The sequence below is a fragment of the Bradyrhizobium sp. USDA 4353 genome (genome assembly GCF_054063215.1).
In genome coordinates, this window is sequence record NZ_JBSSGB010000001.1 from 4805093 (window position 1) to 4861310 (window position 56218).

At 64.4% G+C, this 56218-nt stretch carries 53 protein-coding genes (1 of these 53 only partly in view); 28 read left to right on the top strand and 25 right to left on the bottom strand.

Annotated elements, in window-relative coordinates:
• From ACVILH_RS21600 to ACVILH_RS21625, 6 genes are all read left to right on the top strand, one after another.
• Window positions 1-9 carry the 3' end of a (2Fe-2S)-binding protein gene (locus ACVILH_RS21600; protein WP_456714675.1) on the top strand. 573 nt of this gene lie to the left of the window's left edge, so 9 of the gene's 582 nt are visible here — the last part of the coding sequence; its start codon lies beyond the left edge, outside the window; it ends in the stop codon at window positions 7-9.
• Between the two features lie 10 nt (window positions 10-19).
• Window positions 20-1039 carry an FAD binding domain-containing protein gene (locus tag ACVILH_RS21605; protein WP_456714676.1) on the top strand — a complete coding sequence of 340 codons (1020 nt, stop codon included), beginning with the start codon at window positions 20-22 and terminating at the stop codon, window positions 1037-1039.
• Entirely contained in the window at window positions 1036-3306 is a 2271-nt protein-coding gene (locus ACVILH_RS21610; RefSeq protein WP_456714677.1) for a xanthine dehydrogenase family protein molybdopterin-binding subunit, read from the top strand. The genes ACVILH_RS21605 and ACVILH_RS21610 overlap by 4 nt, the downstream gene beginning before the upstream one ends.
• Window positions 3307-3377: 71 nt before the next feature.
• On the top strand, window positions 3378-4595 hold the full coding sequence (locus tag ACVILH_RS21615) for a zinc-dependent alcohol dehydrogenase (protein WP_456714678.1): 1218 nt from the start codon (window positions 3378-3380) through the stop codon (window positions 4593-4595).
• Window positions 4596-4879: 284 nt separating this feature from the next.
• Entirely contained in the window at window positions 4880-5677 is a 798-nt protein-coding gene (locus ACVILH_RS21620) for an outer membrane protein (protein ID WP_456714679.1), read from the top strand.
• A 128-nt stretch (window positions 5678-5805) separates the two neighbouring features.
• The gene (locus ACVILH_RS21625; RefSeq protein WP_456714680.1) at window positions 5806-6249 is read left to right on the top strand and encodes an MgtC/SapB family protein; all 444 of its coding nucleotides are present in this window, start codon (window positions 5806-5808) and stop codon (window positions 6247-6249) included.
• 204 nt (window positions 6250-6453) lie between these two features.
• On the opposite strand, the gene ACVILH_RS21630 is transcribed toward ACVILH_RS21625, so the two are convergent.
• Window positions 6454-7350 carry a LysR family transcriptional regulator gene (locus tag ACVILH_RS21630; protein WP_456717042.1) on the bottom strand — a complete coding sequence of 299 codons (897 nt, stop codon included), beginning with the start codon at window positions 7348-7350 and terminating at the stop codon, window positions 6454-6456.
• 199 nt (window positions 7351-7549) lie between these two features.
• On the opposite strand from ACVILH_RS21630, the gene ACVILH_RS21635 reads away from it, so the two are divergent.
• From ACVILH_RS21635 to ACVILH_RS21645, 3 genes are read left to right on the top strand one after another with little or no spacing between them, the layout of a single operon-like run.
• Window positions 7550-8170, top strand: coding sequence for a glutathione S-transferase family protein (locus ACVILH_RS21635; RefSeq protein ID WP_456714681.1), 621 nt, complete (start codon window positions 7550-7552; stop codon window positions 8168-8170).
• Between the two features lie 35 nt (window positions 8171-8205).
• On the top strand, window positions 8206-8880 hold the full coding sequence (locus ACVILH_RS21640) for a peroxiredoxin-like family protein (RefSeq protein ID WP_006612612.1): 675 nt from the start codon (window positions 8206-8208) through the stop codon (window positions 8878-8880).
• Between the two features lie 48 nt (window positions 8881-8928).
• The gene (locus tag ACVILH_RS21645; RefSeq protein ID WP_456714682.1) at window positions 8929-9645 is read left to right on the top strand and encodes an SDR family oxidoreductase; all 717 of its coding nucleotides are present in this window, start codon (window positions 8929-8931) and stop codon (window positions 9643-9645) included.
• A 299-nt stretch (window positions 9646-9944) separates the two neighbouring features.
• Here ACVILH_RS21645 and ACVILH_RS21650 read toward each other — a convergent pair whose 3' ends face one another.
• From ACVILH_RS21650 to ACVILH_RS21695, 10 genes are all read right to left on the bottom strand, one after another.
• Window positions 9945-10802 (bottom strand): cytochrome c oxidase assembly protein, encoded by an 858-nt coding sequence (locus tag ACVILH_RS21650; protein WP_456714683.1) that lies wholly within the window; start codon window positions 10800-10802, stop codon window positions 9945-9947.
• 92 nt (window positions 10803-10894) lie between these two features.
• On the bottom strand, window positions 10895-11350 hold the full coding sequence (locus tag ACVILH_RS21655) for a hypothetical protein (protein ID WP_456714684.1): 456 nt from the start codon (window positions 11348-11350) through the stop codon (window positions 10895-10897).
• A complete protein-coding gene (locus tag ACVILH_RS21660; RefSeq protein WP_456714685.1) occupies window positions 11343-11954 on the bottom strand; it encodes a cytochrome c oxidase subunit 3 in 612 nt (203 codons plus the stop codon). The genes ACVILH_RS21655 and ACVILH_RS21660 overlap by 8 nt, the downstream gene beginning before the upstream one ends.
• Before the next feature lies 1 nt (window position 11955).
• Window positions 11956-13893, bottom strand: a complete 1938-nt coding sequence (locus ACVILH_RS21665; RefSeq protein WP_456714686.1) for a cytochrome c oxidase subunit I — start codon at window positions 13891-13893, stop codon at window positions 11956-11958.
• An 11-nt stretch (window positions 13894-13904) separates the two neighbouring features.
• A complete protein-coding gene (gene coxB, locus ACVILH_RS21670) occupies window positions 13905-14900 on the bottom strand; it encodes a cytochrome c oxidase subunit II (protein WP_456714687.1) in 996 nt (331 codons plus the stop codon).
• A 77-nt stretch (window positions 14901-14977) separates the two neighbouring features.
• Window positions 14978-15583 (bottom strand): c-type cytochrome, encoded by a 606-nt coding sequence (locus ACVILH_RS21675; protein WP_456714688.1) that lies wholly within the window; start codon window positions 15581-15583, stop codon window positions 14978-14980.
• Window positions 15583-16419, bottom strand: coding sequence for a substrate-binding domain-containing protein (locus ACVILH_RS21680; protein ID WP_456714689.1), 837 nt, complete (start codon window positions 16417-16419; stop codon window positions 15583-15585). Before ACVILH_RS21680 ends, ACVILH_RS21675 begins: the two co-directional genes overlap by 1 nt.
• Window positions 16403-18298 carry a PQQ-dependent dehydrogenase, methanol/ethanol family gene (locus tag ACVILH_RS21685; protein ID WP_456714690.1) on the bottom strand — a complete coding sequence of 632 codons (1896 nt, stop codon included), beginning with the start codon at window positions 18296-18298 and terminating at the stop codon, window positions 16403-16405. The genes ACVILH_RS21680 and ACVILH_RS21685 overlap by 17 nt, the downstream gene beginning before the upstream one ends.
• Before the next feature lie 316 nt (window positions 18299-18614).
• Window positions 18615-19880, bottom strand: coding sequence for a cation:proton antiporter (locus ACVILH_RS21690; RefSeq protein ID WP_456714691.1), 1266 nt, complete (start codon window positions 19878-19880; stop codon window positions 18615-18617).
• A 431-nt stretch (window positions 19881-20311) separates the two neighbouring features.
• The gene (locus ACVILH_RS21695; RefSeq protein WP_456717043.1) at window positions 20312-22333 is read right to left on the bottom strand and encodes an adenylate/guanylate cyclase domain-containing protein; all 2022 of its coding nucleotides are present in this window, start codon (window positions 22331-22333) and stop codon (window positions 20312-20314) included.
• A 390-nt stretch (window positions 22334-22723) separates the two neighbouring features.
• Here ACVILH_RS21695 and ACVILH_RS21700 point away from each other — a divergent pair, with 390 nt between their 5' ends.
• From ACVILH_RS21700 to ACVILH_RS21715, 4 genes are read left to right on the top strand one after another with little or no spacing between them, the layout of a single operon-like run.
• Window positions 22724-23029: a BufA1 family periplasmic bufferin-type metallophore gene (locus ACVILH_RS21700; RefSeq protein ID WP_006612598.1), complete on the top strand. Its 306-nt coding sequence runs from the start codon at window positions 22724-22726 to the stop codon at window positions 23027-23029.
• 35 nt (window positions 23030-23064) lie between these two features.
• Window positions 23065-23970, top strand: a complete 906-nt coding sequence (gene bufB, locus ACVILH_RS21705; protein ID WP_456714692.1) for an MNIO family bufferin maturase — start codon at window positions 23065-23067, stop codon at window positions 23968-23970.
• The gene (locus ACVILH_RS21710) at window positions 23960-24742 is read left to right on the top strand and encodes an HvfC/BufC family peptide modification chaperone (protein ID WP_456714693.1); all 783 of its coding nucleotides are present in this window, start codon (window positions 23960-23962) and stop codon (window positions 24740-24742) included. Before bufB ends, ACVILH_RS21710 begins: the two co-directional genes overlap by 11 nt.
• Entirely contained in the window at window positions 24739-25245 is a 507-nt protein-coding gene (locus ACVILH_RS21715) for a DoxX family protein (RefSeq protein ID WP_456714694.1), read from the top strand. Before ACVILH_RS21710 ends, ACVILH_RS21715 begins: the two co-directional genes overlap by 4 nt.
• A 96-nt stretch (window positions 25246-25341) precedes the next feature.
• Here the strand turns inward: ACVILH_RS21715 and ACVILH_RS21720 are convergent, their stop codons facing one another.
• Both ACVILH_RS21720 and ACVILH_RS21725 read right to left on the bottom strand, forming a co-directional pair.
• Window positions 25342-26484, bottom strand: coding sequence for a patatin-like phospholipase family protein (locus ACVILH_RS21720; RefSeq protein WP_456714695.1), 1143 nt, complete (start codon window positions 26482-26484; stop codon window positions 25342-25344).
• A gap of 51 nt (window positions 26485-26535) precedes the next feature.
• Window positions 26536-27360, bottom strand: coding sequence for a 3-hydroxybutyrate dehydrogenase (locus ACVILH_RS21725; protein WP_456714696.1), 825 nt, complete (start codon window positions 27358-27360; stop codon window positions 26536-26538).
• 214 nt (window positions 27361-27574) lie between these two features.
• On the opposite strand from ACVILH_RS21725, the gene ACVILH_RS21730 reads away from it, so the two are divergent.
• Window positions 27575-28462, top strand: a complete 888-nt coding sequence (locus tag ACVILH_RS21730; protein ID WP_456714697.1) for a LysR family transcriptional regulator — start codon at window positions 27575-27577, stop codon at window positions 28460-28462.
• Between the two features lie 9 nt (window positions 28463-28471).
• Here ACVILH_RS21730 and ACVILH_RS21735 read toward each other — a convergent pair whose 3' ends face one another.
• Entirely contained in the window at window positions 28472-29179 is a 708-nt protein-coding gene (locus ACVILH_RS21735; protein ID WP_456714698.1) for a peroxiredoxin-like family protein, read from the bottom strand.
• 309 nt (window positions 29180-29488) lie between these two features.
• On the opposite strand from ACVILH_RS21735, the gene ACVILH_RS21740 reads away from it, so the two are divergent.
• Window positions 29489-29968: a cupin domain-containing protein gene (locus ACVILH_RS21740; RefSeq protein ID WP_456714699.1), complete on the top strand. Its 480-nt coding sequence runs from the start codon at window positions 29489-29491 to the stop codon at window positions 29966-29968.
• A 121-nt stretch (window positions 29969-30089) separates the two neighbouring features.
• Entirely contained in the window at window positions 30090-31352 is a 1263-nt protein-coding gene (locus ACVILH_RS21745) for an MFS transporter (RefSeq protein WP_456717044.1), read from the top strand.
• Between the two features lie 2 nt (window positions 31353-31354).
• On the opposite strand, the gene ACVILH_RS21750 is transcribed toward ACVILH_RS21745, so the two are convergent.
• Window positions 31355-32206: an alpha/beta fold hydrolase gene (locus ACVILH_RS21750; protein ID WP_456714700.1), complete on the bottom strand. Its 852-nt coding sequence runs from the start codon at window positions 32204-32206 to the stop codon at window positions 31355-31357.
• Window positions 32207-32285: 79 nt separating this feature from the next.
• Window positions 32286-32837, bottom strand: coding sequence for a carboxymuconolactone decarboxylase family protein (locus ACVILH_RS21755; RefSeq protein ID WP_456714701.1), 552 nt, complete (start codon window positions 32835-32837; stop codon window positions 32286-32288).
• Window positions 32838-32948: 111 nt separating this feature from the next.
• Here ACVILH_RS21755 and ACVILH_RS21760 point away from each other — a divergent pair, with 111 nt between their 5' ends.
• Window positions 32949-33869, top strand: a complete 921-nt coding sequence (locus tag ACVILH_RS21760; RefSeq protein WP_456714702.1) for a LysR family transcriptional regulator — start codon at window positions 32949-32951, stop codon at window positions 33867-33869.
• Between the two features lie 383 nt (window positions 33870-34252).
• Complete coding sequence (locus tag ACVILH_RS21765) at window positions 34253-36289, top strand: ATP-binding protein (RefSeq protein WP_456714703.1); 2037 nt, start codon at window positions 34253-34255, stop codon at window positions 36287-36289.
• Window positions 36290-36312: 23 nt separating this feature from the next.
• On the opposite strand, the gene ACVILH_RS21770 is transcribed toward ACVILH_RS21765, so the two are convergent.
• Window positions 36313-36870, bottom strand: a complete 558-nt coding sequence (locus tag ACVILH_RS21770; RefSeq protein WP_456714704.1) for a hypothetical protein — start codon at window positions 36868-36870, stop codon at window positions 36313-36315.
• A gap of 587 nt (window positions 36871-37457) precedes the next feature.
• Here ACVILH_RS21770 and ACVILH_RS21775 point away from each other — a divergent pair.
• Both ACVILH_RS21775 and ACVILH_RS21780 read left to right on the top strand, forming a co-directional pair.
• Window positions 37458-37700, top strand: coding sequence for a type II toxin-antitoxin system Phd/YefM family antitoxin (locus tag ACVILH_RS21775; protein ID WP_456714705.1), 243 nt, complete (start codon window positions 37458-37460; stop codon window positions 37698-37700).
• A gap of 4 nt (window positions 37701-37704) precedes the next feature.
• Complete coding sequence (locus ACVILH_RS21780; protein WP_456714706.1) at window positions 37705-38136, top strand: PIN domain-containing protein; 432 nt, start codon at window positions 37705-37707, stop codon at window positions 38134-38136.
• 1043 nt (window positions 38137-39179) lie between these two features.
• On the opposite strand, the gene ACVILH_RS21785 is transcribed toward ACVILH_RS21780, so the two are convergent.
• Window positions 39180-39383 (bottom strand): oligopeptide/dipeptide ABC transporter ATP-binding protein, encoded by a 204-nt coding sequence (locus ACVILH_RS21785; protein ID WP_456714707.1) that lies wholly within the window; start codon window positions 39381-39383, stop codon window positions 39180-39182.
• A gap of 104 nt (window positions 39384-39487) precedes the next feature.
• Between ACVILH_RS21785 and ACVILH_RS21790 the strand changes: the two genes are divergently transcribed.
• From ACVILH_RS21790 to ACVILH_RS21810, 5 genes are all read left to right on the top strand, one after another.
• A complete protein-coding gene (locus ACVILH_RS21790) occupies window positions 39488-40183 on the top strand; it encodes an ABC transporter substrate-binding protein (protein WP_456714708.1) in 696 nt (231 codons plus the stop codon).
• Window positions 40180-41034, top strand: coding sequence for an ABC transporter ATP-binding protein (locus ACVILH_RS21795; RefSeq protein ID WP_456714709.1), 855 nt, complete (start codon window positions 40180-40182; stop codon window positions 41032-41034). The genes ACVILH_RS21790 and ACVILH_RS21795 overlap by 4 nt, the downstream gene beginning before the upstream one ends.
• Window positions 41031-41891, top strand: coding sequence for an ABC transporter permease (locus ACVILH_RS21800; protein WP_456714710.1), 861 nt, complete (start codon window positions 41031-41033; stop codon window positions 41889-41891). The genes ACVILH_RS21795 and ACVILH_RS21800 overlap by 4 nt, the downstream gene beginning before the upstream one ends.
• A complete protein-coding gene (locus ACVILH_RS21805) occupies window positions 41881-42660 on the top strand; it encodes an ABC transporter permease (protein WP_456714711.1) in 780 nt (259 codons plus the stop codon). The genes ACVILH_RS21800 and ACVILH_RS21805 overlap by 11 nt, the downstream gene beginning before the upstream one ends.
• 215 nt (window positions 42661-42875) lie before the next feature.
• The gene (locus ACVILH_RS21810; protein WP_456714712.1) at window positions 42876-43826 is read left to right on the top strand and encodes a TauD/TfdA dioxygenase family protein; all 951 of its coding nucleotides are present in this window, start codon (window positions 42876-42878) and stop codon (window positions 43824-43826) included.
• A gap of 273 nt (window positions 43827-44099) precedes the next feature.
• On the opposite strand, the gene ACVILH_RS21815 is transcribed toward ACVILH_RS21810, so the two are convergent.
• A complete protein-coding gene (locus tag ACVILH_RS21815; RefSeq protein WP_456714713.1) occupies window positions 44100-44915 on the bottom strand; it encodes a class I SAM-dependent methyltransferase in 816 nt (271 codons plus the stop codon).
• Window positions 44916-45198: 283 nt separating this feature from the next.
• On the opposite strand from ACVILH_RS21815, the gene ACVILH_RS21820 reads away from it, so the two are divergent.
• A complete protein-coding gene (locus ACVILH_RS21820) occupies window positions 45199-45543 on the top strand; it encodes a DUF3088 domain-containing protein (protein WP_456714714.1) in 345 nt (114 codons plus the stop codon).
• A gap of 107 nt (window positions 45544-45650) precedes the next feature.
• Window positions 45651-47006 carry a SidA/IucD/PvdA family monooxygenase gene (locus ACVILH_RS21825; protein WP_456714715.1) on the top strand — a complete coding sequence of 452 codons (1356 nt, stop codon included), beginning with the start codon at window positions 45651-45653 and terminating at the stop codon, window positions 47004-47006.
• A gap of 61 nt (window positions 47007-47067) precedes the next feature.
• On the opposite strand, the gene ACVILH_RS21830 is transcribed toward ACVILH_RS21825, so the two are convergent.
• From ACVILH_RS21830 to ACVILH_RS21850, 5 genes are all read right to left on the bottom strand, one after another.
• A complete protein-coding gene (locus ACVILH_RS21830) occupies window positions 47068-48777 on the bottom strand; it encodes a dipeptide ABC transporter ATP-binding protein (RefSeq protein WP_456714716.1) in 1710 nt (569 codons plus the stop codon).
• Window positions 48756-49598, bottom strand: coding sequence for an ABC transporter permease (locus ACVILH_RS21835; RefSeq protein ID WP_456714717.1), 843 nt, complete (start codon window positions 49596-49598; stop codon window positions 48756-48758). Before ACVILH_RS21835 ends, ACVILH_RS21830 begins: the two co-directional genes overlap by 22 nt.
• Entirely contained in the window at window positions 49595-50605 is a 1011-nt protein-coding gene (locus tag ACVILH_RS21840; RefSeq protein WP_456714718.1) for an ABC transporter permease, read from the bottom strand. The genes ACVILH_RS21835 and ACVILH_RS21840 overlap by 4 nt, the downstream gene beginning before the upstream one ends.
• 38 nt (window positions 50606-50643) lie before the next feature.
• The gene (locus ACVILH_RS21845) at window positions 50644-52284 is read right to left on the bottom strand and encodes an ABC transporter substrate-binding protein (protein WP_456714719.1); all 1641 of its coding nucleotides are present in this window, start codon (window positions 52282-52284) and stop codon (window positions 50644-50646) included.
• Between the two features lie 388 nt (window positions 52285-52672).
• A complete protein-coding gene (locus ACVILH_RS21850; protein WP_456714720.1) occupies window positions 52673-53590 on the bottom strand; it encodes a LysR family transcriptional regulator in 918 nt (305 codons plus the stop codon).
• Window positions 53591-53716: 126 nt separating this feature from the next.
• Between ACVILH_RS21850 and ACVILH_RS21855 the strand changes: the two genes are divergently transcribed.
• Complete coding sequence (locus tag ACVILH_RS21855; RefSeq protein ID WP_456714721.1) at window positions 53717-54496, top strand: alpha/beta fold hydrolase; 780 nt, start codon at window positions 53717-53719, stop codon at window positions 54494-54496.
• 383 nt (window positions 54497-54879) lie between these two features.
• Here the strand turns inward: ACVILH_RS21855 and ACVILH_RS21860 are convergent, their stop codons facing one another.
• On the bottom strand, window positions 54880-55809 hold the full coding sequence (locus ACVILH_RS21860; RefSeq protein WP_456714722.1) for a 3-hydroxyacyl-CoA dehydrogenase: 930 nt from the start codon (window positions 55807-55809) through the stop codon (window positions 54880-54882).
• Between the last annotated feature and the right edge of the window lie 409 nt (window positions 55810-56218).

Genomic DNA, 56218 nt, shown 5'->3' on the forward strand with positions numbered 1-56218 from the left:
TCAAGCTGAGGCCTCTCTGATGCGCCCTTTCGAGCTCCAGACTGCAGGCAATCCTTCGGATGCCATTCGAAAGAGTCAGGACGCGAGCCGCGCGCAGTCGGGCGCGCGCTATTTGGCGGGTGGAACCAACCTGCTTGATCTGATGAAGCTGGAGGTTCTGACACCACGAATGCTCGTCAGCCTCAAGCCGCTGCGAAGCGATCTCGGCGCGATAGAGAGTGATGAAGACGGACTGCGTCTGGGCGCGATGGTGCGCATGGCGGAGGCCGCCGATCACCCGATCATCCGCCGCGATTACCCGGTGATCGCAGACGCGCTGCGGCTGGCCGCGAGCGCTCAGCTGCGCAACATGGCGTCGCTCGGCGGCAACGTCCTGCAGCGGACCCGCTGCCAATATTATCGGGACACGAGCTGGCGGGCCTGCAACAAGCGTGAACCGGGTTCGGGATGCCAGGCGATCACAGGCGTCAATCGCCGGCTCGCGGTGCTCGGGGTCAGCGAGCATTGCATCGCAAACTACCCGGGTGACTTCGCGATTGCATTGGTGATGCTCGGTGCTGAACTGGACATTCTCGATTCGGCCGCCGCGCCGCGGACCATTGCGTTCGAGGATTTGCATCGCAGCCCTGGCGACACGCCGCACTTGGAGATCAACCTGCAACCGGCGGATCTGATCACGTCGATCCGCATTCCTGCCGGCCCCTGGACCCGCCGATCGCGCTACGTGAAGGTGCGAGACCGCGCCTCCTATGATTTCGCCTTGGCGTCTGCAGCGGTGGCACTCGATCTCGCCGCCGATGGTCGCGTCCGCTCGGCCCGGATCGGGCTTGGCGGGCTCGTCGCCAAGCCGTGGCGCGCCGTCGAGGCCGAAACCGTGCTGAATGGACGCGTGCTGGACGAGAGCGCTGCCCAGCAGGCTGCCGAGGCGGCCTTTGCCGGCGCCGTCGTCCACAGCGAGACCGGTTTCAAGCCGGAGCTCGGCCGCCGCACGCTCGTGCGTGCATTGCTGGAAACAGCCGAGCTGGAGGTGAGCGCATGAGCTGTCCGGAACAGATCCCAACTGGACCGCTTGGTACGGCCACGCGCCGGATCGACGGCCGCGCCAAAGTCACGGGGCATGCGCGATACCCGTCGGACGAGCCTCTTCACAATGCGGCCTATGCCCACCTGGTCACGAGCCGCATCGCGCGCGGCCACATCGCTCGCTTTCACCTGGAGGAGGCGCGCAATCTCGCTGGTGTGCTCGACATCCTGACGTTCGAGAATGTCGGCCAGCAGGCCAAGCCGCCGAAGATGATGACGGGCGGCGGCACGACGACGACGCTGCAGGACAACCGGATCTGGCACGACGGGCAGATCATCGCGGTTGTCGTCGCCAACAGCTTCGAGATCGCCCGTGAGGCCGCAGGCAGGATCCGTGTCGATTACGACGAGGAGTCGCCGAGCCCGACCTTCGACAGTCCTGGCGTCGAGGCGCATATTCGAGAGGCCGGGGAGCACAAGGACTATGACGTCGGCGATGTGGACGCCGCGCTCGCCAGGGCTGAGGTCGTCGTCGACGAGTGGTACGAAACGCCGACCCAGCACCACAACGCGATCGAGCTGTTCACGACCACATGCGCGTGGGACAACGGCCAGCTCACGATCTGGGAGCCGAGCCAGTTCGTCTACGGGCTCCGCGGCAACGTGGCCCAGCAGATCGGCGTCGCGCCTGAGCAGATCAGGGTCATCTCGAAGTTCATCGGTGGCGCGTTCGGCTCGAAGGGAGGGGCGACGGCCCGCACGGCATGGATCGCGATCGCCGCGCGACGGATCAACCGCCCCGTGAAGCTGGTCGCGACCCGCGGCCAGGGTTTTACGATCGCAACCTACCGTGCCGAAACCCGCCATCACCTCCAACTCGCCGCCACCAAGGATGGCATCCTTGACGCGGTCAGGCATGAGGGCTGGGAGGTCACCAGCCGGCCGAGCAACTACAACGTTTCCGGCAACGAGACGACCGCGCGGATGTATGCTTCGCCGAGCGTCAAGACAAAGGTCAACGTCGTTCACGCCGACCGCAATACGCCCGGCTTCATGCGCGCTCCACCAGAGACGCCCTACATGTTCCCGTTGGAATGCGCCATGGATGAGCTGGCCCATCGCATCGGCTGCGATCCCATCGAGCTCAGGAGGCGCAACGAGCCGGAGCGGGACCCCGTCACCGGCCTGCCATTCTCAAGCCGGCACTTGATGCGCTGCTTCGACGAGGCGTCCGAGCGCTTTGGCTGGGCGAAGCGCGATGCGAAGCCGCGCTCCATGGCGGACGGCGACTGGCTGGTCGGCTGGGGCTGCGCCAGCGCGGCTTATCCAGCGAACATCGCTGCGACCGCCGCTCGCGTCATGTTGCGGCCAAACGGGCAGGCCAGGGTCGAGATTGCCGCGCATGACATCGGCACCGGCGCCTATACGGTCGCGGCGATCATTGCCGCTGACAAGCTCGGGTTGGACGTCGGGGATGTGCAGGTCGACCTCGGCGACACGAGATTGCCACCGGCTTCGCTTGCGGCTGGCTCCAGCCATACGGCGACGATTTCGCATGCGATCGGCAAGGCGTGTGACGAGCTGAGCGAGCGGATCATCCGGGCTGCGACAACCACCAATAGCGGGATGTTCGCGGGGGCTGATCCGCGCGCCCTCCGCTTGCAGCAGGGTAGGCTGGTCGGACCAGGCGGAGCGAGCGAACAGCTGTCGGACGCCTTGAAGCGGCTAAGCCCCGGCGCGCTCGAGGCTTATGCCGAGAACATCCCCACCGGTCTCAAACCCGAGGCACTCGCTCAGCTCTACAGCGGCCAGCCTCCAATGTCGCGCGGCCATAGCCGCCAGGATGTCACCGCCTATGCGTTCGGCGCGCAATTCGTGGAGGTGCGCGTCCATCGCCGCACCTGTGAGATCCGCGTGCCGCGGATGGTCGGCGCCTTCGCCTGTGGGACCATCGTCAATCCGTTGACGGCCTACAGCCAGTTCATGGGCGGCATGATCTGGGGCCTTGGGGCCGCACTGGAGGAGAAGACGGAGATCGATCCCGTCGCCGCGCGCTACGTCAACAACAACATTGCCGAGTATCTCATCCCGGTGAATGCCGATGTGTGCAAGGTCGATGTGCTGATGCTGCCTGAAATCGATGACGACGTGAATCCGCTCGGAATCAAGGGCATTGGCGAGATCGGGATCGTTGGCATGAATGCGGCGATTGCCAACGCTGTGTTTCACGCCACTGGCCGGCGTGTTCGCCGGCTGCCGATCCGCATCGAAGATCTGCTGTAGCGTGGCGCATAGGAACGGCGCCGTCGAACTCCCGTTGCCCGGGGAATGTCTCGGGCACACGGAGAGCTGGCATGAAGGCGGTAGTCTATCACGACAAGGGCGACATCCGGCTCGAGGAGGTCACCGATCCCACGATCGAGCAGCCGACCGATGCCATCGTCCGGCTCACGGCCTCGGCCATCTGCGGCACCGATCTCCACTTCGTCCGCGGCTCGTTTTCCGGCATGGAGCCCGGTACGATCCTCGGCCACGAGGGTGTCGGGATCGTCGAGCAGGTCGGACCCATGGTCCGCAACTTCCGGCCGGGCGACCGTGTCGTCATCGGCTCGACCATCGCCTGCGGCAGCTGCTCATACTGTCGCGCAGGCTACTTCGCGCAATGCGACAACGCCAATCCCCATGGCAAGCGTGCCGGGACGGCCTTCTTTGGCGGCCCGGGACCGACCGGGCCCTGGAACGGACTACAGGCCGAGAAGGCGCGGATTCCCTACGCTCACATCGGCATGGTCAAGATTCCCGAGAATGTCACCGACGATCAGGCGATCCTCGTGTCCGACATCTTCCCAACCGGCTATTTCGGTGCCGATCTCGCAGACATCCATGAAGGCTCGACGGTCGCCGTATTTGGTTGCGGCCCGGTCGGGCAATTCGTGATCGCCAGCGCGCGGCTGATGGGCGCGGGCCGCATCATTGCCGTCGACCACCATCCCGATCGGCTCGAGATGGCGCAGCAGCAAGGCGCCGAGATCGTGAATTTCGACAACGAAGATCCGGTCCAGACGATCGTCGAGATGACAGGAGGCATCGGGGTGGATCGCGCGATCGATGCCGTCGGCGTCGACGCCGAACATGCTCACCATGATGCGGGGGCGGTCCAGGAAGACCTCGAGACGGCGCTCGACTCCGCCGCGCATGCCGTGGAGCCGAAATCTGCCGAGACGCATGCGCATGCGTACAAGCCGGGCGATGCGCCCGGCCAGGCGTTGGACTGGGCGGTGCAGGCGCTCGCCAAGGCCGGGACGCTCTCGATCATCGGTGTCTATCCGCCGACGCAGCGCGAGTTCCCGATCGGTGAGGCGATGAACAAGAACCTCACGATCAAGATGGGCAACTGCAATCATCGCAAATACATTCCGCATCTGCTCGACCTGATTGCCTCGGGTGCGATCGATCCGCTCAAGATCCTGACCAGGACCGAGCCGATGGGATCGGTGATCTCAGCCTACGAAGCGTTCGATGCGCGTCAGCCTGGATGGCTCAAGGTCGAGCTGAAGCCGGTTGCGGCGTAGCGGCCCGAGTCGCAGGGGGCGCGCCGGTCGGTAGAACGGTCCCGGCTGGTGCAATCAGCGGCTAATGATCCGAACTGCGAGGCAGTGAAGCTTAACATGTGATAGGCCATCGCGCAGACGCTTAGGAAATCTGAGGCGCGTCTCTCGCACGAGTTCCAAAATTGTTGCCCGTTTGCCACGACGCCGTGTGATGCAGGCGCAGCAGACTGTTGAACTAACATGTGTAGTCGTTACTGTTCTACCTGCGACTATCGTGGATCCCGCTCGCAACTTGGGAGGGCTTCATGAAATCGCACATAGGTCTTGTTTTTGCGTCATTAGTCTCGCTTGCCGGAATCAGCCATGCCACAGCTGCCGATCTCGCCGCGCGACCCTATACAAAGGCGCCGCCGGTCGCACCGATCGCGCCTGCGGTCTATGATTGGACCGGCTTCTACATCGGCGGTGAGGGCGGCGCCGAGTGGAATCGGACCGATGGATCGTTCTACAACGCGCCCGGATTCGGCTGGCGTACCGACAACCGCACCAATTGGATTGCCGGAGGGTTCGGCGGATTCCAGAAGCAATGGAATCAGGTCGTGCTCGGCATCGAGGGCGGCTGGGACGCGGTGGGCAGCGACTGGGGATCGACGCTCGGCGGCGGCGCTGGTGGAAGCTGCGGCTTTGCGGTCGGCACGCAATATTGCCGCAGCCGCATTCGCGACATCGGCTATGTCGGCGGCAAGCTGGGCTGGGCTTGGAACCGTTGGATGCTCTACGCCACGGGCGGCTGGGCCGAGGCGAGCCTCCGGACCAATGGCTCATTTGCCGCGACGGGAGCGACCTTCTCGGAGGCGAGCCGTCGTCACGACGGCTGGTATGTCGGCGGCGGCTTCGACTATGCCGTTCTCGACAACCTGGTGCTCGGCGTCGTGTACCGGCACTACGAGTTCGACTCCAACCACCACGACTGCTCAACCTGTCTCGGAGCCGGGAACGTCGACTTCAGAAACGTATCGGCCCGGGCAGACTCGATCATGGGGCGGATCAGTTTCAAATGGAATGCCTGGTCAGGAACGACGACCGCATTAGGCGGGTTTTGATAGCAGCACATTGATGTGGGTCGCCATCGAAGGCTCGATACGGACCTTTGATGACACTCCTTACCATGCATGTCTCCGGGTGGCGGCCGCCAGTCGCCCGGAGATCTGTTGCACTGACCGGACCAGACATGGATCATTTCGACGACGTCCTGCGCCTGCTTGTCGCGGCCGGAACGGGCCTGCTGATCGGGGTCGACCGGGATGTGCGAGGCAAGGCGGTCGGCATGCGGACGCTCGCGCTCGTGTCGCTCGGATCAGCGTTGGTGTCGATCGCGGCGATCGAGTTCAAGGATCTGCGCGATCATCCCGATGCCATTTCGCGGGTGATCCAGGGCGTTCTGACCGGCGTGATCAGCGGAGTGGGGTTCATCGGCGCCGGCGTGATCTTGCGAGATCAACGCGCGAAGACGGTCCGCGGACTGACCACGGCGGCGACCGTCTGGATTGCTGCGGGGCTGGGAATTGCTTGTGCCCTCGGTGCATGGTTTCTAGTGGGAGCGGCCATTGCGATCACGTTGCTGGTCTTGTTTGGTCTCGGCTGGCTCGAGCGTGCCACGGGCATGAAGGATTAGGTGATCGCGAAAGCGCAGTGAGATTGATGGCCGCCGTGTCAGCTCGCGCGATGAAGTCCAAGAGATTGAGAAAGGTCGTAGTGGCGCGATGCGACTAGGAGGACCCGCGCAGGACGCGCCACCGTTGGTCTGCCTTGTGACAGCGGCATGATCGAGTGAACGCTCGGGGCGCGCTTCTTCTCGGGCGGACAGTCGGCAGAGGCTCTATGCCGGGCCGGTGTCGCTGTTGGCGAGTGCGCTTTCGACAAAGCTTGCAAATGCGCGCGCCTTGGCGCTGGCCATGCGGCCCGCGGGGAAGACGGCCCAGAGATCCAGCGGCGGCAACATCCAGTCCGCCAAGACGCGACGCACGGCGCCGCTGGCAAGCTCGGAGCTGAACATCCAGTCTGACGCGATGGTGAGGCCCATGTCGGCGAGCACGGCCGCCCGCAGCCCCTCCGCAGCGCTGACCCTGATACGCCCATGGACGGACACCGACGCTTCGGCGCCGTCACGGGTGAATGACCAGACATTGGGAAGTTGGCTGTAGATCACCGCCTCATGCTCCGCGAGATCCGCGGGACTGTGCGGCTCGCCGGCGCGCGCGAAGTAGGCCGGCGTGGCCAGCACCGAACGTCCGCCAGTCGCCAGCTTGCGTGCGATCGCCGAGGAATCGGCCAGCGCGCCCATGCGCAGCGAGACATCGATCCCTTCGGCCACCAGGTCGATGACGCGATCATCGAGTGTCACATCGATTTCGAGCTCGGGATGACGGTCCAGAAAGCGCGGCAGCAGCGGCACGATGTGCAGGCGTGCGAACGTCGTGGCAGCGGACACGCGCAGGCAGCCGGAAAGTCCCGCGCCCGCCCCGCGTGCCGCAAGCTCGGCCTCGTCGGCTTCCTGGATGGCCGCCTTCGCCCCTTCATAGAAGCGTTGCCCGGCTTCTGTCGGGGTCAGCCCGTGCGTTGAGCGGATCAGCAGGCTCACCTGCAGCCGGTCTTCGAGCTGGGCGATGGTCTTGGACACGGCAGGCTGGCCGACATTGAGGTGACGGGCGGCGGCCGAAAAGGAGCCGGTTTCGACCACGCGCACGAATGTCGACATCGCTTGATACCTGTCCACCGTCATTCCTCCTGGGAATAACCGTTATCGCTCATGGCCCGCTGCCCTGTCGAGCGGAACAGGCGCATCAAGTCTCCAGACCTTCGGACTGGCCGAAGGCGGTCCAGGTAAGAGACCGAACGAATCGGCTGACGCGGACCGCGGCTGAGGTCCTTCGGTCTTGGGCATCGGCCGCAGCCGCACTTGAGGGGACGAGATCATGCTGGACGTCTATGCCTTCGCCACGCCGAACAGTGTCAAGGTGCCGGTCGCGCTGGAAGAGCTGGGGCTCGACTATTCGCTGCACGGCGTGAACATCCGCAAAGGCGAACAGAAGGCGCAGGGTTTCATCGCGCTGAACGCAAGCGCCAAGGTGCCGGTGCTGGTCGACGGGAATTTCGTCCTGACCGAGTCCGCCGCCATTTTGGTGTATCTCGCCGAGAAGACCGGCCGCCTGTTGCCGGCCTCGGGAGAGGGCAGGGCGCGCGTTTTCGAGCAACTGTTCTTCCACGCTTCGGGCTTGAGCCCGGCGTTCGGCCAATCGGGCTTCTTTCAGCGTCTCGCGAGCGAGCCGCAGCCGATCGCGATCGAGCGCTTCTCCAACGAAGCAAGACGTACAGTTTCGATCCTCGACGGCGTTCTGGCCAAGCAGCCCTTCACCGCCGGCCACGAGTTCACGATTGCCGATATCGCTCATTTTGGCTGGCTGTGGCGACGCGAGTTCGCTGGCGTCGATCTCGAGCAGGCCCCCAACGTCGCGCGTTGGTACGGCGAAGTCGAGAGCCGGCCAGCTGTCCAGCGCGCGGTCGCGCGCGTGAACGCGCTCATTCCTGCTGCCTGACGCTTCCTTTCACCCCTGATCCACGGAGACAGATCATGACGCTTCAGTCCAAGCTCGATGCCTTCAAGGCCGATTTCGAAGCGGGCAAACCACCCTATCAAGTGCCGCAGGCCGTCATCGAGACGATGCACCGCGCCACGGCCGAACTGATCGCGAGCGGTGCGGCGACGCACGCCCTCAAGGCGGGCGACCATGCGCCGGCGTTTGCGCTGAAAGACCCGGACGGCCAGGTCGTATCGTCCTCGGACCTGCTCGCCAAGGGCCCGCTGGTCGTGAGCTTCTATCGTGGCGTCTGGTGCCCCTATTGCAACATGGAGCTGCAGGCGCTCCAGGCAGCGCTGCCGGACTTCGAGAAGCTCGGCGCGAGCCTGGTCGCGATCTCGCCGCAAACTGCGGCCAACAGCCGAAAGTCGGTGCGCCAGAATGGGCTCGGCTTTCCGATCCTGTCGGACACCCACAACGATGTGGCCGCCGCCTTCGGACTTCGCTTCGCGCTGCCCGACTATCTCGTTGACCTCTACAAGAGCCTCAAGAACGATCTGCCGGCCTTCAATGGCGACCCGAGCTGGACGCTGCCCATGCCGGCCCGTTACGTCATCGCACCGGACGGCCTGATCCTCTACGCCGAGGTGAACCCGGACTACACCCGTCGTCCCGAGCCCGAGGACATGCTGCCCGCGCTTCGCCGCGCAGCCGCGGCGGCCGTTTGATCTGCATCTCCGCCTCCCTGCCGACGAAGCTAATTTGCGAGGATCTCAATGTCTCGTACCTTCCTGATCACCGGTGCCAGCAAGGGCATCGGCCGTGCACTCGCCAATCGTCTGACTCGGGACGGTCATCGCGTCGTCGGTCTTGCGCGCGGAGCGGCAGAAAACTTTCCAGGCACGCTGGTGTCGGTCGACCTCGCCGACACGGGCGCGACCGACGCAGCGCTCCGTGAGCTCACGGCTCGTTTCCGCTTCGACGGGGTCGTCAACAATGTCGGCCTCGTTCGGCCGCAACGGCTCGGGACCGTCGAGCTGCCGGTCCTGGACGAGGTGATGCGGGTCAACCTGCATCCGGCGCTGCAGACGGTGCAGGCTCTCCTCCCGGGGATGATGGAGCGTGGCTGGGGCAGGGTGGTCAACGTCTCCAGTCTCACCGTGCTCGGCTCGGTCGAACGCACAGCTTACGCCGCGGCCAAGGCCGCCCTGGTGAGCTTCAGCCGCAGCTGGGCGCTCGAGCTTGCGACCACGGGCATCACCGTCAACGCGGTCTCGCCCGGGCCGACCGAGACGGAGCTGTTCCGCACCAACAACCCGCCGGGCAGCGAAGGCGAGCGCCGCTATCTCTCCGGCGTTCCGATGCGTCGCTTCGGGCAGCCGGACGAGATCGCCGCGGCGATCGCGTTCCTGCTGTCCGACGGAGCCGCATTCATCACCGGCCAGACGATCCATGTCGACGGCGGGGCTTCGATTGGGAAAGCCGCGTTCTAGTACTTGGAGGGACGCATCAGCATGGCGGCATCGGTCGTGGGATGAGCGTCGGTGCGGGCGGGCGCGCCGGTCGTGCTCGGCGCCGGACCGAGAGGCAGGTCAGTCCCGCGGCCATCAAAATCGGGCCGGTCCCTATCGGCACGAATGTCACGAGTGCAAGACCGTTGGCCCAAACGAGCGACCAGCCCAGCACGAACAGTGCCTGTCCGACATAGAGCGCATGTTGCTGCGTGAACCCGCAGTTTCGAAGCCGTCGCCTCGCGCGTGCTGCGATCTGGCGTAGCTTGCTCATGGTGCGGTCACCTCGATATCAGACGTTGCACTGCAGCCGCGCGGCGCGCCGACCGGGATGCGCGCGTCTCGGCCTCGTTGAGCCAGCCAAGGAAGACCAGCGCTGCCGCAAGCACGTAGGAACTCCCGGCTGGGATCCACATGATGAGCCCGGCGAGCTGCTGGTCCTGCATCAGGTTGAGACCCCATTTCATCACGCCCTCGGCATGGACGGGATAGAGCGGCCGTGGCGCGAATATCATCAGTGCGCCAGCCAGGCCGCTCAGCACGGCAGTTGCCACGATCAGCAGCAACGCCGGACCATGGGCCAGCCGCCGCGCATGTCCTGGCGCGGGCAACACCACTGACCAGAACATCAGCGCACTGATAAAGAAGCTGAGATGCTCGAGGATGTGGATGGCGTCGTTCTGGAGTGCCCATCGATAAGGGCCGGGGGCGTGCCAGAACACGAAGCCGGCGTTGAACAGGATGAACACCAGCAGTGGATGCATCAAAGCGTCGGAGGCAAGGCCGAGTCGGGCGCCATGCCAGAACCGCACGATGCGCTTGCGGCCCGGTGCCGGGACGCCGCGCAGGAAAATGCCGAGGCAGTCGCTCGCGATCAGGAGCGGAGGTGCAGCCAGCATCAGCAGCAGATGCTGTACCATGTGCGCCGAGAACAGGTCCTCGCTCATTGTGTCGAGCGGCGAGTCCAGGGCGATCAGAAGGACGAGCATCCCAGCCGTGAAGGCCAGCGTTCGCCGGATCGAGATCAGCTCGGTCCGGTTCTCGCGGACGGCCCGGCTCACGCCGAACGCGTACAAGCCGGTCGCCAGCGCCAGTGGGACGATCGTCGGCGCCTCGAGCGGCCAGCCGTGGCCGAACACGGCCTCAGCGGAGCCCGGCGCGGGCCCGATGCCGTGGGCTGCGGCTGCGCCAGGGAGGGCGAGCACGGCATATGGCAGCCGACGGGTTACGCTCAGCTGCATGATCTGAGGATCCAGAGGCTCGCCGAGTCGGAGGCGACGGTGATGAAGAACAGGCCGCTGGTCAGCAGCCCCCAGACCGCGAGGAAGCGCGTGCGCCCTTCGCCGGCCTCGATCATGTGTGAGCGATTCTCCGCCATCTCCTCTCGGCTCGCCCGCCACGCGCTGTAGGCGATGAGGCCGGAGGCAGCCGACAGCGCCAGGCTGACGACATCGATCGCGATCAGCCCGGTCCAAAGCAGGCCGGGGCTGACCGGTGATTTCAGCACGTCGATCGGATAACAATTATGGCTCGCAAGTGCGTAGTTCGAGATGAGGTGCAACGACCAGCCGATAGGCGGCGCAAACAATGCGAACAGGAGCCAGCCGAGGCCGAAGCGATGGCGGTGGGGTGCGGGATGTCCCTGATGGACGGCGGTTTCGACGTCAGCGGTTTCAACGTCAGACATGGCGCAGGCCCAGATATGGCGTGATGTAGAGGCTGAAGAACACGGTCAGCCACACGGCATCGACGAAGTGCCAGTAGATCGCGCCGATCGAGATCGGTGCTTCCCGGCCTTGCCCGAAATAGCCGAGCATCGACCAGATGGTGAGCGGAAGCAGCATCAGCAGGCCGAGCACGACATGGCCCATGTGGAAGCCGGTGATGACGAAGAACAGCGAGCCATAGGGGCCGGAATTGAACGAGAAGGATTTGGCCTTCCATTCCAGCGCCTGGATGGCCACGAAGATGACGCCGAGCACGAATCCGGTTCCGAGGCCCAAAGCCTGCTTCAGGCGCGAGCCCTGCCGACCGCCGCGCTCGCCATACCAGACCGCCACGCTGCTGATCAGCAGGATCGCAGTGTTGGGCCCGGCGAGTTTGAAGCTCGGCATCTCCGCCGGCCACATCTCGCCGCGCGGCTGGATCGTGAAGTAGAAGTAGCAGAACAGCAGGTAGGCGAATAGCGAGGCTTCGGTGACGATGCCGGCGATCATGCCCCACCAGCCTGCGGTGCGAGGCGTGACCCTGCCAATGGGTAGGTTTGTGCGCGGGATGGCGACGATGGTCATCTCACAGCCTCCGCTCGGCAAGCTGCGCGCGCGGCCACAGCCAGATCAGCTGGAACAGGAGACCGATCAGGAAGGAGGCGATCACCAGCCACCAGAGCTTCACGATAAGCCCGGCGAACAATGTCGTAAGGGCCAACGCGAGCAGCAGCGGCATCAGCGAATCCTCGGGCATGCGCAGGATCGCCTCCGGCTGGCCGTCGAGCGTCGAGGTCGCCAGTGCCTCCTTGCCGTGGTCGAGCGGCGGGCCTTTGCCGAGATCAGAGTGGAACGGCGACTCCTGAAGCCTCGTCTCCCACAGCGGCTCGCGGGTCGCGAGCGTCGGCAAGACGACGTAATTGTAGGGCGGCGGCGGGGAGGGCGTGGTCCATTCCAACGTTGCCGCGTCCCACGGATTGGGACCGGCATCCTGGCCGTGGCGCAGGCTGCGCACGATGTTGATGAGGAACAGCAGGAAGCCAAAGGCGAATATGTAGGAGCCGATCGTGGTGATCAGGTTCAGCCAGTCCAGGCCCATGCCCTCGGGGAAGGTGTAGATCCGCCGGGGCATGCCGAGCAGCCCAGAGATGTGCATCGGGAAAAAGCCGACATTGAAGCCGATGAACATCAACCAGAAGTTCCAACGCCCGAGCCGCTCGTCGAGTAGCTTGCCGGAGACCTTGGGAAACCAGAAATAGCTCGCGCCCATCACCGCAAACAGATTCCAGCCGATCAGCACATAGTGGATGTGGGCGACGACGAAATAGGTGTCTGTGAGCTGCCAGTCGACTGGCACCGAGCCTGTCATGAAGCCGGAGACGCCGCCGATCACGAAGACGACGATGAAGCCAGCGAAGAAGTGGAAGGCGGTATTGAGGACCGGCTGTCCGGTCCAGATCGTGGCGAGCCAGGAAAAGGCCGAGACCGCGCTCGGGATGACGATGATAATCGACACCGCGCTGAAGAAGCCGAGCGCGAGCCCCGGCAGGCCGGTCGCGAACATATGGTGCAGCCAGACGCCGAAGCCGAGCACCATGGTAAGCACGGTGGCCAACGCCACCGCGGTGTAGCCGACCAGCGGCCGTCGGCACAGCACCGGCAGCGCGTCCGAGACCATGCTGATGGCCGGCAAGACGATCACGTAGACCCACGGGTGGCCCCACATCCAGAACAGATGCTGCCACAGCAGCGGCTGTCCGGTCGGCTGCTGGTAGAAATGCGTGCCGAATTGGCGGTCCAAGTACAACAGGAAGAACGCCAGCGTGACGCTCGGCATCGCAAAGAGATTGCCGACCGAGATCGTGAGCGTGCCCCAGCTCAGGATCGGCATCCGATTGATCGACATGCCGGGTGCGCGCATGTGCAGGATGGTGACGACGAAGTTCAGCGAGCCCAAGGTGGTGGAGATACCGAGCAGGATGTTGGACAGCGCATAGAAATCGATATTGAGCCCGGGATTGAAGGTCTTGGACGCATAGGGCACGTAGTTGAACCAGCCGTCGTTCGGCGCCGCGCCGAGCGCAAAGCCGACATAGAGGTAGATGCCCGACAGCACGAACAGCCAATAGGTGAAGGCGTTGAGTCTCGGCATCGCCATGTCACGGGTGCCGATGACCAGCGGCTGCAGATAAACGCTGAAGCCGGTCAGGATCGGGAAAGCGTACCACAGGATCATGGTGGCGCCGTGCATCGTGAACAGCTCGTTGTACTGCTCGGGTGTCAGCAGGGTCAGATTTGGCTGGGCGAGCTGAATACGAAAGATGAGCGCCTCGATGCCGCCGACGATCAGGAAGATGAAGGCGGTCACGATGTATCGCAGCCCGATCTCCTTGTGATCGACCGAGGAAAGCCAGCCGATCACGCCGGGCTTGGTCTCCCAGAGGCGGTGCAGCTTTTCGGCCAGAGGGGAGGCATAGTCGCGCACCGCAAGTCGGGGTACGCGATCATATTCCGCGGCGGTCATCGGCTGCTCCCCTATTTCAGCGTCTCGACATATTGCCGGATCAGCGTGAGCTGTTCGCCCGACAGCGCCAGCCGTGGCATCTTGTTGCCGGGCTTGATGTGCTGCGGATCGGCGATCCAGGCGGCGAGATTGCCGGTGTTGTTGGGCAAGGTGTCGGCCGCGATGGCACGGCGGCTCATGACATGGGTGAGGTCGGGGCCGAGAATGCCGCCGGCAGTGGTGCCCCGCACGGTGTGGCAGATACCGCAGCGTGTCGTGAACAGACCTTCGCCGGACTGCGGATCCGGCGCGTTGGTCGCATGCGCCGGCTGCAGCTGCTGCTGCCGCCATTGCGCGTAGGCCTCGGGTGGCGAGGCGATCACGTCGAACGCCATATGCGCGTGCTGCTGGCCGCAATATTCGCCGCATTGGCCGCGATAGACGCCTTCGCGATCGGCCTGCAGCCAGGTCTGGTTCTCCTGGCCGGGAATGACATCGGTCTTGCCGGCGAGCTTCGGCACCCAGAACGAATGGATCACGTCAGGCCCGCGCAGCTTGACCTCCACGACCTGGCCAGCGGGGATATGGATCTCGTTCGCTGTGGTGAACTCCTCCGAGGGCGTGTCGGAGAGGTAGCGCACCTCCCACCACCATTGATGCGCCGTGATCTGCAACCGAACCGAGGCGGGGCCCGGCTGCGGACCGGTGTGCGCCAGCGTCGCGAAGGTCCAGACCGTGGTGAACACCAGCACGACAGTGGAGATGCCGACGCCGATGGTGATCCATGACGCGCCGCCATGGGGCCGCTCCACCGCGGCCTGCCCCGGGAGTTGCGGCTGCGGCACGCGGCGATGGCGGAAAATGCCGCCGAGCAGCAGGGCGCTGACGATGACAATGACCAGGATCGAGACGGTGGTCGAGAACCACAGCAAATGGGATATCGATTGCGCGCGCGATCCGTGGGTCCACCAATAGTCCAGCGGCGTTTCGGCGTGCGCCGCCACGGGGGCCAGGGTGGCGCATGCCATTACGACGAGCCGGACGCCGCCCGAGAAGCCGCGGTGCGCGCCTGCGCAGGCCTGACGCGTATGGTGGCCGATGTCCCTCAAGGCTTCTGGCCTTGCTTGAACGCCGTGGTGGTCGCCCAAGGATCGGGCGTCAGCCCCTTTTCGGCCGGGACCTGCTCGATGGCCGGCGACAATGGCGTGGCCGAGAAGGTGCGGCCCCATTGGGTCGTCGGCTCGTTGCTGATCTGGCCGATATAGCTGACCAGGTCCCAGATCATGGAGTCGGGAAGCGTCGCGCCCCAGGCCGGCATCCCATTGGGACGGCCCTGATAGATCGAGAGATAGATGTTCGCGGGGCTGGACCCGTAAATGAAGATCTTGTTGCTCAGCGCTGGGCCCATGCCGCCGCCGCCATTGGGCGCATGGCAGCCGACGCAATTCATACTGATGAAGGCGGTCATGCCGCGGGTGGCGGATTGCGGATCGCCGGCGGCGGGATTCTTCAGCGCGGGAGCGGCCGGGAGGTTGCCCGGAGAGAGATGGCTCACCGGCGTCTGGATCAGTGTCGTCGCCCGGCCCCCGGCGATCTCCGCCCCGACGCCGGGGCCGGGTGCATCCGTCGGGGGTGCCGCCGCGGCTTGGGGCAGCTGCAAGCCGATCGCGGTGATCAGGACGGCGACTGAGAGTCCGGAGGCAAGGCGCATCAATGTCCTCCCGAGACTGTCTGCACTGGGTCCACCAACGGTACGCCATAGCTCGTCAGCAGCGCGGTGATCTCGGCCCTGTTGCCGTCGATGAACGCGTTGAGCCGGTCGCGCAGTGCGTCGTCGCCCTTCCTGACGCCCATGGCGATAGCGAAGCGGAAGCGCAGCGGCGCGAAGCGGCCGTCGTCGTCGATCGGCGTGATCGCGAGCGGCACGGACGATTGCTTCGCGAAGTAGCCCGCAAGCGGTCCCCAGGCTGCGGCGACATCGATGCCGCCACTGGTCACGGCGTCGATCAACCGCGCCGGCGGGTTGGGCTCCCGGTAGTCTCCATAGATCGGATACCCCCTGACGTTGTCGATGATCCCTTCCTGGCCCAGCGCATGTGCCGGGGGCGGGTTGTTGCCGTCGTCGCCGATCAGGTGCACGCCGATCGTGAGCGTACGCAGCCGTGGATCTTCCAACGAGGCGAGTTCGAGATGACGGTCGGCGCGCGAAACGAAGACATAGGTCGAGCGGTAGTAAGGCCTGGTCGTCTCGACCAGATCGTAGTGCGCGGGAACGCCCATGACGATGTCGCACAATCCGGCCTTGAGGGTCTTCCTGACGAAGCCGCGTCGCTGCGCCCACCAGGTGTAGGTCACGCTCCAGCCGAGCGTCTTGGCCACCATCTGCGCGAGTTTGTTCTCAAAACCCTCGCCGGCCTGGTTCGAGAATGGCAGGTTGTTGGGATCGGCGCAGACGCGCAGCGACGGCGCATACACCGGCTCCTCTGCATGAGCGGGGATGGCGATGCCGAGCAGCGCGAGCAGGGCGATATCAGCGAGCCGGCGCATCGGTCTTCTCCTGATCCGTTCCACCGGCAGGCTGCGTGGTCTGTGTCGGTGCTTGCTGATTGGCGTGCTGCGTGGCGTTGCCGAGCTTGAACACCAGGAGCTCGCTGCCGCCGGCCGTATAGAACGGCAGATCTTGCGTCGCGCCAGTGAAGCCGAGTGCGCCGTTGCGCACGCGCGGATCGACCTCGGCATTGGCGACGACGCCGGGCCAGCCGCCGACGCCGGAAAGGATCGCGACATATTGCTGGCCGTCGCTGCCGCGATAGGTCACCGGCTGACCGATGAAGCCGGAGCCGGCGCGGAATTGCCAGAGCACCTCGCCGGTTTTTGCGTTCACGGCTTTGAACATCCGGTCCATGGTGGCGTAGAAGGTGACGTCGCCGGCGGTCACCAACGTGCCCGCCCACACCGGCAGTTTCTCGTGAATCTCCCACACCTTCTTGCGGGCGACGGGATCCCAGGCCATGAACTCGCCGCGATAGCCGCCGGGGCCAGCGAACATGTCGACGTCGGCTCCGACGAACGGCGTGCCGGCGATGTAGCCGACCTCGCTCGCCCTGAAATTCATGCACAGATGCTGGTGCGGCACGTAGAGCAGTTTTGTCCGCGGTGACCATGCGGTGGGCTGCCAGTCCTTGGCGCCAGGCGCGGTCGGGCAGATGTTCTCGATATTTTTGCCGAGGACCGGCGTCTTCTCCTCGTTCGGGATGATGCGGCCGGTCTTGAGGTCGACGCCCTTGTAGGCGTTGATGAACTCATAGGCGTCGGCCGAGATCACCTCGCCGGTGGTGCGGTCCATCACATACATGTAGCCGTTGCGGCCGGGATGGATCAGCGCCTTCCGCGTCTTGCCGTCGATGTCGAGATCGACCAGCACGTTCTCGTTGATCTCGTCATGATCGAACAGATCATGCGGATTGACCTGATAGGCCCATTTGGCGTGACCGGTATCGATGTCGCGGCCGAAGATCGTCGAGCTCCAGAGATTGTCGCCCTTGCGCTGGTTGGCGTTCCACGGCGACGGATTGGCCGTGCCGAAGAAGATCATGTTGAGCGCGGGATCGAACGACACCCAGCCCCACATCGTGCCGCCGCCGGTGCGCCAGCGGTCAGCCGGCCAGCTGGTGACGCCGAGATCCTTGCCTTTGAAGCTGTCGTAGAACGGCTTGAAGTCGTCGCCGATCAGGACATCCTTGTCAGGTCCGGTTGCATAGGCGCGCCAGGCGATCGCGCCGGTGTTCTCGTCCAGCGCGGTGACCCAGCCGCGAACGCCGAGCTCGCCGCCGCTGTTGCCGACGATCACCTTGCCCTTCGCAACAATGGGCGCCATCGTGATGGTCTCGCCCTTGTTGATCTCGCCGAGCTTGGTGTGCCAGGTCTCCTTGCCGGTGTTGGCATCGATTGCAACGGTGTTGTCGTCGAGGGTGTTGAGGAAGACCTTGCCGTTGTCGAAGGCGAGGCCGCGATTGACGACGTCGCAGCAGGCGACGCCCTTCGCGGCGGGTTCAGGCCTTGGCGCGTAGGACCATTTCAACTCGCCCGTCGTCGCATCGATTGCGAACACGCGGTTGGGATAAGGACCGTCATAGGGGCCGACGACATACATCGTGTTGTCGATGACGATCGGCGCAGCCTCCTGGCCGCGGTCGACCCCGACCGAAAACGTCCAGGCGAGCTGCAGCTGTCCGGCATTGCTGGTGTTGATCTGGTCGAGTGGACTGTAGCGGGTGTTGGCGTAGTCCCGTGCCGGCATCGGCCATTGCGCCGGGTCCTGCATGCGGCGTTCGAGGTCGCTCTGCTGGGCGACGACCGCCGGGAGCCATGTCGCGAGGCCGAAGATCACCGCAAGTTTTGCGGTACGACACACGGGAGCTAACATAGGTTACCGATCTCCGTGTACGCCTCATCGGCGCGCCGCGACGTACAAACAATGGGAACGAAGACCGTTCCTAAAATTGCAGGCAGACGTCTCAATTGATGCAGAAGGCGTGCTGGTCTGCCGCGAGGGAATGATATTTACGAACCCTCTTCCTGAGTACCTCAGTCGCTCATTGCGCCAATTTGGTTTGGCGACATACTGCTCCACGATGAGCAAGGCGAGCGAGCTGACGCTACGAATGATCTGAAAGCAGCAGAACGCAATGGTCTCGGCACGAGCGAGAATGCTGCGCTCGAAGAGGGCAGGGCGGAATTTCTCAGCGGGTCGCCCGGGCCGGCAGAGATAACGTCCGCCTGGCAACGAGACCGAGCGTTGACCCCTGCACGATGACGCTGAACACGACGACCGCATAGGTCGCAGCGAGAATCGGCGCCTTGGCCGGGTCTTCCGGTAGAGACAGCGCCAAGGCTACGGAGATGCCACCGCGCACGCCGGCCCAGGTCAGGAACGGGATGTTGTGGGCCGAGACCAGCGCGGTGCGGGCAAGGAACAGGAGCGGAAGGCTGACTGCGATCAGCCGGCCGAGCAGCACGAGGGGAATGGCTGTCGCGGCGCCGAGCAATGCAAGCGCGCCAAAGCGCAGCAGAAGGACCTCGAGGCCGATCAACAGGAAGAGTACGGAATTCAGGATCTCGTCGATCAGCGTCCACAGTCCGAACAAATAGCGCTGGGTCTGCTCGCTCATGGCATATCGCGGGCCACGATCCCCGATCAGCAATCCGGCTGCGACGACGGCAAGCGGCGCGCTGCAATGAAGCCGCAGGGCAGCCGCATAGACAGAGGTGACGAGCGCCAGAGAGACCAGAACCTCGATCGCGTAATCGTCGATCGCATGCATGGCCCGGTAGGCGATGTAGCCGCCGGCAACACCCAGGAGAATGCCGCCACCCGCCTCGAGCAGCAGCATCTCGCCGATATCGACGGGACCGACATCTCCGCTGCCCGTGGCGTAGCGGAGCAGGATCGTGAACAGAACGATGCCGACGCCGTCGTTGAACAGCGATTCTCCCTGCATCTCGATCTCGAGGTCCGGCGGAACGCTGATGTTCTTGAGCGTACTCAGAACCGCCACCGGATCAGTAGGGCTGATCAGGGCGCCAAACACCAGGCACCAGGCGAGCGAGATCGGCAGGCCGATGGCCATGCAAGCCCCGTAGAAGCCGAAACCGACCACCAAGGTCGAGATGCCCGTGCCAAACAGCGCAAGCGTGAGAACCGGGATCGCCCGGCGTTTGAGCTTTTGCAGATCGACATGCAGGGAGCCGGCGAATAGCAGAAAGCCCAGCATCCCGTTCATCACGACCGACGTAAAGTCGATCTGCAGCAGCGCATTCGTCAATGGTGCGAACAGGTGGTGGGATGGCGATGCCAAATCGATTGCCACCAGAATGCCGGAGACCACGACGCTCATCAGGAGGAGGCCGATCGAATGTGGCAACGGGCTGTATTTCTGATTCAGCCAGCCGAACAGTGCCGAGAGCGCCAGCAGGATTGCGCTCAGGTCTAGAAGGGAAAACGCCAACTCACTCTCGCTCCTCTAGGGTGGCGCCGCGATGCGCGGCTGCTCTGACGAACGACGGCAGACCAGGACGGAGCGCAATCTGCCGCGTCTGCTGGCGAACCGACCGCGCTATCTTCTCACGCAAAGCCCGGGCGAGATGGTTCGTTCCACTCTCAGGGACGTCGGACATCGCGAGGGCCGAGCCGCAGGTTCGGACGGCTTACCGGGATCTACTGCAGGCGATAATAGGCTCTACGAGCGGTCCCATGCACGGGCGGCGTGACGCTGGCCCGGACGATCCCCCACGCGGCGCTTGCCGCCGAGGTCCGCGAGGCCGCGTTCAGGACGGCGCTCGGGATGCTGTCGCTCGACGCGGAGATCGCCTGCTGAAGCTTGGAGCAGCGGCACGCGTTGTTAGTGGCCCGTAGAATAGAAATCCTGTGAGACTGTGCTCACTTCGTGGTCAGCGTCGCGACCGGCTGCCAGGCTCGGTCGGCAGCATCGGCCAACATGCGCTTGCTGCGCTCCAGCATCAGGGCTGCCGGTCCGTCGTGAGGGCGCTCGAGCAGCACACGCGCGAAGCCGCCGGCAGCGTCGGGAAAGTTCCTGTGCCGGTAGCAGGCCAAGGCGCGTTCATAGTCGTCGATCCAGGATGGACGAGGTCCGGTTGCGGCACCGGCCACGTGCGTGATCAATTCGTAGACCGCCAATCCCTGTTCGCGGCCATACACGCCAATACGGTCGACCTCGCGAACGATGATCGAGGAGCCGGCGTTTCGCGCCGTCGCTTCTCCGATCAGCACCGTCGTGCCATAAGCCTTGTTGGCGCCCTCCAGCCGGCTGGCGACGTTCACGGCATCTCCGATCACCGTGTAGTTCAGCCGCAGTTCGGAGCCGATATTGCCGACCAGCATGCGACCAGTGTTGATCCCGATCCGGATTCTCAGCTTTTGTCCGAGATCGTCGACGAGATCGGCCTCGTCGATGGCGCGCTGACAGGCGAGCGCGGCGAGGCAGCAGCGCAATGCGTGGTCCGCCTGGGGCTGTGGTGCGCCCCAGAAGGCCATCACGGCGTCACCGATGAATTTGTCGATCGTTCCGCCATGCGCGACGACGACTTCGGAGACCAGGTCGAGATAGCGCGACAGCAGCCCGACGAGGCCGTCGCCCATGCGCTCCGACAAGCCGGTGAAGCCGGCGATGTCGATGAACATCACGGTGAGCTCCTGCAGCGTTCCGCCGGGCTTCGCCTGGACGCCCTGGCGCAGCAGTCCGCGGACCAGATCGGTCGGAATGAACTTGCGGAATGCGGAGAGGCCCGACGCCATCTCGGCGATGGCGCCGGACAGGCTACCGATCTCGCGCAGCCGGGATGGATGGCAACGGACCGATTCCAGTGCGAAGGCCTCGACGTGACGCAACTCGCCGACGACGCGCGCGAGCGGGACGGCGATCATCGAGCGCACCAGGATCGCCGAAGCGAGTGCGGCCAGCGCAGCCCCTGCCACCAGCATGACGATCAGCCGGTGCAGGGTGGCCTGCACGGGACCGAGAAACTCGGCTTCGGGGATTACCGTCACGAGGCGCCAGCCCGGGAACGGCAGCGGCGTCACCGTGGTCTCGTAGGCATCGGCGACATCGGTGAGGCGGCTGCGCCAAGCCTCGTCCATCTTCTGGTCGATCGCCATTGCGACCGCCCGCTGCGCAACGGGCAACAGCGCCGGCTGCTCGCCCCTTGCCGGATTAATTTCGTCGGCGTTGGCGTCGGGCGACGCCACCAGCGCGCCGCTGCCGTCGAAGATGAAGGCAGCACCGGTGCGACCAACCTCGAGTTGGGCCAGGAAGCGCGACAGCCGCGTATACTCGATGATGATCGCGAGCACGCCCTGCCGTTCCTGGTAGACATCGATGGGGCCAGCGAACGCAATCGCCGCGCTCGCTCCCGTCGGATGCTCGGCCATTTTGAACCAGTCCGGCCGGTCGGCTGCGATCGCACCCCTGAACCAGGCCTGATCCGTGACGCGAAAGCCGGTCGGTACGAACCGCCGGCTGGCGAACTCGATGTCACCGGGCACGACGTCATATTCGTCGATGCGGCGCTCGCCCGCATGATCGGTCAGCGAGATCTCCATCATCTCGAGCCGGCGGTCTCCCAATTTGTGGGCGGCGAAGAACGAGCCGTCCGGCCAGCCGAAGGCGGCCCAGGAAATGGTCGGATGCGACTGCAGCTGCGAGAGGAAGACGAACTCGCGTTTATCCGCCTCGCGGGTCTCCAGCACGTTCTGCAGAAACAAGGTGCGGATCGCGGTGTGCGCAGCGTGCGCCTGGTCGACGATGGATGCGACCTCCTTGCGGACGGCAGCAACGATCTGGTCGTTGATGGTCGATGCCAGCTGACGGCTGGAGGCATCGGCCGTCCGCCACCAGACGAGGCTGGATGTGACCGCAGTCAGAAGGATGGCAGCCAGCACCATCGCCGAGACCACCACGCGAATGCTGACGGTAATGCCGTACGAGGCGGAGCTCGCGTTCCGATGTTGCGCGTGTGGGATCACCATCTGCTTCCCTTGGCCGCCTCCCATGCCTGATCGTCTTACGTGCAGGCGGCTGTGATGGTTACGTCCAGTGTCGCAGGCCGCCGACGGAGAGGCCAATGCCGAAGGGCTAATGCCGTCATAGCCGCTGGGCATTGGCATTCGCGCGGCAGGACGAGGCTAATTCCCCTCGGCGCAGCACGATTTGCGCGCTGGACGACTGTCTCACGGATCTGTGATCACGATCGCTGCTAACGGCGATCCTCATCGATCCGAAGGAGACAGTGCGAATTCGCCGGTGTGGGCGAAGCAAACCGAGAGGAGAATTGAATGTCGACCAAGACCACCATCACCTCGCTCGCGCTCGCGGGCGCCGTCTCCACCGCACTCGCCACGCTCGCCGCCGCCGGCCCCCTCACCAAGGCCGAGGTCGACGCCGCCGTCGCCGCCAAGAAGGAGAAATGCTTCGGCGTCGCCCTGAAGGGCCAGAACGACTGCGCCGCCGGCCCCGGCACGACCTGCCAGGGGACGTCCACGACCGACTACCAGGGTAACGCCTGGAAGTTCGTGGCCGGCGGCACCTGCGCCAATATCGAACTGCCGAACGGCAAGAAAGGATCGCTCAAGCCGATCTGAGCCGGTGGACAACGGGAGGCGAGGGGAGGGAAGTGATGAAGGATCTGATCTCGTTGCGGGCTCCAGAGCCCATGCCCCTTCGCTTCCCTCCATTTGTCGGGGGTGTGGCAGGTACCTGCTTCAAGCATGAGCATCTCCCGGCCATTCTCGCGGAGCCGCCGCAGCGCGGCTTCTTCGAGGTGCACGCCGAGAACTATATGGGCGCCGGTGGTCCGCCGCATCGCGCGCTGGAGCGTCTCCGGCGCGACCATGCGCTCTCGCTGCACGGCGTCTGCATGTCGATCGGGGGCTCGGCGCCTGTCGATCGCGACCATCTCGCCCGGTTTCGCGCCCTTGTCGCACGCTACCAGCCGACGCTGGTGTCCGAGCATCTGGCCTGGTCCACGCACGCCACCAGCTTCTTCAACGACCTACTGCCGCTCCCCTATACCTCGGCCACGCTGGCGCGGGTCTGCGAGCATATCGACCAAGTCCAGGAGGCGATCCGGCGGCCGATCCTGCTGGAGAATCCCGCCACCTACGTCACCTTCCGCAACTCGACGATCAGCGAAACCGATTTCCTCCGCAGCGTCACACAGCGGACCGGCTGCGGGCTGCTGCTCGACGTCAACAATGTCTTCGTCTCGGCGACCAATCACGGCTTCGCGGCGCGGGACTATCTGAACGACTTCCCGCTGGAGCGGGTCGGCGAGATCCACCTTGCCGGCCATGCCGCGCAGCGCGGCGAGGACGGCGATGTGCTGCTGATCGACAGCCATGACGGACCGGTGGCGGATGCGGTCTGGAAGCTGTTCGAGATCGTGATCGCCCGTTGCGGACCGCTGCCGACGCTGGTCGAGTGGGACAGCAAGATCCCGGAATGGCACGTGCTGAAAGCCGAGGCGACGGCGGCTCAGCGCATTCTCGATGAAGCGGCCGGGAGCACCCGCCATGCAGCCTGACGAGCCGTTCAACTACACAGCCGCGTTTGCCGCCGGCCTGCTTGCGCCAAGCGCAGCGGCCCCGGCCGAGGTCATGGGAGCGGGCGGCAGGCCGGCGGGCCGCCGCTATGACGTCTACCGCAACAACGTCACGGTGAGCCTCGTCAACGCGCTCGCCGCGATCTATCCGGCGGTGCAGCGGATCACGGGCGAGGAGTTCTTTCGGGAGATGGCGCGCAGTCATCTGCGGCAAACGCCGCCGACGTCCCCGCTGCTGTTTGCGTATGGCCACGGCTTTGCGGAGTTCATTGCGGCTTATCCTCATGCCGCGGAGCTGCCGTGGCTCGCCGACGTCGCGCGCATCGAGCGGGCGTGGCTGGACGCCTACCACGCCGCCGATGCCGCGTCCTTGGCGCCCGCAGCCCTGTCGACGATCCCGCCCGAGCGGCTCGCCGAAGCCGTGTTCGTTCCGCATCCCTCCACCCGTCTCGTCCGATCCCGCTTTGCGGCCGTCACGATCTTTGCTGCGAACCGGACCGACCAGCCGACAGGGCGTATCGATGCGTCGGCTGCCGAGGACGCGCTCGTGGTCCGCCCGGAGTTCGACGTCGAGGTGCGGCGGCTGCCGCCCGGCGGCGCAATTTTCGTCGCCAGCCTCATCGAAGGCCAGCCGCTCGGCGAAGCGGCCGCGAGCGCTCTGGACGCCGAACCGCAGTTCGACATCGCCACCAACATCGCCGGGCTGATCGAGGCCGGCGCCTTGACCTCAGTTACGTCGGGACCCGCCCAATGAGTGCAGAGCAGCGCATCGCAGCCAGTTCGAATCTTCCACCGCTCGGCGCGCTCGCCGACAAAGCGAGCCAGATCGTGCAGATGATCGCGCCGCCATCGCTGGCGCAACTGGCGCTGCGAGTCGCGCTTGCCGTGCCGTTCTGGCGCTCCGGAATCCTGAAGTGGGATGGCTTCCTCAAACTGAGCGACACCGCGGTGACGCTGTTCAGCGACGAGTTCATGCTGCATCTGCCCGGCGGCCCCTACCATTTTCCGGCCCCCGGCGTCATGGCCTTCATGTCCGGCTGCGGCGAGGTCACGTTTCCGGTGCTGCTGGTGCTCGGTCTGGGCACGCGGTTCGCGGCGCTTGGTCTGTTGTTCATGACCGCGATCGTCGAGCTCACCGTGCCCGATGGCTGGCCGCTGCATATCACCTGGGCGGCGATGGCGCTGGCGCTGATCGCGCATGGCGGCGGACGTGTGTCGCTCGATCACCTCATCTGCGCCTGGCGGAGCCGGACCTGATCGCGCGGCGTCTCAAGATGAGAGCTGCGCCTTGAAGCCAAGTCCGAGCGGGCATGGCTTTGCTCGTTGCCTTCTCGAGGGCTCGCGGCGGGGTTTTCACTCCGCCGCGACCGGCATCTCATCCATATGTTCGTGCAGGATCACGCCAGAGAGCGCATCGAACTCGCCGACCCATGGCTTCCGCTGCAGCACGGATCGCGTATGCGCGTAGCCTGCATCCCAACGCTGCATGATGCCGGACGGGCTGAAGTCGATGTCCTTGGTATGGGTCTCATGGTCGAGCTGCGGCGCGAGCAGACGCACCACGTGCATGCGCGTCGAACAGCCATAGCTGACGAGCTCCCGGACGGCCGGATCGTTGCGTTCGTGCTCCGGCAGGCGCGTCGCCAGCTCATTGATGACATGGCGAAGCCGGTGAGCCTGTTGCTGACGCGCGATCTGGCTGACGATCCGGCTGGAGTATTGCACATCCTTGTGGCGGTTCAGCACCTCGGCCATCGTCGTCGGCTCCGCACCCAGCGGATTCCACAGGTGGACGGCGAATATCAGGGAATTCCGACGCGGCTTGTCATCGAAGACCGCTTCCGTCGGTGTGTTCGAGAGAATGCCGCCGTCCCAGTACAGCTCACCGTCGATGCGAACCGCCGGGAAGGCCGGGGGCAGCGCCCCCGAGGCCATGACGTGTTTGACCGTCAGCTTGCCGTCGCGGCTGTCGAAATAGCGCATCTGGCTGGTTCGCACATGCGCAGCGCCGACGGTGAGTCGAGGTGCGCCGCGGTTGAGCAGATCAAAGTCGACCAGCGCGTTCAGCGTCTCTTCCAGCGGCGTCGTCGAGTAGAAGCCGGCATTGTCGGGCCCGAGCGGATAGGAATAGCCGGCATGGGCAAACGGGTTCGGACGAAAGAATCCGGGGATCCCGTTGGTGATCGTCGACCAATAGGCGAGGCGCTCGTTGAACCCGGGAAATGCGATACGCAGGTTCCAGACCGGATTCTGCTCCATCCGCTTCCAGAACTGCCGTAGCCGCGGCAGCCGCTGGTCCGCCGTATTGCCGGCGATGAGGCTGGCGTTGATCGCGCCGATCGACGTGCCGATGATCCAGTCCGGCTCGATCCCGGCTTCATGCAGCGCCTGATAGGCGCCGGCCTGGTAGGACCCAAGCGCGCCGCCGCCCTGCAGCACCAGCACGATCTGTCCCGGTTTGTCATCACTTGCCTTTGCGGCGTCCATGGCCTTCATGTGCAGCTCCCTCGCTTGTTTGTTGGTGGTTCTGGCGCACACTCAGAAACGTCAATGCGCGGTCCAGCCGCCGTCCGCCGGCAGCGCGATCCCGGTGATCGAGGCCGCGGCCGCGCTCGACAGGAACACGGCCAGGGCGCCGATTTCCTCGGAGGTCGCGAAGCGCTTGTTCGGCTGCTGCGCCAGCAGCACGTCGCGGATCACCTGGTCGCGGGAGATGCCGTGGGCCTTGGCCTGGCCTTCGATCTGCGCCTCGACCAGCGGCGTATAGACATAGCCGGGGCAGATCGCATTGCAGGTGATGCCGTCCTCAGCCGCTTCCAGGGCCGTCACTTTGGTCAGGCCGACCATGCCGTGCTTCGCCGCGACATAGGCGGCCTTGAACGGCGAAGCGACCAGCCCGTGAGCCGAGGCGATGTTGATGATCCGGCCGAAGCCGTTCTGGCGCATTGCGGGCAGTGCGAGACGCGTGGTGTGAAACGCCGACGACAGGTTGATCGCGAGGATCTGGTCCCATTTCTGAGGCGGGAATTGTTCGAGCGGCGCGACATGCTGGATGCCGGCGTTGTTGACGAGGATGTCGAGCCGGCCGGATCGAGCGATGGTGGTGGCGATCATCTCTGCGATGGAGTCCGGGCTCGTCATGTCGGCCGCGGAGTAGGTCGCCCTCACGCCGCATGCGGTCGCGATCTGCTCCCGGGTCATTTCGATCTCGTTGGCGTCGCCAAAGCCGTTCAGCACGATGTCGGCGCCGGCCTCGGCCAGCGCGCGTGCGATGCCGAGCCCGATGCCGCTGGTCGAGCCGGTGACCAGCGCCACCTTGCCGGCAAGGGCATGAGTGGTAACCCGTGACGGCGTTTGAACGGTAACGTTCATGGCGGATCCCTCGTAATTGTCTTGTCCTTGGGAGTGTCTTGGCGAGCGGACGCCTTGGGGTGTCCGATGTCGCTCACAGTTCTGAGGGACTGGCAGGTGAGATGGAAATACTGCATGGCTTCCGAAACGATAGGCCGGCGCTATTGCAGCCCGGATGTGCGTCAGCCCGGTTTTTGCTATTCAGTCACGACACACAGGAGCAGGGAGGCGATCGATGGAAATGCACCAGGTCCGCTACTTCCTCGCCGTCGCACGGCTGCTCAATTTCACCAGGGCGGCAGAGGAGTGCAACGTCACGCAGCCTTCGCTGACGCGTGCGATCAAACAGCTCGAGGCGGAGCTCGGCGGTGACCTGTTCCGGCGTGAACGCCCGTCGGCCCAGCTGACCGAGCTCGGCCAGCGCATGCATCCGCTGCTGCAACAGTGCTATGACGCCGCACTCGGCGCCCGGTCGCTGGCGTCCTCGTTCAAGAGCGGCGAGATCGGGGCGCTACGGATCGCGCTCACGCATTCGATCGACCTGGCGTTGCTGATCCCGCACCTCGAACAGATCAAGCGGCAGTTCAACCGGCTGGAGTTTCGTTTCCAGCGTGGCAACAGCGGCGAGGTCGCGGAATATCTGAAGAAGGGCGAGGCTGAACTCGGTATTGCCGCGGAGATCGATGCAAGCTGGGATCGGCTCGATGTGTGGCCGCTGTTCACCGAGGATTTCGAACTGGTCGTGCGCAGGGACCATCATCTCGCCGGCCGCAGCACGGTCGAGATCGACGATCTCAGAACCGAACAGTTGTTGAGCAGAACCTATTGCGAGCATCGCAGCCGGATATCCGCGAGCTTGCGCGAGCGCGGAATCGACTTCGACCGCGGTCACGAGATCTGCTCGGAGCGCGACCTGATCGAGCTGGTCCAGGCCGACATCGGGGTCGCCATGATTCCGCACACCTCGCCGGTACCGGACACGCTGAAGCGCACCGCTATCACAGGGCTCGATGCACGACGCACCGTCAACCTCTATGGCGTCGCTGGTCGTCAGCGCACGGCCGTGGCTTCGGCCGTCATGCGGATGCTTCGCGGCGCCGACTGGCGGAGCATTGCTGGCTAAGGCGAGAGCTCAGGTCGCGCGTCTCAGCGCCTCGACCAGATCCTCCACGTCCATCCGCCTGCGGAAATCCGGATCGACGAAACGCGACGAGACCACGCCGTCGCGGCCGACCACGAACACGGCGGGGATCGGCAGCATCCAGCCGTCATTGCCGTGAAATCTCGCCATGTCCTGATAGGACAGCAATTGCTGAATCTCTTGACCAAGCCAGAAGGCGAGGTTCAGCGAGAGCGCATAGCCGTTGTCGAGATCGGTCAGCACCGGAAAGCTCGCGCCGCAATCGGCCTTGAACTGGCCAGTATACTCCTGAGTTTCCGGCATGATGGCCACCAGCTGCGCGCCTATGTCCGCGATCCGCGGCTGGGCCTGGATCACGGCGCGGACGTTGAGCCGGCAATACGGACACCAATGACCGCGAAAGAACATCACCGCGACGGGACCCCTCGCCAGGAGCGATGAGAGCGCGACGAGACGCCCGCGCTCGTCGGGCAGGATGAAAGCCGGCATCTCCTCGCCGGGACGGGGCGCATTGAGCCCCCCGCCGTTGTCTCCCAACCGCTCGACCAGCCGATCGACCGCCGCCGCATAGGCCGGAAAGATCTCCCGGCCGGCGTCCGCATAGGCGCGCAGCTGCTCGTTCAGCGGGCCATCCATCTCGCGGCAGCGCTGGAAGGCGAGCTTCAGCCGTTCGGCATCGTCAGAGGAGAGAGCGGTCATCATCGGCTCCGAGAAGAGCTGCAGAATAGGGCGGCTGCGCCGTTCCTGAAAGGGCGGCCGAAGCGCAACCTGGGGCAAACGACACCTCACCGTCGCCGGTGGCGAAATGGAAATGCCGATCCCCAATCGGTTCGATAGCCGCTGCCAATCGCACTCGGACCGCGTTGTCGCGCGCGTCGGTCGTAGCTCCGGGCATGGATAGCTCCGCGCTATCGTCTCGAAAGACGTTTGGCATTTCAGAACATCCCAGCTCTTCGAGGACAATGCCGTCACTGCCTCTCATGCCACCATCACCTTAGGAGAGTCCCGATGTTCCAGAAGTCCTGCCAATCTCCCGCATTGCTGCTCGGCCTCGCCGTCTTCGGTGCGGCCGTGCTGACGCAGCCGTCCTTCGCCGGCGAATGTCCAGCCGACAAGATGAAGCCAAATGCGCGCTCCATGGTCGACTACAAGCCGGTCGGCGTCACCGACGTGACGCTGGGCTCGATCGATCTCGAGAAGCAGCCCGCCAACATCAAGGATCGCGAGCTGCGTTTCCGCAAGCTGACCATCGAGCCCGGCGGCATCGTCCCATGGCACAGCCATGACGACCGGCCGGCACTGATCTTCGTGCAGCAGGGCGAGATCGTGGAATACGCCTCCAACTGCGTCGACCCCATCGTGCACAAGGCCGGCGACATCCGCCCCGAAGTTCATGGCACGTCGCATTGGTGGAAGAATCTCGGCAAGGACACCGTGATCCTCTATGTCGGCGATGTCCGCCGCGATCCGCACGATCACAACATGTAGTGACTGGACCGCAACGAGCTCCACTCGTCAAACACCTCGTTGCGCGATGTGACGTCCCTGGCACCTCCCCCTGTGCGGGGGCGTCATATCTTCCCGTTCCCCGGCAGGAGCCGCTCCCATGATGACGGACATGTCCTCCGCACCGATCATGCCGGCTGCGATGGCGACGGTCGGACATGCTCCAAGCGCCATACGCCGCGCGCTGGTCATCGGTACGACCGCGTTTCTCACCGTCGTCGATCTCTTTGCGACCCAGGCGATCCTGCCGGCGCTGACCCGCCATTATGGCGTGACGCCTGCGGCGATGGGTTTTGCCGTCAACGCCGGTACGATCGGCATGGCCATCGCGAGTCTCGTTGTCGGCATCTTCAGCCCGCGGATCAATCGCCGCGTCGGCATTCTGCTCAGTCTCGTCCTGCTGGCCGTGCCGACCAGCCTGCTGGCCGTGGCTCCCGATCTGATGACATTCACGGCGCTCCGCATCATGCAGGGTCTGTGCATGGCCTCGGCGTTCGCGCTGACGCTGGCTCATCTCGGCGAGCAATGCAGTAGTGCCGATACCGGCAGCGCCTTTGCGGCCTACATCACCGGCAATGTCGCGAGCAACCTCGTCGGGCGCCTGATCGCGGCGGCGGCGGTCGATGGCCTCGGTCTCGCCTGGAACTTCCTGCTGTTCGCCGCGCTCAACCTGGTTGGCGCGATGCTGGTGTATGCGACGATCCACAGCGTTGCACCGATCAGTGAGGGCATGCGTGGTGACAGTCCTTGGAAAGCGCTGGCTGCGCATTGGCGCAACCAGCGCCTGCGCGCGGCCTTCGGCATCGGCTTCTGCATTCTGTTTGCGTTCATCGGCACGTTCACTTTCGTCAATTTCGTACTGGTGCAACCGCCGCTCTCGCTCGGAATGATGTCGCTCGGCATCGTCTATTTCGTGTTCGCACCCTCGGTGGTCACGACGCTGCTGGCGGGACCTGTCGCGAGCCGGCTCGGCACTCGCGTCACGCTCTGGGCGGCTCTGGCATTGGCCGCGGCTGGCCTGCCGCTGTTGCTCACGGCGCACCTCGCGTTCGTGCTGGGCGGCATGGTGCTGGTGGCGGTCGGAACCTTCTTCGCGCAGGCTGCCGCCACCGGCTTCGTCGGGCGAGCCGCGAGCGAGAATCGCGGCATTGCCAGCGGCAGCTATCTGGCCTGCTATTTCCTCGGTGGTCTCGCTGGCAGCGCGCTGCTCGGCCAGCTGTTCGACCGGCACGGCTGGACCGCATGTGTTGTTGGAGTAGCGCTAGCGCTCGGCGGGGCCGCAGCGCTAGCGTCCTGGCTCAAGGAGGAGCCGACTTCCGTCAAGCCGCTTGGATCTCGCGAAAGCGAGCACAGGTTGGCGGAATGACTTCAGCTCGCGAAGCTCTTTTTGATTTCGGCAGCGACGGTGGCGGCATTCTCGTCGAGAACGAAATGGCCGGCGTCGAGCCAGACGAGGCGGGCGTCGGGCAGGTCGGCGAGGTAGGCCTCGGCGCCGGCGGGAACGAAGAACGGATCGTGCTTGCCCCACACGATCAACGTCTTCGGGCGGTGCATGCGGAAGGCCTGATGCCAGCTGTCGTAGAGCGCGACGTTGGTCTTGTAATCCTCCAGCAGGTTCAGATGTGCCCGATCGTGGCCGGCGCGATCGAGCAGCGCCTGATCGTGGGTCCAATTGTCGGGACTGACGGCTTCGACATTGCGGGCGCCGACCTGATACTGGTACCTGGTGGTTTCGGCGGACAGCAGCCCGCGGGCGGCGGCCTCGCTGGCCGCATCGCGTTTCTCCCATAGCGGCAGGAAGATCTGCGCCGGCATCTCGCCCACACCTGCCATATAGGCATTGGTGTTCTGGATGACGAAGCCGGCGACGGACTTCGGATTGCGCGTGAACAGCCGGAAGCCGACGGGACCGCCGTAGTCCTGCATGTAGAGAATGTAGGAGCTCAGTCCGAGCTGCTCGATCAGCCCTGCCACATGCGCGCTCAGGTTTTCGAAGCTGTAGTCGAACTCGGCAACCCCTGGCGCATCTGAATGGCCGAAGCCGATGTAGTCGGGCGCGATGACGTGGAAGCGATCCGCCAGCAGCGGAATCAGGTCTCTGAACATGAAGCTGCTCGTCGGAAAGCCGTGCAGCAGGATGAGGGTCGGACGTGTTGGATCGCCGGCTTCGCGATAGAACACCTTGCGATCATGGACGGTGGCGAACTTGTAGAGGGTCAAGGCGAAAGCTCCGATGAAATGGTGAAGTGACGGCCGGGGGCGTGGGGAGAGCAGGGTCAAGTCGTCACGCCCCCGTGCGTCAGGCGGCCTTGCCGGCTTCGACAATCGGGAAGTCGATCTCGGTCTGGAACACTTCGTTGAAGAAGTTGGTCCAGCTGTTCAGTGCGACGTGCTGCACGATCTCGATGATCTCAGCGTCGGTGTAGCCGGCGAGCTTCACGGCGGCGAAATCCTGGTCGGTGACATGACCACGATGGGTGGCGACCACGGCTGCGAAGCGAACGGCTGCGTCGGCCTTCGGATCGTTCGACGCGCCGTTGCGGTTGGCGGTGATCTCCGCGTCATCCAGCCTGGCGAGGTTGCGGCCGAAATAGGTATGCGCCGACAGGCAGTAGCTGCAGCCGTTGATTTCGGCCACCGCGAGCGCGATCCGTTCGCGCGTGGCGGCGGGCAGCGCGCCCTTGCCCAGTGCGCCGGACAGCGCGAGATAGCCTGCCAGCGCCTGCGGGCTGAGCGCGACCGCGCGGAACATGTTGGGCGTCCTGCCGAGCTGCTTGGCGACAGCTTCAAGCTGGGAACGCGAGGCTTCGGGAGCGTCGGCGATGGTGGCGGGGATCTTGAGACGGGTCATTGCAGGGTCCTTTCATGCAGCCGTGCGGCTGAGGCCCCCGATCTACGTTCTTCCATTTTTCGGCAGTAGGCGGTATTTTCGAGAGCCGATATTTCATTTTTTGGAAGAACGATGGATCGCTTCGAAGCCATGCGCACGCTGGTGGCGGCGGTGGATGGTGGCAGCCTCTCGGCGGCATCCCGCGCCCTTGCCGTGCCTTTGCCGACCGTCAGCCGCTGGATCTCGGATCTGGAAGCGCATCTCGGTGCGCGGCTGCTGGTGCGGACCAGCCGCAAGCTGATCCTGACCGAGGCCGGCGAAGCCTTCGCCGCTGTGGCGCGACGTCTGCTCGACGATCTGGCCGAAGCGGAGCGCGCGGCAAGCGGAGAATATCGCGAACCGCGCGGCGAATTGCTGGTGACGGCGCCGATCATGTTCGGCAAGCTTCATGTCGCGCCGCTCGTCCACGCCTTCCTTGCGACCTATCCGCCGGTCAGCGTGCGGCTGATCCTGTCGGACCACGTCATCGATCTCGTCGAGGCGCATGTCGACGTGGCGATCCGCATCGGCCGTATGCCCGACAGCCAGCTGATCAGTCGCCAGGTCGGGCATGTGCGCTGGATCCTCAGCGCCAGTCCGGACTACCTTGCCCGCCGCGGCGAGCCCGCCGATCTCGAGGCTCTGCGCGATCATGATTGCATCGCCTTCGAAGGCTTGCAGACCTATCGGAGCTGGACGTTCGGCAACGGCGCCGGCGAACACACGGTGCCGATCAAGCCGCGATTTTCGGTCAACACGGCCGATGCGGTGGTGGAGGCAGCCGCTGCCGGCCTCGGCGTCGCGCGCCTGATGTCCTACCAGGTCGCGCCGGCGATCGCCGACGGCCGGCTGGTGCAGATCCTGCGCCGGCATGACGATCGCCCAACGCCGGTCAACCTCGTGCACCAGCCGCAGCCGGTCCAGCCGCTCAAGCGCCGAGCCTTCCTGGATTTCGTCGCGCCGAGGCTGAGCCTCGCGCTGGCCAAAATCGAAGAATCCCTTGGCAAGGCATGAGCAGCACGAGGCGTTGGCGCGCCCTTGCCAAGGGTGATGCGCTTTTCGGTACGAACTAACAAACGACTTGTTGCTGTTCCGGCAATAGCAGCCGATAGTTGATGAAGAGAGGCCCGGCATGACCCCGCAAAATATTCCTGTGGAATCAAGACCAAGGAAAATCGTCGGTCTCGCCATCGGCGTCCCGATGTGGCATGCCGGTAAAAGCGTTTCGGATCAATACGTTAGGGCCGCGCAAGATAATCGAGTGGGAGTGACGACGTAAATCAGGTGGCTCAAGAGCAACCGGCCAAGCTTGGTTGGACCCAAGCCTGACGCTCGACAAGATTCCTTGCACCGTCATTAATGTCTATATGGTAGCCTCCCGTCATTGGGAGGGTCTCGTGAGCGGCGCCAAAATTTTCACGGTCAAGGCGAGATCAGATTTCCTTGCTAAACAGGCCAGCGCACCACCGGTCATGGCTCTGGCGGAATGCGTTTGGAATTCGCTTGATGCTGACGCTACGCGCGTTGACGTCGAATTCCAAAGCGGCCCCTTAGGCCTTGAGCGAATTATCGTACGCGATAACGGCACCGGGATGACCTATGATGAAGCCCCTGGTTTGTTCGAAGGTCTTGGCGGCAGTTGGAAAACATTTGCTGCTCGGACGAAGGTCGCTGGCCGCTTCCTTCATGGACGTGAGGGCAGGGGACGCTTTAAGGCTTTCGCTTTGGGACGTGTTGCTGATTGGAGGGTTACTTTTCAGAGCGGGAATGAACTTAAGAGTTTTCAGGTCAGTATCATTGGAGACGATCTCGGCCGGGGTAGTGTCTCCGAGCCAGCTGCAGCCAATGGGCCACTAACTGGTGTCGAGCTAACCATCTCGGAGCCACTGAGAGATTTCCGGAGCCTTTCTGGTGATGACGGCCGTCAAGGACTAACAGAGGTTCTGGCGCCATATCTTCTTCTCTATCCTGACGTGCGAGTTTCGGTTGATGGCGTGCTGCTCGATGCAGCTGCAGGGGTTGCCTTTCGCAAACCGTACGCCCTTTCTCCCGTACAGGACGGCAGCGCAATCTATCCAGTAACGCTGGAGGTGATCGAATGGAAGCGTGCCGGCGAGCGCTGCTTGTACCTCTGTGGTGAGAACGGTCTGCCCTTGCTTACGCTCGCTGATCGTCTTCCAATTGCCGATCGAGGCTACTGCGCGTATTTGAAATCGCCTTTGATACAGGTCCTCCACGATAGGAACGAGCTCGGCTTAGGGGACCTAAGCGGGCCTATGCGCGAGCTAGTGGCCGAGGCACGACAAGCGATTAGAGACCATCTTCGGCAGCGCGCAGCGGCAGAAGCCCAAGACGTCGTGCAGGTCTGGAAAAACGAGGATGTTTATCCGTACCGCGAGCCGCCATCGAACCCGGTCGAAGTGGCGAAGCGCGAAGTGTTCGATATTGTCGCTGTAACCGCCGCGCGGCATATCGAGGATTTTGATAGAACATCTCAAACGGCCCGGCGGCTTCAGCTCAGAACATTGCGCACAGCAGTGGAGCGAGGTGATGAAGAAATTCAGTTTGTCCTCAGTGAGGTTATCAAGCTGCCGAAGCGCGAAGTGACTCAGCTCGCGAGTCTTCTCCGTGAGACGTCGCTATCTGCGATCATTGGGGGCGCGCGCGTTGTTGCGGATCGCCTCAAGGTGATAGAGGGGCTCGAAGCCTTAGTATTCGAGGAAAAGCATAGTCGGGTCTTGAAAGAGCGAACCCAGCTTCATCGCCTTGTAGCGGAAAACACTTGGCTTTTCGGCGATGAATTTCATCTCATGGTAGACGATGAGGGTTTAACTCGGTGCTTGGCCGAGCATGCGAGAGCGCGCAACATTGAAGTGCTTGGAAGTGCTGCAGTTCTGCATCCGAACAAAAAGAGAGGTATCGTAGATCTGATGTTCGGCCGGCAGCGTCGTCCGCACGGTCTGGCCGAACTCGAGCATCTCGTCGTTGAGCTGAAGGCTCCGAAGGTGGTCATAAAGCAAAAGGAAGTCGGGCAGGTCGAGGGATACGCGCAGGCCGTCATACGAGACTCTCGCTTCGATAAGGCCAACACTCGTTGGGTATTCTGTGTCTTGTCGAAAACGATAGATGAAGAGTACTGCACAAAGGTTCGGCAAATAGAGGGCGAGGAGATTGGAACGGTCGCGCGGACCGGAAACCTCAAAATTGTAGTGCGCACGTGGGCCTCGGTGTTCAGTGAGAACCGGGCGCGTCTAAAGTTTTTTCAGGATTCGCTTGCCTTGCGTGTCACTCGCGAAGCTGCATTGGATCACCTGCGCAAAAGTTACAGCCGCTATTTAGAAGGTGTGCTGGAGCCTCCGGTGGAGGCTGAAGAAGCAAGTGTAGACGGGTCGTCCCAAGATGTTGCGACAGCGCAGGAGGAGCCATCGCAATGATGGCTGTATTGCATTCCATCTCATCACCGCTGCGCCGTTCGCGAGAGCTTCGCCCACGTGCCGGAGAGCCGATCGGATGAGCATGCCCATTCTGTTACCTCGGCAAGATCATTAGTTGAGCGCGCCTTAGTCACACACGTTCGCAGAGCTTCGAAGTTGGCGCGTCCATAGGCTGCGGTTACAGCCTTCTGCACTGTGGCGAAGAATGCTTTCCCGGGAAAGTCGCGTTCGTGGGTCTTGAAGCCGAGCGAGCCGCCGTTTGGATACTCTGGCGAGCAGAACATCTCGAAATCGAAGCCGTCTGAAGTCGTCCACCCTGCGGTGATACCCCCCGTCGCATTGGTCAATAGCTTGGTGAACCCGTTTATTCCGGTGGCGGTGGTCAGGCGGTCGAAGCGCTCTCGGCACACTCCCGTCGTCTTCGCCAGTGCCTCGCCGGCGGCTTTCTGGTGTGAGTAGACCGAGGGTTCGAGGCCCATTGCATAGATCGACCCGTCCGGGTTCTTCTCGATTACTACCCCTGCGTTGGCATTGGCTGCGAACAAGGCAGCGATTGCGAATCCAAGAATGTGCGTTTTCAAGATGTCGATGCCTATTCAGAATGGCTGCCAAACTGGCGGCCGTCGATCAAAGTCTGCACTATTACCATACGAGAGTGAACAGTTGCTATCGTTCACGATCCTCCCGCACAGCTGTCCACATTGTCCAGCCGATCAGTGTCGCGGTTGGTAGAGAGACGAATCGGCTGACAAAGGAAGTTGGTTGTCCGAATCGGCCATCCACCCGACGGGCAATCCACACATGCCGCACATGCGCCAATTGCCCGTCGTGCCAGTTTGTCGCGCTCGTCTCCCTTGCCACGTCGAGGGTGGGCAAGAATCTTGAGCATTTCGCGTGGCGGGCTGTACGATTCGGCTCATGACGAATCGCCCTTTCAATAGCGGTGAGAGCCGCGAGCAAGCCAGCCTGTTTCCTCCGCGGATCGAGGATTACGTGGCAGCGGACAATCCGGTTCCGGTTACGGTGACAGTGCACAAAAAGTTCTAGTTCACACGGGCTTTGCCAATTGTGCAGGGTTGCTCGCGGACGTCTCGCAGGTGCCCGGCGGTTGCTGCGGCTGGTCCTTTGCTTTATATGTCTACTGTAGTCATATTCAGCCGAGGCGCCCATGCGAGAAATTCAGCTTCGTGATGCGAAGGCCAACCTCTCCGCCGTGGTCGATCAGGCGGTGGAGGGGAAGCCGTCGGTGATCACGCGCCACGGCAAGCGCGAAGCGGTCGTGGTGAGCTATGAAGAATGGGAGCGGCTGTCTCACGTCCCGAGCTTTGGGCGGCTGCTGATGGCGGCGCCGCTGGCAGCGGAGGATGTGCCCAAGCGCGATCCGTCTCCGGCACGCACCGCCGAACTCTGACATCGTGTATCTCGTCGACACCAACGTGATCTCGGCGGCAGCGCCAGGACGCCCGTTTCCTGCAGCGCTCGTCGATTGGATGGATGCGCAATCGGCGTCGCTGTTCATCTCGGTCGTGACGGTCGCGGAGATCGAGGACGGGATCGCGAAGCTGCGGCGGGAAGGCGCCACGCGCAAGAGTGCCGACATCGCCGCGTGGCTGGAGACGGTCGTACATCTCTACGCTGACCGCATTCTTCCTTTCGACATCGAGGCTGCCCGGATCGCCGGCGCCTTGACGGATCGGGCGCGGGGGCTCGGTCATGCGCCGGGCTTTGCCGACATCATCATCGCCGCGACCGCGCGCCGGCATCAACTGACCATCCTATCCCGCAACCTCCGCCATTTCGAGCCACTGGGTGTCGCCGTGCAGGATCCGTTCGCGGCGTTGCCGTGAGCGTGGCGGGATTGAGGTAGTACGACAACAGTGCACGTAACTTGCTCCTCAACCCGCATGTCCGGACACCGGCAGGTCAGAACTCGCGCGAGGCTATTGCTGCATCTTTGGCGCGAGATGACGGACGCATTTGGTCCTGACCGCCCGGACGACTTTCAACCCTCACCCTGAGGAGCCCGCCGCAGGCGGGCGTCTCGAAGGGCGAGGCCGAGGCTGTGGCCTCATGGTTCGAGACGCGCCATCATTGGTAGTCGTCACGGGCAGGTTGCGGTGTACGGCGCTCCTCACCATGAGGGGCGAGTACCGGCTACGCAGCACGTGGCCCCGAGCAGCGTGTTCATGGCGAGAGCGAACGCCAGGTAGCGCTGCGTTAACGTCGGTTGGTGTCGCCGATCGGCTGACTAATCATCCACGCGACGGGCAATCCTTGCATACCCCGCATGCACCAACTGCCCGTCGTGCCAGTTTGTCGCGCACGTCTCCCTTGTCACGTCGGGCAAATCACCTACACATTTCCGCGCATCCCGGCTCGCTGAAGAGGGACGTTTCGCGATCGTCATGAAGCGTCGAGCCGGGGAGGCGACGGGCGCGTTGCTCCGCAGCCGGGTGTCACAGCCCGTGCCGACGAACGGAGCGAGGCGACGGCGAAATGGTGTGGTCCTGGTCTCTCGACGCTGAGACCAAGCCAGTGGGGATGATGATCCGCTGGTGACGGGGGCAAGACAGCCGATCCCCGGGGAGAGCGCCTATAAGTCGCAAAACCGTCGCGCAGGGAAGGCCGGATATTGGGCTGAACCTGTGGTTCTGCCGCGTGCTTGTTTGCTGCACGCGGACCGCGGGTATCAGCCGATACCCGGTCTTCCCTGCGCCTCTTCTTCGCAAGAGGTTCGATTGAGGACACAACTCGGGCGAGGATCGCCGCGAGATCGCGATGTCATGTGTGCTGTTTGGAATGTGGAGAAGGCGCTGCACCATGCAGCGCTGCAGTCGTACAAGGACATTGTGCCGGCTGCTCGGCGGGTCGCACGAGCGCGCCGCACCGCTCAAGACACCAGCGCCGGCTCGGCATGATGGCAGGCGACGTGATGTCCCGCGGCGGCGGTGCGTAGCGGCGGGTCCTGTGTCCGGCAGATGTCGGTGGCGAGCGGGCAGCGCGGGGCGAAGCGGCAGCCGCCGGCGACGCTGCGCGGGTCGGGCAGGTCGCCGGGCAGCGGCGCGGCGTAGCGGCGGCGGGTCGGATCGGGCACCGCGTCGATCAGCGCCTTGGTGTAGGGATGCAGCGCGGCCGCGCCAACGGACTGAGACGAAGATCCTGCTGGCCGCCGGCGCGCATGCGCCGATCTATCTCGCCGTGCCGAAGGACTCGCCGATCCGCAAGGTCGGAGATCTCAAGGGGCGCAAGGTGTCGATCTTCCGCGGCACCAACAACCACCTTGCGGCGGTGAAGGTGCTGGCGGGCTACGGCCTGCAGGAGAAGGACGTCCACGTCATCAACATGGACACGGCGACCACGAACGCCGCCCTGACCTCGCGTGACATCGACGCTGCGTTCGGCAACTTCCCGCTCGCGAGCCTGGTCGAGAAGAACATCGCCGAGATCATCTACACCACCAAAGGCGACAACCCGGCCTATGAGCGTCAATCGACCCTGATCGGGCAGGAGGCGTTCATCGCCGCCCATCCCGACGTGACGCAGAAGATCGTCTCCGCAATCGTGCGCGCGGCGCGCTGGTCGTCGGACGAAGCCAATCGCGAGGCGTTCTTCGAGATCTCGGCGCGCTCCGGCTTCCCGGCGTCGGGCTATCGGTTCGACTTCAAGGACCAGGAGCTGAAATACCGCAACTCGCCGATCATCGACGCCTCGATCATCGAGAGCTACCGCGTCCAGGCGCGGCAGGCGAAGGAGTTCGGCCTGCTCCGCCGCAACGTCGAGATCGACGGCTGGTTCGACCGCAGCTTCCTCGACAAGGCCCTGAAGGAGCAGGGGCTGGCCGGCTACTGGCAGGAATTCGGCGCCGACGGCAAGCCGGTGGCGGCGGGCCAATGAGCCTCGCGGTTGAACGGGCAGGCCGTGCCGAGACGCCGATCCGAGAGGCCGCGAGCGCGCGGGGCCGTCTGGAGGTACGCGGCGTTTCGAAAACCTTCACAGTCAATGGCGCGCCGATCGCAGCCCTCGACGATGTTTCGCTGACCGTTCAGCCAGGAGAGTTCGTGGCGCTGCTCGGCCCCAGTGGCTGCGGCAAGTCCACCTTGCTGCGCCTGATCGCCGGGCTCGATCGCGACTATCAGGGCAGCATCGTGCAGGACGGCGACGCCATCACCGGCACGAGCCTGGATCGCGGCATCGTGTTCCAGGAGCCGCGGCTGTTTCCCTGGGCGACCGTCCGCCAGAACATCGCGCTTGGTCTGAAGAATGCGCCGATCAGCGAGGCCGACAAGCGGGAGGCGGTCGCGGCGCATATCGCGCTGGTCGGCCTCGACGGCTTTGCCGAGGCCTATCCGCATCAGCTCTCGGGCGGCATGGCGCAGCGCGCGGCGATCGCGCGCGGGCTGGTCAACCGGCCGCGGCTGCTGCTGCTGGACGAGCCGTTCGGCGCGCTCGATGCGCTGACGCGGGCCCGGCTGCAGACTGAGCTGCAGCGCATCTGGGCACACGAGAAGATCACCATGATCCTGGTGACCCACGACGTCGACGAAGCCGTGTTTCTCGGCGACCGTGTCGTCGTGCTCGCGCCGCGTCCCGGCCGCATCTCGCGCATCTTCGATGTCGCCGCTGCTAGGCCCCGCGGGCGCAGCGACGACGACCTGGTCCGCCTCCGCAACGAGGTGCTGCGCACGCTCGAGAATGACGGCGCAACGGATCCCAGCGCAGACAAAGACCGCCGGAGTGATGCATGAGCGATGCGGTCATCGAGACTGATCTGAGCCCGATGCGCGCACTCGCTGCGCGCGGCTGGCGAGAATGGCCGGGCCATGCGCTGGTCTCGGCTTTGTTCACGCGCGCGAAGGCCGCTGCATGGCTGCTGATCTTCCCGGCCGTCGCGCTGCCGGTCTGGATCATCGGCAGCGAGCGCGGCTGGCTGGCCGAGCAGATTCTGCCACGGCCGGCCGATGTGCTGCATACGTTCAACGAGATGATCGTGAGCGGCGAGCTGGCACAGCATGCCGGCATCAGTCTGCTGCGCGTGCTCATTGGCTTTGCTGTCGGCGCCGCGGCGGGCTTGGTCCTCGGCGCGGCGATGGGTCTGTCGCGGCGGGTCGACGATCACGTCCGACCCCTGTTCACCGCGATCGCGCAGGTGCCTGCGCTCGCCTGGATTCCCCTGGCGATGCTGCTGCTCGGCATCGGCGAGACCTTGAAGATCGTCGTCATCGCCAAGGCCGCCTTCGTGCCGGTGGCGATGAACACCAGCGCGGGGATCGCCAACGTGCCGCGCGCGCTGGTCGAGGTCGGTGAGACCTTTCGCTTTTCGCCGCTGCAGATGCTGCGCCATGTCGTGCTCCCCGGCGCGGTGCCGCCGATCTTCACCGGCCTGCGCTATGGACTGACCCATGCCTGGATCGCGCTGGTCAGCGTCGAGCTGCTCGCCTCGTCGGAGGGGCTCGGCTATCTCCTGGTCTGGGGCCGGCAGATGTTCTGGCTCGACACGGTGCTGGTGGCGATGATCGTGATCGGCGTGATCGGCTTCGTCAGCGACAAGCTGCTGGCAAGCGTCGAGTCGAGGCTGCAGCGGTGGCGCACCGATGGCGTCTGAGACCATCGCGAGATCGAGAGCGACCAGCCTGCGGCGCGGGCTCGTTCTGCCGTTGCTGCTGCTCGCGGCCTGGGAGGCCGGCAGCCATTCCGGCCTCGTCAACCCGCAATTCCTGCCGCCATTGGAGAAGGTCGGGCGCGTGTTCTGGCAGGAGCTCGCGAGCGGCGAGCTGCCGCATGCGCTGGCGACCAGCCTGCGGCGCGACCTGCTCGGCTTCGCCCTCGGATCCGGCATCGGCATCGTGGTGGGCCTGCTGCTCGGCCTGTCGAGCATCGCCGACCGCATCTTCACGACCTGGTTCAACGGCCTCAAGCAGATCGCGCTCTTGGCCTGGATCCCGCTGATCTCGCTGTGGTTCGGCTTCGACGAGGCCGCCAAGATCGTGTTCATTGCATTGGCGGCCTCGATCCCCGTCATCCTCAACACGGTGGAAGGCGTCCGCTCCACCTCGGGGAAGCTGAAGGAGGTCGGTGAGGTCTTCCGCTTCAGCCCGCTGCAGCTGGTGTGGTCGCTGTATCTGCCGGCGGCGCTGCCGTCGATGCTGACGGGGCTGCATCTCGGTTTGATCTATGCCTGGCTCGCCACCATCGGCGCCGAGTATTTCATGGCCGCCGGGCCCGGCATTGGCGGCCTGATCATCTCGGGGCGCGAGCGCTTCGAGATGGCGCTGGTGATGCTCGGCATCGTGGTGGTCGGCCTGGTCGGCTTCATCGTGGACCGCAGCGCCACAGCGATCGAGCATCGGCTGGTGCGCTGGCGCAATGCGTGAGCGAGGGCGGGACCGGCCAGCGCCGCGCGAGTGGAGCGCGCTGTTCTAGCGCAGACGTCGCGCGACGATGATCCCTTCTTTCGGAACTGATAAGTTTGAAAGCCAATTCTGCTGGCTCGCGTATAGCCTTCCTCTGCGTGTCGCTGACCTGACTGCGCAGTTTCAGATGCAACGATCAGCGACCTGACACACCAGATATGCATCGGGAGCCCGGCATGGCTAGCGTCCACTCAGTTCCGCAATCCAATCCAGCCGCAGCGCGGTCGATCCAGTCATCCGACGTCTCCAGGCTCTCCGCTCGGCTCGGCGCCGAGATCCGCAATGTGAAATTGTCGGGTGATCTGCCCGATCAGCTCATCACGGAGATCAACGATCTCCTGCTGCAGCATCGTGTCATCTTCTTCCGCGGCCAGGAGCATCTCGACGATGCCGGGCAGGAGCGCTTTGCCAAGCGTCTCGGCGACCTCGTCCCGCATCCGACGGTCGGCGCCATCAAGGGCACGGCGTCGATCCTCGAGCTCGACTCCGCGCGCGGCGGTGGCCGGGCCGATTCCTGGCACACCGATGTCACCTTCGTCGACGCCTATCCCAAGGCCGCCGTGCTGCGCGGCGTCGTGATCCCGGAATTCGGCGGCGACACGATCTGGTCCAACACGGCGGCGGCCTACCAGGATCTTCCGGCGCCGCTGCAGCGCTTGGCTGACGATCTCTGGGCCGTGCACAGCAACGCCTACGATTATGCCGCGACAAGGAGCCGGGCGACCGAGGCCGATCGCAAGCATTTCGAGGAGGTGTTCACCGGCACGATCTACGAGACCGAGCATCCTGTCGTGCGCGTGCATCCGGAGACCGGCGAGCGCACGCTGCTGCTCGGCAATTTCGTCCAGCGCTTCGTCGGCATCCGCAAGGCCGACGGCCAGAAGCTGTTCGACCTGTTCCAGTCCTACATCACGGCGCCGGAGAACACCGTGCGCTGGCGCTGGAAGGCCGGCGACATCGCGATCTGGGACAACCGTGCCACCCAGCACATCGCCGTCAACGATTATGGCGACCAGCACCGCATCGTGCGCCGCGCGACCATCGATGGCGACATCCCGGTCGGTGTCGACGGCCGCACCAGCGTGACCCGGGTCAAGGCGGCGAAGCCGGCCAGTCGGGCTGCGTAGCGTCTGTTGTCGGCAGGCGAGCAGCGGCCCGTGAGGACACGGGCCGCCGCTTCGACCAACCATTCCCTGGACGAGCATTTCCGAAGTCCTGGCACAGTGATCATTTAACCCCGGCTGTCATCGTCCGCGAAGACGGACGATCCAGTACGCTGTGACAGCTCGGTGAATCTCTTCTGCCTCGGAGTACTGGATGCCCCGCTTTCGCGGAGCATGACAGCGATGGGGATGGCGAGAACTCAATTCGGAAACGACCGGTTCCAAGGAAACGCGCGGCTAGTCAGGCTTACGCGCGAAGGCGTAGCGGAGATAGCGGGCGAGCTTCAGGCCCTCGGGAGTGCGGTGCGCTTCCACCAGCTTCGCAAAGACGGCGCGGATCTGCTTGCCTTCGGCAGGGGAGAAGCCGTCTAGAAAATTGCCGAACGCGCTGCTCTCGGACCAGCCGAGCAGCTGATCGGCGCTGGCATGCGTCTCCACCAGGGTTCGCAGCTCGCTGTGATAGTCGACGAAGCCCGTCTGGTCGAACAGCGCGCGCAGCTCGTCGTCGGTCGCGGCATGGACGCCATGGGCGGTGAGCCGGCCGGCATCGAGGCCGACCTCGGCCACCCCGCGCCGCAGCAGCAGGCGGGACTCGTGCGGGGCGGTGGGGTCCTGAATGGTGAGGCCGATGCGGCCGCCCGGCCGCAGCACCCGCGCGGTCTCGGCCAGCACCGTCCGTTTGTCGGCGATCCAGTGCAGCACGCTGTTGAAGTAGACGACGTCGAACTCGCCGGCTGCGAAGCGGGAGAGATTCTCGGCGCGGCCGGTGTCGAAGACGAGGTTGGTCGACTGGCGCAGCCGCGCGATGGCGATGCGGCTGTCCAGCGGATCGACGCCAACGACGTGGCCCTTGGGCCCGACGAGATGAGCCGCGAACTCCGCAAGCCGGCCGGTCCCGGTGCCGACATCGAGCACGCGCTCTCCTGACTTGAGCGCCAGCTGCTCGAGCAGCAGCTTGCCATGGTTGAACTGGATGACGCCGAGCTGCTCATAGGCGCGGGCGAGCTCCGGCGTGTCCTGCTGGAGGCTAATGACGGCGAGGGGATCTGACATGGCGATATCCGTTCGAGTGCCGGACGCCCTTGGAAGGGAGCGAAACGGCTGAGCAAATCGAAACTTTAGCGGGGCCGTGTCGATGCTGTCGATGAAATGGATTTGCGTAGTTGTGGGCGAAGCGAGAATGAACGCCTCGTGCACATGGTTTATTTCTCGATCATCGTCCTCATTAGTCGATCGTTGCAACAGTGCGAAAACAAAGCCTGTTCTGTTTCATTGACCGCGTTGCGATCGCTTCTAGGATCAAACGACTGCGTCGGTTCTTCGGTGATCATACGTCATGAGCGGCGATCGGCTTTTCCTCCTCACACCCGGATTTCGCGATGAGGCGCATCCCGGACGGTTCTTCGTCTGTCCGCATTGCAATGCGATCGAAGGATTGCTCGGCTCATTCCCAGGCCTTGCGACGCAGATCGAGGTTCATCGCCTGCCGTTCGAGAGGCCGCGCGAAGCGGTCGTGGCGCTGATCGGCTGGGAGCATCAGTCCTTGCCGGTCCTGATCTTCGCCGACGACAAGCCGGTGCCGGCCGACGCTGACATCGCCAATGGCCGGCGCTTCATCGACGATCCCGGCCGCATTCTCGCCTATCTCGCGGACCGCTACGGCTTTCCGCACATCCATTGATCCACAGTTCCGGAGACGACAAATGTCCCAACCCCAACTCGACGCGACCGCACGCGAGACGCTGCGGCTGATCGGCCCCGATCCGCAGAACTGGGTGCCTGATCGCGATGGCGTCGACCACAACGTATTCGTGGTCGGCGGCGGACATTCCGGCAGCACCTTCGCTTTCGCGCTGCGCCGTGCCGGAAATCGGCAAGGTGACGGTGATCGACGCGGCGAAGAACGCTGCCAGCAGCGGCATCTGGCTCACGAGCGCACGCATGAACAAGCTGCGCACGCCGAAGACGCTGCCGGGGCCGGAGCTCGGCCTTCCCGGTCTGAGCTTCCAGGCCTGGTACGAGGCGCGCCACGGCGAGGCGGCTTATTCGGAGATTGACCGGATCGCGCGGGTCGACTGGGCGGCCTATCTCGACTGGTACCGCTCGGTCCTCAACATCAATGTCCAGTATGGCACGCGGCTGCTGCGGATCGAGCCGGCCGGCGGCCATCTCAAGCTGCATCTGGAACGTGACGGCAAAGCGCGCATCGAAACGGCGCGCAAGGTCATCCTGGCCAACGGCTTCCTCGGCGCGGGCGGACCGTATGTGCCCGAGGTGATCGCGCATAAGCTGCCGGCGTCGTTCTATGCCCATACCTCGCAGGCCATCGATTTCACTGCGTTGCGCGGCAAGTCGGTCACGGTGGTCGGCAGCGCGGCGTCGGCGTTCGATGCGGCGGCGGTCGCGCTGGAGAGCGGGGCGAGCGAGGTTCATCTGTTTGCCCGTCGCCACGAACTGGCCTCGCTGCCGGTGATCCGCATCCGCGGCTATCCCGGCGCCTACGACAATTACGGCGCGCTGCCGGATGCCATCCGCTGGCACCAGGCGATCCGTTTTCGCCAGGCCGGCTCGACGCCGCCGCCGGATGCGATCTCGCGGGCGGCTCGGCATCGCAACTTCCATCTGCACCTGTCGTCGCCATGGACGGATGTCCGTGTCGAAGGCGCGCAGGGGATCGCTGTGACGCCGCGCGGCGACTTCAAATTCGACTTCGCCATCGTCGGCACCGGCTTCACCGTCGACGCGCATCGCAGGCCGGAGCTCGCCGACTTCGCAGACGACATCCTGCTGTGGCGCGACCGCTTCACGCCGCCGGCCGATGAGCAGGACGATGGCCTCGGCGGCTATCCGTATCTCGGGGCCGGGCATGAGTACCTGGAGAAGCAGCCGGGACGTGCGCCGTTCCTGAAGAACATCCACGTGTTCAATCCGGCCGCCTTCGTCAGCTACGGCCTGCCGGTCGGCGATGTCCCCAGCTTCAAGCGCGACATTCCGGGCGTGGTGTCGCGGATCAGCCGCGATCTCTTTCTGGACGATCTGCCGGCGCATGAGGCGCGCATCAACGGCTCCGTCGATCCCGACTTCAATGGCGAGCTCTACGCATCGGCGATCTGGCGCGGCGCGCTCAACGTCGCGGCCGAGTAGGAGTGACTGCCGGCGCGCTTCGGTGCGCCGGCGTTCCCAATCGTGAGATGACTGGTGTCGATCAGGCGGCCGTGATCATCGCGCGGCGATGCGGTGCCGACGTCGGAGCCGCCGCACCCGAGGGGATCGAAGCCAGCAGCGCACGCGTGTAGCCCTCGCGCGGCGTGTCGAAGATCTCGGCGACGGTACCGTGCTCCACGATGCGGCCGCGGTGCATCACCGAGACGGTGTGGGCGAGCTGGCGTACCAGCGCCAGATCATGCGACACGAACACATAGGTCAGTCCCAGGCTCGCCTGCAGCGACAGCAGCACCTCGACGATACCGGCCTGGACGGTGACGTCGAGCGCGGAGGTCGGCTCGTCCAACACGATCACGTCAGGTCTCAGCACGAGCGCGCGGGCGATCGCCACGCGCTGGCGCTGGCCGCCCGACAGCGCGCCCGGCCTGCGCCCGAGCAGATGCTCGCCGAGCCCGACATCGGCCAGCGACTGCCGGACCTGCGCGTGCCGCGCCTCCGCTGTGCCGATCTTGAACCGGTCCAGCGGCTCGCGGATGAGTCGCTCGACGGTCCAGGTCGGGTCGAGCGAGGTGAACGGATTCTGGTAGATCAGCTGCAGGTGCCGCCATGCCGAGCGCAAGGCCTTGGGCGAGCGGCCATTGAGCGTCTCGCCGGCGACCGCGATCGTGCCGCTGTCGGGCTGCTCGAGCCCGAGCAGCAGCCGGATCGTCGTCGTCTTGCCGGAGCCGGACTCGCCGACGAGCGCATGCGTGGTGCCCGCCGGCACCGTAAACGACACGTCGTCGACGGCCGTCAGCGTCTTGTCGCCGAGCGTGAAGGTCTTGGTGACGGAGTGGACTGCGATCTTCGCGGCTGTGACCTGCGCGAGGTTGCGTGCGCCGGAGGCGCGCAAGCTTGCGTAGCGGTCGGGGTTGAGCGCGGGGACATCGGCATGCAGCTTCCGGGCGTAGGCCGAGCTCGGCGTGGAGAACACGGATGACGTCCTGCCGGCCTCCTGGACGACGCCGTCCTTCAGCACCACCAGCGCATCGGTCCGCTCGGCGGCGATCGCGAGGTCATGGGTGATCAGCAGCAGGCTGATGTCGAGCTCGGCCTGCAATCGCGACAGCAGATCGAGGATGCGCTTCTGGATTGTGACGTCGAGCGCCGAGGTCGGCTCGTCCGCGACCAGCAGCGACGGCCGCGGCAGCACCGCGAGCCCGATCAGCACCCGCTGCAGCATGCCGCCGGACAGCTGATGCGGATAGGAGGCGATGACGCGCTGGGGATTGTCGAGGCCAACCTGGGCGAAGGTCTCCAGGATGCGCTGCTGCCGGACTCTTTGGTCCGGCTCGTCGAGCAGCGCGGCGGCCTCCATCGCTTGGGCGCCGATCGTGCGCACCGGGTTCAGCGCATTGCCGGGATCTTGCGGCACGAAGCCGATGGCGCGGCCGCGCAGCGGCCGGAAGCGGCGCTCGGACAGCGCGAGCACGTCCTGGCCGTCGAAGGCGACACGGCCGGTCGCCTGTCCGCCGCTCGGCAGCAGCCGCAGCACCGCGCGCGCAATCGTCGACTTGCCCGAGCCGGACTCGCCGATCAGGGCAAGACTCCTGCCGCGGCCGAGCTCGAAGCTGACATCGGACACGACCTGCTGCCGGCCGTAGGACACGGACAGGCCATCGACGCGGAGCAGGGGAGCCTGTGGCTGCGAGGCCGGCGCCTCGATGGCGTCGCGGCTGAATGTAGCGCTCAGTCTGTCCGGCGAAGCCATCGGCTGATCCTGTTCAATGAGAGCACGGTCCCGATCGTGACGAAGGCCGGCGCGTAGACGAGCCACGGCCATCTCAAATAATCCTTGCCGATCGAGATCAGGAGGCCCCAGTCGGAGGCGGGCGGCGGGTCGCCATAGCCGAGGAAGGCGAGGCTCGCGATCACCAGGATCGACAGGCCGAACTGCAGCACCGCGAGCGGCAGCACCGAGCGTGAGGCGTTCGGCAGCACATGCCGCAGCAGGATGTGCCGGCGCGAGCCGCCGAGCAGGAACGAGGCCTCGACGAACACCGCCTGCCGCGTCTTGATCACCTCCGAGCGCATCACGCGCGCGAACACCGCCACCGCCGAGATGCCGGTTGCAATCGCCGCATTGGTCGTGTCGAAACCGAGCGCGGTGACGATGATCACGGCGAGCAGGAAATGCGGGATTGCCAGCAACACGTCGGCGAGACGCGCCAGCACGATGTCGACCCAGCCGCCGAAGAACCCGGCGAGCAGCCCGATGAGGCCGCCGGCGACGGCGGCGATGCCGACGGCGATCAGGGCGGAGCTGACCGACGACGCCGTGCCATGCACGACACGCGCATAGAGGTCGCGGCCGAGATGGTCGGTGCCGAACCAATGCGTGGTGCTGGGGCCGAGCAGCTTGTCGGCGGGCACGCCGGTGACGGGGCTGTAGCTGCTGAACAGGCCGGGCGCGATTGACCAGGCGATGACGAGCGCAATGATCGCGAAGGACAGCAGGACGGTTGGCGGCACCTTGAGAGCCGCCAGCCGGCCGGTCGTCGGGATGAATGCTGAGGAGGAGAGCAGGCTCATGGCGTCACCGCCTGAGGTGGCACGGCAGCAACCTCGTCCGCCGAGGTCGGGCGCCGGCTGGCGGCGCCGATCAGCTTCACGCGGGGGTCGAGCAGCGGATAGACGAGATCGGCGAGCAGGTTCACCAGCACGAACACGACGGCGGCCAGCGAGACCACCGCCTGCAGCACCGGCAGATCCTGCGTGCTCACCGAGCGCTGCACCAGGCTGCCGATGCCGGTGCGGCCGAACACCGTCTCGGTGATCAGCGAGCCGCCGAGCAACTCACCCAGCGTCAGCGCGATGATGGTGACGACCGGCAGCGACGACGGCTTGAGCAGATGCTTGAAGAACAGACGAATGGGCCCGAGGCCGCGGCTGCGGGCCACATTGGCGTAGTCCTGCGCCCGCTCGTGGTCGAGATTGGCGATCAGGACTTCCGCGATCTGCGCCGACACGGGGATGCCGAGCGCGATCGCGGCGAACAACGTTGCCCAGAAGCTGTTCGGCGCGATCACCTTGAACAGGCCGAGCTGAAAGCCGAACAGATGGATCAGCACCAGGCCGATCACGAAATTGGGCACCGACAGGAACAGCGACGGAAAGCCGCGCAGCAGGCCCTGGCCATATCGCTTCGGCACGAACTGCGTGCCATAGGCGATGACGCTTGCCAGCAGCAGCGCGACCGCGAACCCTGAGGACGCGAGGATCAAGGTCGACGGCAGAACCTCCGCGATCAGCGTCGTGACCGGCCGGCTCGAGCGCATCGACAGTCCGAAATCGCCGACCAGGAAATGCGTCAGCGACGTCCAGAGCTGCACCAGCACCGGCTTGTCGAGACCTTGGGCTGCGATGATCTGCCGGATCTCGTCCTCGGTGAACCCGTTCTGCGGATCGCGCAGCACGTTGGTGATGGGATCACCGGGCAGGATGCTGACGACGACGAAGGTGAAGACATAGGCCAGCAGGATGACGACGACGGCCTGGGCGAGCCGCCGCGCGGCAAAGCCGAGATAGGCATTGCTCATGCCGCCTGCCTCCTCACCTCTCCTGTCCGCAACGCGGGCTACTCACCCTTGGTCGCCGTGTAGTAGCTGGCATAGGCGATGCCGTTGTAGACCACGCCCTTGAGCCGCGGCGACTGCACGTAGATGCGCTGTACGATCTGCGTGCGGGGAATGAAGTAGCCTTGCGTCAGCACGTAGCGCTGCAGCTCGTCGAGCAAGGGCGCGCGGATCTCGGTGGTGCCGGCGCTCGCAATCCTGTCGCGCAGCTCGTTGAGCTTGCCGTCGCTCTCGCCGAGCGCGAACCAGTTCTCACCATTGTTGGCGTTGGTCAGGATGCTGGCCACCGTGCCAGCATCGATGAAGCTGCGGGTCACCTCATAGGCCGGGACCGCTGGGCCGCCGAACGCGACCTTTTCGCCGAAGGTCACGACGTCATAGGCCCGAATAAAGACCTTCCAGCCGACCTTGCCGAGCTGCTGGGCGATCAGCTCGTCGACCGGCTTGGCCGTGGCGAGGTAGGGATTGGAGTAGAGCGTCAAGATCAGCGGCTTGCCGTCCTTGCTGCGGACGCCATTGGCGCCCTTGATCCAGCCGGCCTCGTCAAGCAGCTTGCCGGCTTTGTCGGGATCATAGGCCAGCAGCGCGCTCTGGTCCGTGGCGCCGGGCACGTTGCTCTGGATGAACGAGGTCGCGAGCTTCCACGCCGGCGTATAGACGGTGTCGATGATCTCCTGCCGGTTGATCGCGGCCTGCAGCGCCTGGCGCACCTTGACGTCGTTGTAGGGCTCCAGCTTGGTGTTGATCGCCCAGCCGTTGACGAAGCCGAGATAGCGCGGCGTTGCCACGGTGAAGCCGGCGTCCTTGAGTGATTTCAGCTCTTGCGGGGACGCATTGTAGGCGACGTCGGCCTGGCCGGACTGGACGGCGGCGACACGCAGCGACTGTTCCGCGACGAGCTTGTAGGTGATCGAATCGAGGAAGGCAGGGCCTGTATGGCCGACAGCCGCAGGGCCCCAATTGTAGTCCTTGCGCTTGACCAGCTTGACGAAGTCGCCTTCCTTCCAGGACTCGACCACATAGGGGCCGCTGCCCGAGGTCTTGCCGAGGTCGGCCTGCTGCCCGGCGGGCTGCGCCAGCGTTTTCGGCGAGATCAGGATCGAGCCGTGATAGCCGAGCGTCGGGATGAAGCCGAGTGTCGGCGCCTTGAACGAGACCTTCACCGTGGCGGCGTCGACGGCCTCGGCACTCTTGTAGGTCTTCGGAAACAGGCCGATCGGGTTGATGCCTTCGTTCTTGCGGCCCGCGTACCAGATGTCGAGATTGGCCACCACGGCGGCGGCGTCCAGTGGCGTGCCGTCGGAGAAGGTCACGCCCTTCTTCAGGTGAAGGATGAACGAGGTGGCGTCCTCGTTCTGCTCCCAGCTCTCGGCGATCCAGGGGCTGACCTTGCCGTCGGCGTCGACATAGACGAGCTTGTCGGTGACGTGGCCCCAGATATGGCCCTGGAAGCTCGAGATCGCGCTGTTGTTCGGGATCCAGGTGCTGCCCAGCGAGTCGATCAGGAAGACGATGTCGCCCCCGTTCTTCGCCGCGCCGGCGCCATGGGCCGCGGGCAGGGCGGTCATCGCGACCAGCGCCGCAAAGCCGCTCATCAGCACGCGTCGTCGGGCGAGGGAGAGCGAAGGAAAGCGCGAGAGCATGATGTGAGCCGTTGGTTTCGAGTGAATCTCTGAACCTCCCTAGCAAAGGGAAAATCCCGAGATCTGGCCATTCCAAATTTGGCGCGAGACCGGCAACAAACATCTCTGGATCGCGGGTGCATCAGTGCTGTCGTCGCGGCCCAGTCGGGCAGCGGCAAGTCTGCATGACCGCGACCGAGGGTAGGTGACCTGCTCGCCGCCGGGATCATCAGCTTTCAGATGGCGGTTGCCGTGCTGACCATGCCGCGGGTGCCCGCACTGACGACCACGCCACAGACTCTTCGAGGCGATCCGACAGGTGTTGCAATTCGACGCGGCCGCAAGGGTCAGAATATTGCTGTGGAATCAGGATGCCGCTGTCGGCCTCGCCAACGGCATCCGAGCTGATCTAAATGCCATCGGCACGTTCCAGACATGAGGCGTTGCCGAGTTGAAAACTAAGAAAGTCGACGAACCGACGCAGCTTCAAAGAGGTATGACGCTTGCTAGGATAGACTGCGTGGATCGCCAAATCTGACGTTCCATGATCCTCCAGAAGCGCAACAAGCGTTCCGCTGGCAATAGACGGCCCGAACACGAAGCTTGGGCCGTACGCAACGCCGGCGCCTGTCAATGCCGCAGAGAGCAGCATCTGCATATTGTTAGACGCCAGTCGGACGGGCCCGTCGATCATGTGGGTTTGCCCGCGGGAATCGGTCAGACTCCAATCTCCGGAAGATACAGCGTCTGTGAAGGCCAATCTCGGTGCTCGACGCAGCTCTTCTGCCGTTCGCGGTGTGCCATGGCGTTTCACGAACGAAGGCGCCGCGCAATAAACCATTCGACATGGAGCGAGGCGCCTGGCGACAAGATCGGAATCTTGCAGAACGCCAATGCGGATCGCTAGATCAACGCCTTCTGCCAACAGGTCGATATAGCGATCGCTCAGCAAGGTTTCGATCGCAACTTGGGGATAAGCTGCCAGGAAGCTCCCGATCACCGGACCAAGATGCATGGCGCCGAATGTCGTTGGAGCGGCGATCCGCAAGATCCCCTTGACGCTCGCCTGTGCTTCCCGCGCTTCCGCATTGGCGTCTTCTACTGCGTCGAGGATCTGCTTGCAGCGCGAGTAATAGGCCTTTCCCACTTCCGTCAGCTTCAGCATTCGCGTGCTTCGCTGGAGCAGTCGCGCCTGCAAGTCGGCCTCGATGGCCGAGACATGTTTCCCCGCCATGGATGGCGAAAACCCGAAGCGCCGGGCGGCGCCGACGAGACTGCCTTCCTCCACTGCCGCCACGAACACCGACATGCTGGTCAACCGGTCCATCCTCTCCTCCATTCGAGAGCAAGATTATCAGGTGGTGATAGATGTTGACCAATTCTATCTCCTTGTGATCGACGCTAATTTCCTAGCGCCGGCCACCAGCGGCCGACTGCAACGAGAGGCGGACGGATGAAAGTCGCAGCAAATGGAGTTTCCCTGCACGTCGACGAGCAGGGCAGCGGAGATTTGTCGTTGGTCTTCCTGCACTATTGGGGCGGCTCATCCCGCACATGGCGGCTCGTGACAGCCGAACTCGCGCCGAGATTTCATACAATCGCCATCGATCACCGCGGTTGGGGGCAATCCGAAGCGCCCGCGACAGGCTATGCACTGGCGGATATGGCCGCAGACGCCGAGGGCGTGATCGCAGCGCTCAATCTGCACCGCTATGTCTTGGTCGGCCATTCCATGGGCGGCAAGGTCGCCCAGTTGATGGCGTCGCGCCGGCCTGCTGGTTTGGCAGGCCTTGTGCTTGTCGCACCTTCTCCGCCCAGTCCCATGGCCCTTCCGGTAGCGGCGCGCGAAATGATGATCGGTGCCTACGACAGTCGCGCAACGATCGAGGCGACGCTCGATCATGTGCTGACGGCGAAGCCGCTTGCCGGCGAGCTTCGCGAGCAGGTCATTGAGGACAGTTTGAAAGGTGCGCCGGCTGCCAAGCTGGCTTGGCCGCGGGCGACAAGTCAGGAGGACATTACCGAACAGGTCGGCAAGATCGAGGTCCCGATGATTGTCGTTGCCGGGGACATGGACAAGGTCGATCCGCCGGATGTTCTCAGGGCCGAGCTCCTGTCACGTGTGCCCGGCGCCACCCTGCAAGTGTTGGCCGGAACCGGGCATCTGTCGATGCTGGAATCTCCCTTGGAAGTCGCCGCGCTTATTCAAAGCTTTTGCGAGCGGCTCGTTTAGACTACTGCGCCGAGCTAGGCTCATGCTGCTCCGGCGAGCGTTCAATCTGCGACCTTCTCGGTCATGTTTGCCGTCCCCGCGGCCTCCATCTTTCGACGCAGGTTCCGGTGACAGTGCTGCGCTGTGACCTCATGCGCAACGCTCCGGATCAGCTTGGAAGGAGCCCGCTGAAGGCAGGCGTCTTGAAGAGCGAGGCCCCGGCTGCGGCCTCGTGGTTGAGGCGCGCCGCCTTAGGCAGTCGACGCGGGGCCAACTGCGGAGCAGGGCGCTCCTCACCATGAGCTTTCAGCACGGACCGTGCTGCACACCGACTACACCCCGAGTGGCCTGTTCATCGAGAAGGGCCAGCAACCCGGCACATCGATCGCGCATCCTGCGCCATGTCAGATCTTGCGAGCGATCTCGGCATAGGCGATGCCGGTGAGGTTCCCCTGGCCGAACAGCAGGCTTTGCAGGTCCGAGCCGTCGAGCTTGGCGACGTACAGGGAGCCTGCGAAATCCGTGACGAACATGCGCTCGTTCGGCAAATCGAGAGCCAGTCCGATTCCTTCATTCAGGTGGCGCACCACGATCTCGGGCTCGTCGGGCTTGTTGTCGATCGAGGCGCGGCTCACGGTATTGCCGCGCGGGGCCTCGCCGCGATCTGTCCAGTACAGCAGGCGGCGCTCGTGATCGATTTCCAGGTCGATCGGCTCCGACAGACCATCGAAGAAGACTTCGATATCAGAGCGTGCCGACGCGCTCTCGCCTTCTGGGATGTCCAGACCCGCGCGGTAGATGACGCCGAGACCACCGTTCTCCGGGCCCTTCTGCGTCCAATACATCCGGTTGGTCTTGTCGTCGATCGCGATGCCGACGCACCACCGCGTCAGATCGGGTTGCTTGAGCTCGGCCGAGCCTCTGTCGACCAGCGTCTCGATCGCAGAACCGTCCATATTGGCGCGCATGACCTTCATCCCCTCGCGGTCACACCAATAGAGCTTGCGGTCGCGCTGATGCAGGATGATCTGCTTCGGCGTGTGCGTATGCCCCTGCGGCACGATCATGATGCGGTTTCCGCCGTCCAGGTCGGCGCGCTCGATCGATCCGTCATCGAGATTCGGAACGCCCATATTGGTCCAGTAGATGTGGCCCGCATCCAGGTCGAGGGTGATGCCGTCCGGGAGACGACAGTCTGTGACGATCGTCTCGCGGCTCGATCCGTCGATGTTCATCGTGTGAATCTTTCCCGCGTTCAGCTCGAGCACAAACAAGCGGGGAACGATCATCGTCGCACGATCATTCAGCGACGTCGTCGCGGCGGCATCAGTCATCTGTCGCTCCTGTTGGGAACAGAACTCTGCCGCGAATTCCGGCCGTCATCTTGAATGGTATTGCAGGCGCTGGTCAGATCTTGCGTTGCCGCGTGCGACTTCGTCGCAATCCGAGCTGGTACCTCGATCAGCGACAATTTGCTGCTGTCTGTCCGGTTCTGAAACAAACGATGCGCCGGCTCACGATCTTTGAAGTTCCATTTCATTGACCGGAGCAAGGCGTACGCCGATATTCGCGTCCGTCATTGCCCAACCATGGATCGCCAGATGAGAACCAGAATCGCAGCCCGCCGCCTGGTGCACAAGCGCCTCGCCGGACGCTGCTTCTCGGCGGCGACCGGGGCCTGTTGCTGATCGCTGCAGCCGAAGTCACCTCAATCATCGATTTGCAGATCCGACAGGAGCGCCG

Excerpts from the sequence above, each read along its gene's own strand:
- ACVILH_RS21740 (WP_456714699.1), top strand. The coding sequence starts at position 29,489 with ATGTTCCAGAAGTCCTGCCAATCTCCCGCATTGCTGCTCGGCCTCGCC.
- coxB (WP_456714687.1), bottom strand. The coding sequence starts at position 14,900 with ATGGCATGCGCCACCCTGGCCCCCGTGGCGGCGCACGCCGAAACGCCG.
- ACVILH_RS21815 (WP_456714713.1), bottom strand. The coding sequence starts at position 44,915 with ATGTCAGATCCCCTCGCCGTCATTAGCCTCCAGCAGGACACGCCGGAG.
- ACVILH_RS21615 (WP_456714678.1), top strand. The coding sequence starts at position 3,378 with ATGAAGGCGGTAGTCTATCACGACAAGGGCGACATCCGGCTCGAGGAG.
- bufB (WP_456714692.1), top strand. The coding sequence starts at position 23,065 with ATGAAGGATCTGATCTCGTTGCGGGCTCCAGAGCCCATGCCCCTTCGC.
- ACVILH_RS21855 (WP_456714721.1), top strand. The coding sequence starts at position 53,717 with ATGAAAGTCGCAGCAAATGGAGTTTCCCTGCACGTCGACGAGCAGGGC.
- ACVILH_RS21610 (WP_456714677.1), top strand. The coding sequence starts at position 1,036 with ATGAGCTGTCCGGAACAGATCCCAACTGGACCGCTTGGTACGGCCACG.
- ACVILH_RS21625 (WP_456714680.1), top strand. The coding sequence starts at position 5,806 with ATGGATCATTTCGACGACGTCCTGCGCCTGCTTGTCGCGGCCGGAACG.
- ACVILH_RS21860 (WP_456714722.1), bottom strand. The coding sequence starts at position 55,809 with ATGACTGATGCCGCCGCGACGACGTCGCTGAATGATCGTGCGACGATG.
- ACVILH_RS21620 (WP_456714679.1), top strand. The coding sequence starts at position 4,880 with ATGAAATCGCACATAGGTCTTGTTTTTGCGTCATTAGTCTCGCTTGCC.
- ACVILH_RS21845 (WP_456714719.1), bottom strand. The coding sequence starts at position 52,284 with ATGCTCTCGCGCTTTCCTTCGCTCTCCCTCGCCCGACGACGCGTGCTG.
- ACVILH_RS21825 (WP_456714715.1), top strand. The coding sequence starts at position 45,651 with ATGGCGTCGACCACAACGTATTCGTGGTCGGCGGCGGACATTCCGGCA.
- ACVILH_RS21760 (WP_456714702.1), top strand. The coding sequence starts at position 32,949 with ATGGATCGCTTCGAAGCCATGCGCACGCTGGTGGCGGCGGTGGATGGT.
- ACVILH_RS21730 (WP_456714697.1), top strand. The coding sequence starts at position 27,575 with ATGGAAATGCACCAGGTCCGCTACTTCCTCGCCGTCGCACGGCTGCTC.
- ACVILH_RS21745 (WP_456717044.1), top strand. The coding sequence starts at position 30,090 with ATGACGGACATGTCCTCCGCACCGATCATGCCGGCTGCGATGGCGACG.
- ACVILH_RS21655 (WP_456714684.1), bottom strand. The coding sequence starts at position 11,350 with ATGTCTGACGTTGAAACCGCTGACGTCGAAACCGCCGTCCATCAGGGA.
- ACVILH_RS21715 (WP_456714694.1), top strand. The coding sequence starts at position 24,739 with ATGAGTGCAGAGCAGCGCATCGCAGCCAGTTCGAATCTTCCACCGCTC.
- ACVILH_RS21820 (WP_456714714.1), top strand. The coding sequence starts at position 45,199 with ATGAGCGGCGATCGGCTTTTCCTCCTCACACCCGGATTTCGCGATGAG.
- ACVILH_RS21645 (WP_456714682.1), top strand. The coding sequence starts at position 8,929 with ATGTCTCGTACCTTCCTGATCACCGGTGCCAGCAAGGGCATCGGCCGT.
- ACVILH_RS21660 (WP_456714685.1), bottom strand. The coding sequence starts at position 11,954 with ATGACCATCGTCGCCATCCCGCGCACAAACCTACCCATTGGCAGGGTC.
- ACVILH_RS21665 (WP_456714686.1), bottom strand. The coding sequence starts at position 13,893 with ATGACCGCCGCGGAATATGATCGCGTACCCCGACTTGCGGTGCGCGAC.
- ACVILH_RS21635 (WP_456714681.1), top strand. The coding sequence starts at position 7,550 with ATGCTGGACGTCTATGCCTTCGCCACGCCGAACAGTGTCAAGGTGCCG.
- ACVILH_RS21710 (WP_456714693.1), top strand. The coding sequence starts at position 23,960 with ATGCAGCCTGACGAGCCGTTCAACTACACAGCCGCGTTTGCCGCCGGC.
- ACVILH_RS21805 (WP_456714711.1), top strand. The coding sequence starts at position 41,881 with ATGGCGTCTGAGACCATCGCGAGATCGAGAGCGACCAGCCTGCGGCGC.
- ACVILH_RS21680 (WP_456714689.1), bottom strand. The coding sequence starts at position 16,419 with ATGCGCCGGCTCGCTGATATCGCCCTGCTCGCGCTGCTCGGCATCGCC.
- ACVILH_RS21755 (WP_456714701.1), bottom strand. The coding sequence starts at position 32,837 with ATGACCCGTCTCAAGATCCCCGCCACCATCGCCGACGCTCCCGAAGCC.
- ACVILH_RS21640 (WP_006612612.1), top strand. The coding sequence starts at position 8,206 with ATGACGCTTCAGTCCAAGCTCGATGCCTTCAAGGCCGATTTCGAAGCG.
- ACVILH_RS21830 (WP_456714716.1), bottom strand. The coding sequence starts at position 48,777 with ATGGCTTCGCCGGACAGACTGAGCGCTACATTCAGCCGCGACGCCATC.
- ACVILH_RS21850 (WP_456714720.1), bottom strand. The coding sequence starts at position 53,590 with ATGGACCGGTTGACCAGCATGTCGGTGTTCGTGGCGGCAGTGGAGGAA.
- ACVILH_RS21795 (WP_456714709.1), top strand. The coding sequence starts at position 40,180 with ATGAGCCTCGCGGTTGAACGGGCAGGCCGTGCCGAGACGCCGATCCGA.
- ACVILH_RS21725 (WP_456714696.1), bottom strand. The coding sequence starts at position 27,360 with ATGAACGTTACCGTTCAAACGCCGTCACGGGTTACCACTCATGCCCTT.
- ACVILH_RS21720 (WP_456714695.1), bottom strand. The coding sequence starts at position 26,484 with ATGAAGGCCATGGACGCCGCAAAGGCAAGTGATGACAAACCGGGACAG.
- ACVILH_RS21775 (WP_456714705.1), top strand. The coding sequence starts at position 37,458 with ATGCGAGAAATTCAGCTTCGTGATGCGAAGGCCAACCTCTCCGCCGTG.
- ACVILH_RS21675 (WP_456714688.1), bottom strand. The coding sequence starts at position 15,583 with ATGCGCCTTGCCTCCGGACTCTCAGTCGCCGTCCTGATCACCGCGATC.
- ACVILH_RS21810 (WP_456714712.1), top strand. The coding sequence starts at position 42,876 with ATGGCTAGCGTCCACTCAGTTCCGCAATCCAATCCAGCCGCAGCGCGG.
- ACVILH_RS21800 (WP_456714710.1), top strand. The coding sequence starts at position 41,031 with ATGAGCGATGCGGTCATCGAGACTGATCTGAGCCCGATGCGCGCACTC.
- ACVILH_RS21695 (WP_456717043.1), bottom strand. The coding sequence starts at position 22,333 with ATGGTGCTGGCTGCCATCCTTCTGACTGCGGTCACATCCAGCCTCGTC.
- ACVILH_RS21605 (WP_456714676.1), top strand. The coding sequence starts at position 20 with ATGCGCCCTTTCGAGCTCCAGACTGCAGGCAATCCTTCGGATGCCATT.
- ACVILH_RS21840 (WP_456714718.1), bottom strand. The coding sequence starts at position 50,605 with ATGAGCAATGCCTATCTCGGCTTTGCCGCGCGGCGGCTCGCCCAGGCC.
- ACVILH_RS21835 (WP_456714717.1), bottom strand. The coding sequence starts at position 49,598 with ATGAGCCTGCTCTCCTCCTCAGCATTCATCCCGACGACCGGCCGGCTG.
- ACVILH_RS21700 (WP_006612598.1), top strand. The coding sequence starts at position 22,724 with ATGTCGACCAAGACCACCATCACCTCGCTCGCGCTCGCGGGCGCCGTC.
- ACVILH_RS21735 (WP_456714698.1), bottom strand. The coding sequence starts at position 29,179 with ATGACCGCTCTCTCCTCTGACGATGCCGAACGGCTGAAGCTCGCCTTC.
- ACVILH_RS21685 (WP_456714690.1), bottom strand. The coding sequence starts at position 18,298 with ATGTTAGCTCCCGTGTGTCGTACCGCAAAACTTGCGGTGATCTTCGGC.